Raw genomic sequence first — 56,757 nt, 5'->3', positions numbered from 1 at the left:
TGTGCCAACTACACCAGTTTCAGTAAGATATTGTTCAAACTCTAATGCTCCCTCTTCTTCTGGTGCATATGTTACTAATTTAATTAAATTCCCACTTGCTTCTTGCCATTGTTTAAATTGCTCAATATTTGCAGGAACGATATGTTCAAGTGGTTGTGCACCTGCACGTTTCTTTGAAACATAAGGTCCTTCTAAGTGAATATATTCGAAATGTGCTCCTTTTTCTTTTGCTTCTTTCGCAGCAGTTAGCGCTGCTTCAATTGCCTCTGGAGCTTGTGTCATTGTTGTTGGGAAGTAAGTTGTAACCCCTTCTTTTAACATTTCTTTACCTAGAGTTACTAACCCATCGCTATTTGCATCCATCGCATCAATATCGTATCCACCATGAATATGAACATCGATCATACCTGGAATTACAATCTTCCCTGTAGCATCAAAAACAGTTTCATTTTCTTGTGGTACATATTGAGCCATCAAACCAATTTCTTTAATGGTTTCTGCGTAACGAATAAATCCGTTTTCCACTATTTCTTGACCTGTGTAAATTTTGGCATTGATGACAATTTGCGTTTTCATTTTCATCGATCCTTTCCCATGAAATACCTACTTGTTATTATTACCTTATTCGCCTAGTTCCATCTTAATATATGCACGAGTAGTTGTCTATACATTCTAATGAAATTTCCTTTTTATTCAACAAAAAAGGAAATTTCTTACGTCCATTATAATTATAATATATAGTATTCATTTTTCCAAAAAGGGACAGTATCCACCCCTAATATAGAAGTCACTTCAACAATGGCATTAACCCACTAGACTCTAACATAACATGTTCACCATCTGTTTCTATTTCTACTGTACGTTTATTCGTTCTATATACCATTATACCGTGCCTTTTTAAGCGTTTTACTACACTTTGGTGAGGATGTCCATACGGATTACTACTCCCATAAGACAGAATAGCAAACTGCGGTTCCACTTTTTTTATAAACGTTTCACTTGTTGAAGTATACGAGCCGTGATGCCCCACTTTTAAAACATCTGCATGTACATCAAATTGTTTTAATATTTCATGTTCTGTCCGTACATCCGCGTCACCCATTAATAAAAAATCCGCTTTTCCATATCGTACCTTCAAAACAATTGAGGATTCATTATTTTCATCTTTTGATTTCCCATTGTTTAATACTTGTATAGAAACATGTGGATCCAGCGGTATATATTGCCCTTCCTTTACTGAAACGAAAGGTATCCCTCTTTTTTTAATATTATTCCGATATGTATGATAAGTAAGAGAACTATATGTTTTTCCGCTATCTAATATAAGCGATACCGGCATTTGCTCTACAATTGGAATTAGCCCCCCTATATGATCCATATCGGGATGCGTACTGACAATTACATCTAAATGATTAATCCCTTTCTCAATTAATTTCTGAATAATAACCTCTCCTGCTTCATAAGGTCCTCCATCAATTAACATTGTTTGTCCGTTTGGCATTATGATAAGTGTTGCATCACCTTGCCCCACTTTTAAAAAGCTCACTTTCATTTTACTAAGATGTTGCCGATGCATATGTAAAGGAGACGTAGTATGAATGGACATCATATACCTTTTAGCTGATGCGCTATTTAAAGAAAAACATAATAAAACAGAAACTAATAATAGAATAATCCGCATACCTCTCATAACTCGTCTCCTTTTTTCATTTAGTATGGCACTGTAAATAATTGATATACAAAAAAAGCTTAGCAAAATGCTAAGCTTTTATTTCGATATCTCTTGTAAGGAACCGAAGAATAAATCTGCTTCATTCATTTGTTCATTCTCTTCAGAAAGCGGGGGTAAATCATCTAATGTTTTCAATCCAAATGTGTCCAAAAATTCTTTTGTTGTTCCGTATAAAATAGGACGCCCTGGTCCTTCCGCCCTTCCCATTTCTTTTATAAGTAAATGGGAAACCAACGTTTGTAACGCCTTATCGGTTTTAACTCCTCTAATCTCTTCCATTTCAGTCCTTGTGATTGGTTGACGATATGCAACAATCGCTAACGTTTCAAGGGCAGCTTGTGAGAGCGAAGCAGCTGTTGGTGTATCTATTAGTTTTTGATAATATGAAGCATGTTCTTTCTTTGTAGCAAAACGATATACTTTTGCATACTGTACAATTTGCAAACCACGGTTTGCACCTTCACATTCTTGTTGCATTTCTTCTAAAATATTCATTACTTCATTCATTTCAATTTCAAGAACTTTCGCTATTTGTTCTGGATAAATCCCTTCATCACCAGAAACAAATAAAAGGCCTTCAATAATTGACTTTTGTTCTTTCCTATCCATTTCACGAGCTCCTTCCTTCTATTTTCCCATAAAAATACACATCAAAAAACCGAATCACAATCAATGCGTTCGGTTCAATATTTTTTCTCTTGTTCCAAACGATACATTAAAACATAGCATGAGATAAAGTGTTTTTATCCCAATTTTACATACTTGCCCTATGCAGATTTATTAGAGCTTGATACGAAAATTTCATCAAAATTATGTTCTTGCTCAATTATGATTTGTTGATTTTTCATAAGTTCCAGAACTGCTAAAAATGTTACGACCATTATTTCACGTTCATCATCAACAAATAAATCATAAAAACTTTGGCGACCACCCTTTATTTTTAACTGCTTTAAAATATCAGTCATTCGCTGTTCAATTGGTATTTCTTGACGAGTAATACGTGTTGTTACAGGTTTTTTTGCCTTTTTACGGCGCATTAATTTTTGAAATGCCGCTAGCATATCATATAACGTAACATCAAGAGGCAAGCTTGTCTCCTCTTCTTGTTGCAACGATGTAAAGTCAATTGGTGGACGTGTATATAGCTGTGCTCTTTCTTGTTCTCTTTCTTTTAACTCAGTAGCAACTTGCTTATATTTCTTATATTCAATTAACCTCTCCATCAATTCTTGACGAGGATCATCTATAAAATCATCACCGTTATCAAGTACATCTTCTTCATGTTTCGGCAACAACATTTTACTTTTAATTTGTAATAACGTTGCGGCCATTACTAAATACTCACTTGCAACATCTAATTGAAGTTCTTTCATCGTATGCACATAAGATAAATATTGCTCTGTAATATCTGCTACAGGAATATTATATATATCAATTTCATAACGATGTATTAAATGTAACAATAGATCTAAAGGCCCTTCAAAAGCCTCTACTTTAAAATTATATTGCACAAAGCATCCCACCACATTTTTTCTATAACAACATAAGTATAGAGCATACTCATGTTCTATCCAACCTTTTTAAGAAATTTAATTAAAAATAGACCGATGCCTATGTCATCATGCCCACCACTTCATATGATAACAGTGTAGTAAGAACAATGTAGGAGGTCAAAAAACTATGGGTCACGTTGATTGTGGTTTTAGCGGTGGGTTCGCATTACTTGTTGTACTGTTTATTTTACTAATTATTGTAGGAGCAGCTTGCTTCTGCTAATATGAACAATAACGGCTAGGGGGAAATCTCCTAGTCGTTTATTGTTCATATTTCTATGATACACTTATATGTATAACCGTTAGATAGGGGCGAGAAAACATGTATCCTACCGAATACATACAATTTTTAATTCATTTCCAAGGAGATTACGACTATTTTGAATGCCACGAAATACTAGAAGAGTACTGGAAGACAAAACCACGAGGAAATCGTGATCATTACTTAGTTGGTCTCATTCAAATTGCAGTTTCTTTATACCACCAAAGACGTGATAACTGGAATGGTTCTACAAAAATGATGAAAAGCGCAATCACAATTTTAGAAAAAAGCGGTGTGTCTTTACAACGTTTAGGAATTAATCAAGTACAACTTCTTTCCTTGCTCAATGAAAGATTGCAATCTATCCATAAAAAAGAACGTTTTGTACCTTTATTTTTACCCTTATCAGATCCATCGTTAGAGAAGCAGTGCACAGAGTTATGTCAAAAACAAAACCTCCCTTGGAAAGATTTGAATGCTATCCCAAGTGAATATATTATAAACAAGCATACTATGCGTGATCGCACAGAAGTCATTACTGAACGAAATGAACAATTACAAAAAAGAAAGCAGAGATAATAAACTACTTATCCCTGCTTTCACGAATGTATATTTTGTTCTAGCCCTTTACATTTTTCGCAAAAACTTGCTGTTTGCTCATTTCCGCAAATTGTAAACTCAAGAAATTTACTCTTTAACTCTTGAACCATCTTTGTCCCAATCCCTACATGACGGTGAGATGGGTTGACACTCAAATGCTGAATTTCTAATACTTGATTCTCTTTTTTTACAATCCCCATTATTCCAACAAAATCTTCATTCTCTTTCCACAAATACAATTGCCAATCATCTTTTGCTTCATATTCTTTCATTGTCAATTGTAATGTTTTCACATCTTTTTCAGTTGGCATAAACGAAAGAAGCCCCATTGCAATTTTTTCATAACTTTTTTTAAAACGAATTAACATAACCCTTATCCCTTCTTACAAAAGTTACAAACTAGTAATCCCCTCAATCACTCTTTTCATATCATATTCATTTTACAATATTTTCAACAGAGTGAGAAGAGCCTAAAACAACTTGATAATCATACAAAGCGAAAAGAAGAAAGTCAAATCTATGTTTCAGCACTATTCCTTTAATAAATAGAGTTAAAAAAAGAAAATTTTATATGGAATGGAAAGAAACATATCATTCAATATCACTTCATTAATAGTTACCCTAAAGCAGCACACTTCTAGCAAAATTAATATAACAAAAAATATTTATTGAAACATATAATGTAATGTATTCTATGTAATTTGTTAAAGGTTTGTTCTCACAAGCAATATATTTTAGCAACAATACTACTTGTATGATGAGCTGCAGAAGAAGTACCCCGTCCCATTTAAAAGTAAAAAAAGAGAGCAAAAGCTCTCTTTTCCCTTACCTTATTCTTCCCAAACTTTAACTTCTTTCATTACATCGCCTTGACGCATTTTTAATACTGTTTCAATACCGCTTGTTGCTTTACCAAATACAGTATGAACGCCATCTAAATGTGGCTGTGGCTCATGAACAACAAAGAATTGGCTACCGCCTGTGTTACGGCCAGCATGAGCCATAGAAAGTGATCCGACAAGGTGTCTATGAGGGTTTCCATCAGTTTCACATGGAATAGAGTAACCTGGGCCACCTGCACCTGTACCTGTTGGGTCTCCACCTTGGCTTACGAAGCCAGGAATAACACGGTGGAATGTAACACCATCATAAAATCCTTGCTCTGCTAATTTTTTAAAGTTTTCTACTGTTTTCGGTGCTTCTTCTGGGAAAAATTCCAAGTCGATTTTTTCACCGTTTTCCATTAATATGTATCCTAAAGTTTTCATATGTATATGTCTCCTTTCAACTATCTCAGCACTATATTACCACATTCATGACTAGAAACAAAAAGAATCCGACAATCTAGATACTTCTTTTTTGAAATGTGGAAAAAGCTAGGTGACAAATAAGAAATATATACTATAATAACTTTGTTGCCCGAAAATTTTAGAAAGAGAAAGGGAGCGATTTTTCGTGAGAACGAAATTATTAGCTCTGCTATTAGCTGTAACGGTATTTATGATGCCAACAGCTTCATTTGCAGACATCATCGAGGGAGAATCAATTGTTACACTAGGAGAGAACTTATCCGAACAACAAAAACAAGATCTGTTAAAAGAAATGAAAGCACCGAAAGATGCTACAATTATTACTGTATCTAATGCGGAAGAACATAAATTTCTAGAAGGCATTGTTCCAAAAGCACAAATTGGTACGAGAGCAATTTCTTCTTCTATGATTACATACACTAAACCAGGATCTGGTCTTATTGTACGATCAAAGAACATTAACTGGGTAACAGATGCAATGTACACTAACGCTTTGATTACAGCAGGTGTAAAAGATGCAGAAATTCAAATTAACGCACCTTTTAAAGTTTCAGGAACTGCAGCTTTAACTGGATTAATGAAAGCATATGAAACTGCGTCCAATAAACAAATTCCTGAAGAAGTTAAAAAAGTAGCGAATGAAGAAATGGTACAAACAGCCCAGCTTGGTGATAAAATTGGTGAAGAAAAAGCAGTTCAACTTGTTGCAAAAATTAAAGAAGAAATTGCAAAAGAACAGCCAAAAACAACAGAAGATTTACGTTCATTAATTAAAAAAATTGCTGATCAATTAGGCATTACATTAACAGATGAACAGTTAGATAACTTAGTATCGTTATTTGATAAAATGAAAAATCTTAATATCGATTGGAATCAAGTTGGTAGTCAATTAAACAAAGCAAAAGAACACGTTTCTGCCTTTTTAGGATCTGAAGAAGGACAAAGTTTTCTAGATAAAGTGAAAGATTTCTTCTCAAGTATCATTGATTTTGTTAAATCTTTATTCAAGTAAAAAAGAAGCCCGCCAGTGACGGGCTTCTTTTTTATACAAGTAACGGTAATTTCATAACAGCCTCTTCAACCGAACGCACTATATGATTTGCTTTCTCCTTTACATATGGATGGGCATGATGAAGAGTAAATGAATGCGGGGTTACTTCAAACATAGAAATATCATTGAAAGAATCTCCAATACAAGCAACTTCATTTGCTTCAATTTGCAAATGGTCCATTAGTCGCTTTAGAGCACTACCCTTACTCACGCCTCTTGGCATAATATCAACATAGCGTTTACCTGATATAAAAACTTCCGCTTCGCCTTGAAACGTATCTCGTAGCTCTTGATCTAACGTCACAATTTTCTCTTCTTCTCCAAAAACAAACAATTTTGCAGGGTGCACAGTCTTACCAAACTCTTCTTCTAACGCTTCAATTTCAGCGATATGCACACCCATATACGCTTCAAAATTATGGTGTTGTTCATTTTTCCTTTTTGTATATCGCTGCTCATTTGCACAAACAATATCCGCTAGTCCTTTTTTATGTATATATCGATATATTTCCTGGGCAACCGTATTTTCAAAACTCGATTCATGGAATAAATCCCCATCCGGAAGTAACATTGTCGCTCCATTTAAGCCTGTTGTGTAATATGGGAATGAAAACCTTTTTACAACTTCATCAATTCTATGTGTAAAGCGGCCAGAGGCAAAACAAATATTTGTCCCTTTCTCAGCTAACCAACACAGCGCACGTTCATCTTCTTTTTGCATATGATTCACATCGTAAACGAGCGTGTCATCTAAATCACTTACAAATAATTTAATCATGTCCTCTTCCCCTTCCATACACAATATCTACTCTAAGTGTACACAAAAAATGTGTGATTTTTGTTAAAAAACAATAAATTTTTGCTAAAAAAAATAAACGGGTGTATAATCCCGTTTATTTTTGTCTTTTTACATTTTGAGGTCTTACAATACTTGGTCGTACTTTTAAACTAGACATTGTTGGACGGAGTAAAATTTTTGTTAACGCGCCCCAATCAAATGGTAAAAACGGCCATAAATAAGGTGTTTGTAAACTTTTTATAGACGTTAAAAATAAAATTAATATCGTCATACCAATTACAAATCCCATCTCATGGAAGAGACCTGTTAAAATAATAACAAACAATTTCCCAACCTTATTCCCTAATCCTAATTCATAACTCGGTGTTGCATATGCACCAATCATCGAAACCGCTACATACAAAATTACTTCTGGCACAAACAAACCTACATCAATTGCAATTTGACCAATTAATATAGCGGAAATCAACCCTGCTGCAGACGATAACGGCGTTGGAGTATGAATGGCTGCCATCCTTAAAAACTCAAGTCCGACCTCTGCCATTAACACCTGTAATAAAATTGGTAAATGCGTCATCTTAGTCGGTCCAATAAAAGCAAGATTTGCTGGCAAAAGAGTTGGATCAAATACAAACACTAGCCAAAATGGTAATAAAAATAACGAGAATATAACACCTAAAAAGCGCACCCAGCGTAAAAATGTACCGACAGCTGGATTTTGTCTAAATTCTTCCGCATGCTGTAAATGATGAAAATATGTTGTCGGTGTAATCATAGCACTTGGTGATGTGTCAACGAGCACTAACACATGCCCTTCTAGTAGATGATTTGCTGCTACATCTGGCCTTTCTGTATATCGAATAAGTGGGAATGGGTTATAGCTTTGCTTTACAACAAATTCTTCTACTGTTTTATCCGCCATCGTAATTCCATCTACATCGATGTTATTTAATTCTTGTTTTATAATCTTTACTAAGTCTGGATTTGCAACATCTTGAACGTATGTAATACAAATATCCGTTTGTGATCTATCTCCTACTCGAATAATTTCATTTCGAAGACGTGGATCTCGAATTCTTCTACGAATTAATGCTGTATTTACAACGATATTTTCAACAAACCCATCCCTCGCACCGCGTACTACCTTTTCGGTATCTGGTTCTGTCGGTGTTCGCCCTGGATAACTACGAACATCGATCGCGAACGCTTCCGTTTCACCTTCCACAAATATCACAATGAGTCCTGATAATACTTGGAGCATTACCTCATCCATCGTTTTCACTTTGCTTACTTGTTGATGGATTAAGCGATTCTCTAAAAGCTTCACTGTATCTTCTTCTACATCCCTTATCTCATTTGTATCCACCGCTTCTTCTAAAATAGGGATAATATAATTTGTATCACAAAGTCCGTTTACAAATAACACACCAATTTCTTTATTCAAAATTTGAAATTTACGAATGCCAACATCGTATGTAACGCCTAGTCCAACTGTCTGCTTTAAATAATTTTCATTGTCACTTATGAAAGTTGATATAGGGATATCCACCTTTTTAGGCTTCGTCATAAAAACCACTCCTTTCCAAAATTAATTGAATCGCTTTTCTAGTAATAGGTGACCCTCTCTCCCATTCATCATTCCCACACATTTTACCAATATCACCAACTCCAACAATGACAGGAACATTTAAATCGTCTAAGCAATATATTGTATCTCCACTAATCCTGCCAATTTCACCATCTGGAAGTCCAAATTTATCAACACCGTATTCGGTTAAATTCCCATTCCGATCTACACTTACATCTACACGTGCCCATTCCCAATGATGCGTATTAGACGCTACTGCTAAAATTCCGAGCACATCAATTTGTTTATGGGTAGCCACATATTTTAAAGCCTTCTCACCAGATCCTTCTCCAATAAATCCACTGTCATCAAACATGACAAATACAGGGTCATATGGCGTTTGCATAATAAGCTCAACAACTTTTTTCCCTGTCAATTTGGTTGGATTACTTTGTGATGCTGAAATACACCTTCCCCCAAATTCCTTTGTTAAAAGCTCAATTGTCCGCTTTGCATATTCATCTCCATCTGTGACCAAAACAACCCTTCGTCTCATTTGATTTATCCTTTCGGTTTACATATAAGTGCTATAAAAAACGAAAACAATATCGCTGCGGAAATGCCCGCAGACGTTAAACTAAACATGCCAATACCAATTCCTAAATATCCATGTTTTTCTGCTGCATGCATTGCTCCGTGCAATAGTGAATGTCCAAAACTTGTAATAGGGACTGTTGCTCCAGCACCTGCAAACTTTATTAGTTTATCGTACAATCCAAATCCATCTAAAATTGCTCCGATGACTACAAAAGTTGCCATTAAATGAGCTGGTGTTAACTTTGCGAAATCTAACAATAGTTGCCCAATTACACAAATAGCTCCACCTACAAGAAATGCATATATAAAATCCACAATTCACTCTCCTTTAACTCTTTCAAATACGACACCATGTGCAATTGTTGGAATCGTTTCTTTCTGTTGCATCATCATCGGGCTTAATAATGCGCCAGTGGCAACGACAAAAATTCGTTGTAAATTCCCTTTTTGCATCTCGTGTAATAAATGGCCATATGTGACAACTGCTGAACAAGCGCAACCACTACCACCTGCAAACACTTCTTCTTGACTTGATTCATAAATCATCAATCCGCAATCATTGTATATATGCCCAAGATCGTAACCTTCCTCAAGTAAAAGTTGTTTTGCAATCGGCGTCCCAACAGCTGATAAATCACCCGTAACAATTAAATCATAATCATCGGCACTTCTTCTTAAATCTTCAAAATGCTGTTGAATTGTATGAGCTGCTGCTGGAGCCATCGCTGCCCCCATATCCAAAGGATTTGTGATTCCTAAATCTTGCACTTTTCCGATTGTAGCCGCCGTAATTTTAATCGCACTTTTTTCATTGCTAATTAATATAGATCCTGCACCAGTCACAGTTGAATTTGCTGTCCCTGGCTTTTGCCCACCATACTCTGTTGGATAGCGAAATTGTCTTTCAGCCGTTGCATTATGACTACTTACTGTAGCTAAGACACGATTTGCAAATCCACCGTCTATAAAAGCTGAGCCAACTGCTAAAGTCTCCATAGACGTCGCACAAGCGCTAAACATTCCTAAAAAAGGAATGCCCCACTTACGCGCAACATAATTTGCTGTCACTGTTTGATTTAATAAATCTCCCGCTAAAAAGAAATCAATTTGCGATGTTTTTATATTCCCTTTTTGCACTGCTTGTTGAATTGAGTCTGACATTAATCTTCGTTCGGCGAGCTCCCAATTTTCCTCTCCACAATGCAAGTCATCGTATGAAATATCAAAATCTTTTCCAAGAGGGCCCTCAGCTTCTTTCGGACCGACAGCAGTACCCGTTGCATTCACATATATATCATTTTGAAATACCCACGTTTGTTTTCCGGTCAACCTCATACTAGCCCCTCCTTTAAGACATAAAAACTTTAAAGGTATACCTTATTAACCCAATGATATATGCACCAACAACCCCAAATACAATTACACTTCCTGCCAGTTTAAACATATTTGTAGCAATCCCTAGAACAATCCCTTCACTCTTATGCTCTAAGGCAGCGCTCGCCATAGAATTTGCAAATCCTGTCACCGGCACCGCTGATCCTGCTCCAGCAAATTGACCGATTTTATCATATACACCACATCCTGTTAAAATCGCGGATAATAAAACAAGCGTTGCAACAGTTGGGTTTCCTGCCTCTTGTTCACTGAAGTGAAAATAATGTATATAAAATTTCATCAATACTTCTCCAACTGTACAAATGAGTCCACCTACAAGAAATGCTTTGATACAATTTAGTAAATAGTTTGGCTTTGGATGATACTCCTTCACTTTATTTATGTAATCATCCTTCAATTTCTGACTTGTCATTTATATACTGCCTCCTACTTTACGAAATAAATCCAGTGAAACAACGATCCTATTACTTTCCCAAGTACAATAGCAATGAGTAAAACAACAATCTTCCCCTCTACCCCTACTCGTTTCGCTAAAATAGGTAGAACATTTAACACCTCTGTTAATGCCGCAGCAAGCATTCCAATGAACGTGCCACAAAATATCCCTAATATAACGAGCCAATATTGCGATGTTTGAAATGTAATGTTTTTCAAACTACACCAAGCCCCTGTTAAAGTACCTGCAATGACTGCCCACTCAAAATATTGAATATGCTTTCCACTTCTCGTTAATTGAGCTAAACGGGGGATTATACCAAGTACAGCTAAAAATGCGACATACCCGCTACCTACCGCAATCCCTCCAGCTAAACCAATTAAAATAACAAATCCAGACTCAATCATCGGCAAGTTGTTTCATATTATCCTTGTTTTCATTAACGATTACATATTGATCAAGCGACTGTTGGTATTGAAACATCTCAACTTCTAGCGGACTTGGCTCTTCATTAATTCGCTTTTGAAATACATGATTAAAGAATAAAACCATCCCTAAGCCAAGACCTAAAGAATAAGGAATTTGAAATAAAAGTGGTTGCGCATTAAATTCTCCAGTAATCATGTAATATAACCGTTGATGTACTTGTTGCATACTTACATCTTCATGGAAATAAATGATCGCAAGGGCCGCTCCAATGAAAAGTAACAGCCATACAAGCCCGAAAAAAACTGGATGCGCCTTCTTTTTTTCGTATATAATTTCAACAAGAGTTTGTCCAGAACCGAGTAAATTAATTTGTACATGAGATGCTTTCTGTTGAATAATCTCAATTACTTTCATAACATCAATTACAACATGCGTCTTATCATGCGCTGTTATTTTGTAAACTATCTCATTTTGTAACAACTCAACTACAGAAGAATCTCCGGCAAGTTGAGCAACATCGCCCAGCTTTACTTCATAAGTAGGAGAAACTTTTAAACGATTGCGCATTTTAATATAAATCGTTTGTTCCAACTTTCATTCACCCCTTCACTCTTCCTCGTAGTTGTAGTATGGTTATTGAATTTTTTTCTAATACAATTTTTTCATAAAAAAACATCTGCACCATTTTGGTGCAGATGTTTTTTACTTATGCCTTTTTCTTAAATAAGTTTGCAATACTTAATGCAAGCCCTCCCCAAATGACTACGATTCCAATAACCATCATCATAATCGCTGATCCACTCATTATGAAACACCTCGATCTTTCCATTCTTTTTCAAGTTTGGCAGAGTCCGAATGAATTTGTGCATCCCATTTTTTCAGACCAATGATTATTGCAACTATGAGGAATGCTGCTGCTATCGACCAACCATACGTTACAACAAACTCAGTCGGATAATCTCCATAGTTCTTTTTAATATTTTGGATTGTACCATCAATTAGCATATACCCTAACATAAGCGGAGTAATAACGAGTAAACTCACTCTCCAAAACGTTCCTAATTTAATATCAGATACAAAGTTTGCATGATTTTGATAAACTGGTAAACGACGTAAAATGAGCCCTATCGTAACTACTTCCGCAAGTGCAATTGTAATTAATCCGAAATTATTAGCGAAATAGTCGACAACATCTAAGAACATAAGTCCACCACGTGTTGCAAAAACAAGAGAAACTAACACGAGAAGGGTTCCCATAATTCCAATGGTTTTTTCACGACTTAAACTGAATTTTTCAGATACAGCGGCAAAGCATACTTCCGCAAGTGAAATAAGTGATGTGATTCCAGCAACCGTTAACGATAAGAAAAATAATACACCAAACAACGGTGACATCGGCAACTCATTAATAATTTGCGGAAATACTACGAACGCAAGTCCAACGCCAGCACTTGCTACTTTATCAACCGGTACTCCCATATTATTTGCCATAAATCCAAGAGCTGCAAAGACTCCAATACCTGCTAATAATTCAAATCCTGAGTTTGCGAATCCAGTAATAAAGGCATTATTTGTTGTATCAGAGTTTTTCGGTAAATAACTAGAATACGTAATCATAATTCCAAATGCTAAAGATAAACTAAAGAATATTTGACCATAAGCAGCAAGCCATACTTTCCCATCAAAAATACGACTCCAATCTGGTTTAAAGAATGCATCTAGTCCTTGCATAGCACCTTCCATCGTCACTGCACGAACGACGATAATAAGGAACATAACAACTAATAAAGGAATAAATATACGGTTAACAACTTCGATTCCTTTTTTAACTCCTTTAAATGCAACGCCAAGCACAATAATCCAAACGAGAGCTAACGGAATTAATACTTCCGGTACAAGTCCTCCAAATTGTCCTGGCTTATCTGCAACATGTAAGTACTCTTTAAATAAAAATGATTGCGTGTCTTTTCCCCATGCTCCAGTAATTGCAAAGTATGTATACGATATAGACCAAGCAATAATCACTGCATAATATGTTGAAACGATAAATGTTACGCACATTTGCCACCATCCAATAAATTCGGCACGCGGGCTAATACGGAAAAATGTAAGTGGTGCTGAGCCACGATGACGATGACCAAGAGCAAACTCAAATGCTAACAATGAAATACCCGTCGTTAATAATGCAAATAAGTACGGTAAAAAGAATGCCCCGCCGCCATTTTCATACGCTGTATAAGGAAAACGCCATATGTTTCCTAATCCAACGGCAGATCCGACCGCTGCGAAAATAAATCCAGCTCTCGTTCCCCATTGTTGCCTCGTTTCCATGTTTCCTTCCCCCTTTATGACAAGTTCATACTTGGATTATATTTTAAATTAACTAAATTATCAATAAATTCTGTTAATTTTTTCGAAAATTAACATCTCTCTCCTATTAACTTCATAAAAAAATCGAATAGACAATTATTCGTCTATTCGATCTTTCATCTGTTTTAATATTTTCTTTTCAAGTCTTGAAACTTGTACTTGCGAAATACCTATGCGCTCTGCTACTTCTGACTGTGTTTGATCTTTATAGTAACGCAAGTATACAATTAAGCGCTCTCGTTCATCTAGTTCTCTAATCGCTTCTTTTAAAGCAATTTTATCGAACCATTTCGTTTCAGATTGATCTGCAATTTGATCTAAAATAGTGATTGGATCACCGTCGTTTTCATATACAGTTTCATGTATAGATGAAGGCGCCCGGCTCGCTTCTTGTGCTAGAACAACTTCCTCTGGCGTTAGTTCTAGCGCCTCTGCCACCTCATTAATCGTTGGAGCCCTTCCGAACTCTTTCGAAAGCTCATCTCTCATCTTTCGAATTTTGTTCCCTGTTTCTTTTAAAGACCTACTAACTTTCACTGATCCATCATCACGTAAAAAACGTTGTATTTCTCCAATAATCATTGGAACTGCATATGTTGAAAATTTCACGTCGAAAGATAAATCAAATTTATCTACCGATTTCAAGAGCCCAATACATCCAATTTGAAATAGATCGTCTGGTTCGTATCCTCGATTAAGAAACCGCTGTACAACCGACCAAACGAGACGCATATTACTTTGAACGATTGTATCTCTCGCCTGTTGATCTCCATCTTGACTTTTTTGAATTAACGCTTTTAGCTCGTGGTCCTTTAACTGAGGTTTCTTCTTCTCATTTTTGACCTCTATGTCCATAGGCTATTCTCCTTAATTGCATAGAGCGTTACTATTTGATAAGTATTTTGTCAAATGGATTGTTGTCCCGAAAGATTCGTTTGAAATAACTTCTACTTCATCCATAAAATTTTCCATGATAGTAAATCCCATTCCGGAACGCTCTAATTCAGGTTTAGTTGTAAAAAGGGGTTGTCTCGCTTCATCTAAGTTAAAGATTCCAATCCCTTCATCTCGAATCGTGAGTTTCACCATTGCTTCTTCCAAAATTACAGAAATATAAACAATACCTTCTGCATTTCCTTCGTATCCATGAATAATTGCATTTGTAACCGCTTCTGACACAACTGTTTTGATCTCCGTTAATTCTTCCATCGTTGGATCTAGTTGTGCAATGAAAGCCGCCACTGTAACGCGAGCGAATGATTCATTTTGACTTAATGCTGAAAATTGAAGGTTCATTTCATTTCTCATCTATGCCACCCCCAACGTCGCGAGCGCGTGCGCTTCACTTTCTTCTAAGCGAACGATTTTGAATAAGCCCGACATTTCAAATAAACGCTTAACAGGCGGTGAAATTGCACAAACAACCATTTCTCCACCTAATCCCTTTACGTGTTTATATCGGCCTAATATAACACCTAGACCAGAACTATCCATAAACGATAAGTTCTCTAGGCTCAAAACAATATGATGAACACCATGTGTCTCAATCATATCTGTTACTTTCGTTCGCAACTCTTCAGCCGTATGATGATCTAATTCACCCTCTAGTCTCACACATAGGACGTCACGTTTTACTTCTAATTGCATGGAAAGACTCACACGATTTCCTCCTTATGCTCAAACTTTACTTATTCACATACATAAAGATTTTCGTGATATAAAATAAGAATCCTTCCTGCTGACAAAAGAAGAACTATTTCGTCATAAAGTGAAACCTTTCAGCATTATTCACTGGCATACGAATAGAAAAGCGGCAAACTATTTGCCGCTATTTTGATGTTGAAAACATCCCAAAACTTCTTTTAAATAACTCCCACCAGCTCGCTGCAGCAACATCTTCTTTTGCTACAATTGTTTGTTTTAATAAAACATCTTTATCTTTTTTAATAACAAGTGTGCCAAGCGCGTCACCTTTTTTAATCGGTGCTTTTACTTTCTTTTCAGCAATTACTTCTTGTTTTACCTTGTCCATACTCTCGCCCTTCTTCATAAGAAGAGAAACATTATCTGACGCAACTAAATCTATTTTTTCTTTTTTCCCTTTTCCTACTTGAACTGTCTTAATTTTTTCGCCGCGCGTATACAATTTCTTTGTCATATATTGTCCAAATGCATAGTCAAGAAGCTTCGTCACTTCGTTGTTCCGTTCTTTTGATGTTGGTGCTCCCATGACAACTGAAATGACACGCATGCCATTTTTTTGAGCCGATGCTGTTAAACAATATTTCGCTTCTGTCGTAAAACCTGTTTTTACTCCATCTACGCCAGGATAAAAACGTACTAGCTTATTCGTATTAACGAGCCAAAACTTTTTATCCGTATCTTCACGTAAATAATCTTCGTACTTACCTGTGTATTTACGAATAAGTGGATACTTCATCAATTCTCTCGCCATTATAGCCATATCATTTGCTGTCGAATAATGGTCTTTGGCCGGAAGACCTGTTGGGTTTTGAAAATGTGTATTTTTCAACCCTAGATCTTTCGCCTTTTTGTTCATCATATTTACAAATCCTTCTTCTGAACCTGCGATATGCTCAGCTACTGCAACAGATGCGTCATTTCCAGATGCAATTGCAATACCCTTTAACATCTCATTTACAGTCATCTCTTCCCCAGGTTCTAAAAAGATTTGCGATCCACCCATTGAAGCTGCATGTTCGCTCGCTCTAACTTTATCGGTCAGTTTTAGTTTTCCTTTTTCAACTTGTTCCATAATTAAAAGCATTGTCATAATCTTTGTCATACTAGCAGGTGGTAATTTTTCATTTGGGTTTTTATCAAATAAAACTTTACCTGTATCTTGCTCAATTACGATTGCTGACGACGCTTGTTCCGCTAACTTCGGCGTTGTTTCTTCTGTTTTCTCCTGCTTCGTTTTCTCAGATTGCGCAAAACTCACTGAAGTTCCAGAAAGCAATAACATGAAACAAACAAGTATTCCAAAAACTCGCTTCATGACTAACCCTCCATTCTATATCAGACCTATTTTTTCCAATTTCCCTTTTTTTAATACCAATTTTTTCTATTATTTTCATTTGACAAATACATTCGTCCCCTATATTGTATTAAGTGTATTACATACAGTAGTACACTTAATACATATGAGGAAGGAGACATTGCTCTTGCATATTCAACTTGACCCAAGAAGCAACACTCCGATATGGGAACAAATTGTTCAAAATATAAAAGAACTCGTATTGAAAAACATGTTGGCTCCAAGTGATAAACTTCCTTCTGTACGCGAGCTCGCTTCTTTACTCGTTATAAATCCAAATACAGTGAGTAAAGCGTATCAAGAGTTAGAGCGACAAGGAATTATTGAAACGTTACGAGGAAAAGGAACATTTGTATCCCAATCGATTACCCCAACATTAGACGAAAGGAAAATCGCTATGGTTGAAAAGCAATTTCATCAATTACTATTAGAAGCCTCTTATCTTGGTATTACGAAAGATAAAATTCATGATTGGATAGATTCATACTATAAAGAGATTGGAGGAAATACGGATGTTGAAAGTGACAAGCTTGAAGAAAACAATTGATAATCAAACAATTTTAGACGATGTTTCTTTCACATTACAAAAAGGTAGTATCGTCGGATTACTTGGAAGAAATGGTGCGGGGAAAACAACTTTATTACGAACGATAGTCGGTATTTTAGACCCAGATGAGGGAACTGTTACATATGAGGATATCGACATTCATAAAAATCCTGAAACGAAACAAAAAATCGTATATGTTCCGGATTCTACTAACATACTGAACGGTTATACAGTAAAAGAAATCGTGAAGTTTTATAAAGCAGTTTATACAGCATTTGATGAACCATATTTCTACGAACTACTAGAACGTTTCAATTTACCAAACAAACGAATTCGTAGTTATTCAAAAGGAATGAAAGCACTGCTTGCCATCATTTTAGCTGTTGCTGCACAGGCAGAATATATTATTTTAGATGAACCAACAAACGGACTTGATCCTATCGTTAAAAGACAGATTTTACAGTTTCTCGTTGGAGAAGTTGCAGAAAAAGAGATTACCATTTTCATATCTACCCATCATTTAGATGAAGTTGAACAAATTGCAGATACAATCATTATTTTAAAAGGACATACTGTATCTTCTATTACATCACTAGACGATGCAAAATCACAATTTGCTAAAATCCAAGTAGCCTATGAACGCTCATTACCTCAAAAACTAGAAAACTTAAGCAATATTAAAATATTAAACCAAACGGGAAAAGTATATACAATCTTAATTGAGGGAAATGTAGCTACAACACTGGAGAAGTTTTATAAAGAGCAACCTATACTCATTGAAGAACTAACAATGTCACTTGAAGATGTCTTCGTTACGACACTGGAGGAGGATGGGTATGTTTCATAAAGCGTTGTGGATGTGGAATTGGAAGCGCGGGAAATATGCTGCGTTACTGTTTTTCTTTAGTTCGCTTTACTTGTTATCTTTTAGCTACTATAAAAGTGCTCAGAGACAACTTGCTGAGTATTACGAATTACAAGAAAAAGGTAAACAGTATTATTATTTTTATGCCTTTTCGCCAGGCGAAGGTAATAGTTTTTGGTTAACTGTTCTTATCATTGCTTTAGCCTGCTTATTGATAGGATGGGAACGTAGCAACCAATCTAATACACTACTTATGACGATGCCTTTTAAAAGAAAAGATGTCTTCTTATCTAAATGGGCTTTCGGTTCCTTTTGTATTGTGAGCTCGTTACTTATAAATTGGATTCTTATGTATGTTATTTATAGAACAACTATTCATTTTGATTATCAATCATTTAGTCCATTTCATCGATACTTTCTTTATGCGATTGTTTCTTATGCAGCAGTATATACAGCTGCACTATGCATCGGTACTTTTACTGGAAGCGTTGTTTCGCAGGTTGTTTTTTGTATTCCTTGGTTACTAATGGGGCTTACATTTATTCCACTAGTGTACACTTTTACGATAAATCACTTAGAAGCTACCGATACTAAAAATTATAAGTTAGATGAACAACTTTACGAAATTAATCAAAAAACAAATATAGTTGCACCAATATATAATTTCACGATTTATTACCATTATGATCCTGAATCACGTAAAAAAGAAAAGAACTCAACTATTTTAAGAGATCCAGCATCTTATCACTATTATTCAGCTAAATCGATGTTAGTCTCTATTTTTTATACAATAGTTTACTTACTACTTGGAACATATTTATATACACGATCACCAAATGAAAACACTCAAAAGATATTTATTTTCCAAAAACATTTACGAATATGGATATGGGGGACAACCATTTACTTTGCATTACTAGGTGGCTATAAACTAAATCAATTTAATTTCTTACTTAACTACTATATTTGTTTGTTTCTCACTGGAATCATTACTTATGTTATATTATCACGCCTAACAAATTATAAAGTTTTTTAAAGGAGAGATCCTATGTTTCAAAAAGCACTATGGCTAAGAACATATCAACAAAGTAAATATGTTGTATGGTTATTTTGGCTCGTCAGCTTCTATACTTTGTCATATTACTACTATATGACTTCTATTCAACAGCAACAATTTCTAAATGACAATAAAAAGTGGAACTATGTATATCATTACAATTTTGATTTAACACTCATAAATCCCGTCACACTGTTAGGTATTGTGCTTATCTTGCTAGCTTGTACGTTAATTGGATGGGAAAGACAAAATAACGCTAGCGACTTGTTATGGTCTATGCCCTTTAAACGTTCACACCTCTATATAACAAAGTGGTTGTTTGGAATCTGTAATATCGCCGCTGTTGTCATTTTAAACTGGGGACTATTTGCTATTATGAAAAAGTTGACTTTTCATAATAAATATCAAGTATTCTCCCCATTCCATAGTTATTTTATATACATGTTAATTGTATTAATCGCTATTTATACACTTGCCTTATGTATAGGAACAATCGCTGGGAATGTTATATCGCAAGGATTTCTCACTGCAGCTCTATTCATGTTCCCAATGTTAATTCCAGCACTTATTTCAGGAGTCATTGCTGTTCACTCGAATATAGATTTTCATGAAAACAATGGAATTATGCACCATTTTTTGGAAAACATCCGTATTTCTGGTCCAGTAGAAGATTTTCGTATTAGATTTGATTATAATCCACAAAGTGCCTATACCGATTCTGATGAAGTGCGTCATAACGAACCAAACTTTACAAAAATCCCTTCAGCAAAATTATTGATTGCGCCTATTATACATACCATTATTTTATTACCCTTGGGTATATATTTATATGTTCGTTCAGTCAATGAGCGAAACGGTAGCTTCTTACTTTATCCGAATTTACAAAAAATAGTTATAGGCCTTGCTGTTTTCTTTATAGGAATCGTTGCTGGTTTAGTCTTAAGGGGAGATAAATCATTACTTAATTTTTACATTGGATTTTTTGGCGCAAGCACAATGAGCTATTTTCTTCTATCCAAACTATTGAAATGGAAGTTCTCTTGGAACGCTAAATAAACTCATCATTATCACAATTTTGTACTGGAGGGATTACATGTTTCATAAAGCTTTATGGCTCCATCATTACAAACAAAGTAAGTACATTCTTTTACTCTTTGCTTGTAGTAGTTTTTGGTTTTTACCTATTAACTATTTTAGGGATTTACAGGTTAAACCAAACGAAGATGGCTATTTCTTTTATAGTTTAAATGGGGATACTCTTATTATCCCCTTCATTCCAATTTTCATATTACTTGCCTGTTCATTAATCAGTTGGGAAAGACATAATCAAACAGACTATCTGTTATTTGCAATGCCATTCACAAGAAAAGAGCTTTTTCTTTCTAAGTGGCTGTTCGGGACAACCGCAATTATATTCATAATAGGTATTAATGCCATCGTATTGTATTTCATCCTAAAAATTAATCTTTTTAGCCAACACCAATCTTTTGGGCCAATGGGTACATTATTATGTTATGTTACCATTACATGGATGGCAATTTTTACAATAGCTATTTTTATCGGAACAATTGCTGGCAATGTCATTTCGCATAGTATATTAAGCTTAATTTTCATTATATTACCATCTGGAATAGGCATGTTACTGTTTCACTTTTCTTGGATTCACACAAATATATCTACAACTGAATTTTTCCTTAAAAAAACGAATTATGCATCATATATAGAAAATATTGAAGTTTTCGCACCTACTAATAATACTTATATATCTTATACATTTAATCCCAAAGTAAAAGAAGATGGCAATAATAATTCAAAAGAATCCGTTAAGGAGCACCATCAATTCATGCCCATCTGGAAGATTTCCACACCGATTCTTTATATTCTCATTCTTTTACCATTAGGAGTATTTTTATATGATCGAACTCCAAATGAAAATAGCGGTAAAATATTATTATTCACTAAACTACATGTTTTATTTATACCATGTGCCACAATATGTTTTGCCTTATTAGGAGGTCGGATAACAGGTGGAAAAAATGATCCTCTATTAAATTATTACACCGGATTCATAATAATAGGATTATTTAGCTATGTAATACTTAACTATTTGGTCAATAAAAAGTTTTTACTTCATACGAAATAACCTCCTCTTAAAGAGGAGGTTATTTCACATTCTCTCTCCTATCCCCATACACCATCTCTTCTTTCATCCCAAATCCATCACCATTTTGCACAATTTGCTCTGTCGGTGCAACTACACTTTCGGCAATTTTCCATTCCCCACGCTCTTTTACAAATACTTGTAGAAAATAGTTCATACCATCTAATTGATATGCATTTTCTTTTTTCACATTATAGTGAATCGCAATGTAGTACACTTGAATGTTTTCTTTCCCTATTTTTGATACGTATTGCGATAGTCTCGGTATATAAAGTGCTGCTTTCTGAAAAGATAGTTGCTTCGCTTTAACAAACGATGAACTTGTTACATTACGTAATGTGTCCCGATTACGAATATTATCGCTATGGTGAAATAATACTGCGTTTTGCATAGAACGAACCCATAATTTCGAATATAAAACTGTATTATCAGTTTCAATGTACTTCACTTCTTTTCGCACCACTTGGATAGGCGTATCTGCGTACGTGAATGTTTTAAAATAGAAAAAACTACCAAATAAAATGGTAAGTGCAGCAATATATTTCATAATCTTTCCTCCGATCTTTTAATTAAAGTATCGGAGTTTCAAAATATTTTTATTCAAAAGAAAAAGGATAGGAATGCTTTCGCTTCCTATCCTCATTTATTATAATACGCGGCCAAATAGTTCTAAGACCATTTCTATTTCTTGGTCGCTCCAACCTTTAAATCTCTCTTTATAATATTCTTTACGCACAGCTTCAAGTTTTTCAGTTACTTCTCTTCCGTGCTCTGTAATTTCTAAGTACACGATACGACGATCTGAATTAGAACGTTTTCTTTCTACTAATCCTTTTCGTACAAGTCGATCTGTAACAGCTGTAATATGACTGGAGGTTACGTTTACTTCACTCGCAATTTGCGAAGCCATCTGTGGACTGTTTAAAAATAACGCACGTAATACAGAAAATTCATTATATGGCATATGTTCTGCAAAACGTGTATTAATATCATTTTGTAATAAACGTATCATTTTTCGAAATGATGCAGATAAATCTAAAATCAGCGTTTCTCTTTTTTCGTTCAATAGCCTCGTCCCTTTTTTATCATATTTACACATATTATAATCTATAAATACCTATATTGTATATGATTTCTTTCCTCAACATTCTCATTTATGTAACTTTTTTCATATAAATTTCTTTTTTGTTCACACATATACATATAAAAAGGATGGTGATGGAAAATGCAGGGTGGAATAAATCCTTATTTACACAACGTACGCACAGCTAATACTGGTAAAGAAGCTACTATTACTGTACAAGGCGAAGGCGTTGTCAAAGCAAAACCAAACGTTGTTATATTAACGCTTGGCATTCGAACTGATAGTAAAAATGTAAAACAAGCGCAGGAAGAAAATGCAGTACAATCAAAACAATTACTGGATGCACTTAAACAGCTTGGTATTGCCGATAAAGATATAGAAACGATTTCTTATACGATCACTCCTCAATACGAATATGTAAATGATAAAGCATTGCTCCAAGGATACCGTGTGGAGCATTTGTATGAAATTACCGTTTTAAATGTACAAAAAGCTGGGGAAGTATATGATATAGCCGTATCAAATGGCGCAAATGTAGCAAAAGGTTTACGTTTCCGAGTATCTCATCCAAATAAATATTATGAGAAGGCTCTCATTCAAGCTCTGCACCAGGCAGTAGAAAAAGCTCGTGCTATTGCGAGTACATATAATCTAAATATTAATCCTGTTCCCCTCTCATTCGTTGAAGAATCTGCCCAATTACCACGGGAGGTTACGTCTTATGCTACTTTACATGCACAAGCAGCCCCGCCCATTCAATCTGGTGAATTAGAAATCATTTCATCCATACGGGCTATTTTTACGTATTTATAACGAATTCTCTTTACAAGTAAACGTTATCATTTTACTTGTTGTAAAAACATGATGTTCTGATATAATAAAGGACGGTGAGCTCTTACAAAAGAGATATCACGGGTGGGAGAGGGATATGAAAAAGAAGGTTTAACATGAAAGGAATACTTGAAAGAACATTTAAATTAGGTTTACACGAAACATCACCAAAACAAGAAGTTTTAGCTGGAGTTACGTCATTTTTCACAATCGTATATATTATGATTGTAAATGCGTCCATCTTATCAGATGCTGGCATTCCTCTTGAAGCTGGAATTTTAGCAACTGTTTTTAGTTCATTTGTCGGATGTCTACTCATGGCATTTTGGGCAAATGCACCTGCTATTCTTGTCCCTGGTATGGGTGTAAATGCATTCTTCACGTACACAGCTGTGCATACGCTTGGACTAACTTGGCAAGAAGCATTAGCTGCTGTCTTTATCTCTGGTATTATTTTTGCAATTGCCGCTTTTACACCAATCGCTCGCGTGCTATCAGTATCAATTCCAAAGTCATTAAAGGAAGCGATTACTGTCGGCATTGGATTATTTTTAGCGTTTATCGGATTGCAAAAAGGTGGTTTAGTCGTTTCGAACCCAAATACTGCTGTGGCAATGGGGAAATTAAGTAATCCTGTCGTTCTTGCGACATTACTTACTCTTATCATTGCACTTGTATTATTTATTCGTAACGTACGTGGAAACTTTTTATGGACGATTGCAATAGGAACTGGTATCTCATGGTTATTTGGTCTTGTGGATACGAGTCAAATGGGAAATAGTTCATTCTCATTCGCTAATTACGGTGATGTGTTTGGAGCTATGTCATTTGGGAAACTTTCTTCCTTACCATTTTGGATTGCAACATTCTCTTTAAGCATGGTGCTTATTTTTGAGAACATGGGACTTCTGCACGGTTTATTAGAAGATGATCGTAAATTCCCACGTGCTTACCAAGCCAATGCAATTTCAGCAATGACATGTGGTCTATTTGGCACAAGCCCTACCGTTTCAACAGTAGAAAGTGCCGCAGGTATTACTGCAGGTGGTAAGACAGGTCTGACGTCTATCGTTACTGGGTTGCTATTCTTTGCATCACTGTTTGCTCTTCCATTTGTCAAATTAATTCCTGATAGTGCCATTGCACCAATCTTAATTATTATTGGCGGTCTGATGATTACAAGCATTCAACAAATTCCTCTGAACGACTTTTCAGAAGGATTTCCAGCATTCTTAATTATCGTTATGATCCCGCTCACATATAGTATCGCTGATGGCATTGCGTTCGGATTTATTGCTTACCCTATCTTAAAAGTTGCTCTTGGAAAGCGTAAAGAAGTCGCACCATCTATGTATATCATTACATGCTTATTCTTAGCTATGTTTGTATTACATGCTATTGGTTAAGAAAAAACACCGAGGAAATCCTCGGTGTTTTTTACTTAAACCATCCTTTTTTATAAAACCATGCCATCATTCCGCCGCCAATTAATGCCATTAGAAGAAGACAAATAAAATAACTATATTGTCCACCAAGCTCTGGCATATGCGTAAAGTTCATTCCATATACTCCCGCAATAAATGTTAATGGCATGAAAATAGTCGAGAATACAGTTAATGTTTTCATAATGTTATTCATATGATGTGAGTTTAATGAAAAATAACTATCCCGAATATCCGCCGTTAACTCTCGACTTGCCTCAATCATTTCCGTAAGTTTAAGTAAATGATCATGTATATCTTTAAAATAAATCTCATGATCACTTATACCGTAAAAACGAGTGGAATTCAAAATACGATACAATAAATCACGCATTGGAATAATTGTACGTCTTAACTTAGATAAATCTGCCCTAATATCAAATACTTCTTCTAGCACGGCTCCTGCTGTCTCACCTGTTAAATTATCATCAATCGCATTTAAATGATCTTCAATGTAATATACAGGTGCGAAATAATCATCTACAATTTGATCAGTGATTGTATGTGCTACATGTAAAGGTCCTTTCTTAATCCGCCTCTTCTCACCAAGTGTTTTCCATACTCTTTCAATTGCATTATTATGAGAAAAATGGAAAGAAACAATATAGCGATCACTAACAAACAAATCAATTTCATGTGGTTCTAGCCCATCTTCTCCAAACGCGTGAAGAACTAAAAAGTTATATCCATCATAAAAATCAACTTTTGGCCTTTGTACATATTCTAGACAGTCTTCAATTGCAAGGGGATGGAACTTAAAATGGTCTTGCAGAATATATGTATACTCTTCTTTCGTTGGCTTATATAAATCTAGCCAATACCATACAATATGGTCTTTCTTTGTTTCTTCTAGAGAAACATCATATAATACTTCATCTGTTTTTGTTACTGCACAAATTCTAATCATAATTTCACCCATTATTATTATAAACAAAAAATAGTAAAAAAAGCCAAGGAGAAATCTCCTCAGCTTTTTTTTATTACTTCGTTACGATACCGTGTACTAAAGTTGGTGCATCTACGTGTTCTTTAGAGATCTTCATGTTCTCATAAATTTTCGCTTTTACATCTTCAACATTTTCGCGGTTCGCGTAAATTGTAACAAGGGATTCACCTTGCTTCACGCTATCGCCTACTTTTTTGCGCAGCATTAGACCAACTGCTAAATCAATTTCTGACTCTTTCGTTGCACGTCCTGCTCCTAAAAGCATTGCTGCTGTTCCGATTTCGTCTGCAACGATTTCTGATACATATCCGTCTTCTTTCGCTTCCACTTCAATTTTAAATTGTGCTTGTGGCAATTTAGAAGGGTCATCAACAACAGATGCGTCGCCGCCTTGCGCTGATAAGAACGTTTTAAATGATTCTAGCGCTTTTCCGTTGTTCATTACTTCAATTAGCTTTTCACGTGCATCTTCTAAAGATGAAGCTTGTCCAGCAAGGTACACCATTTGGCTTCCAAGTGTTAAACATAGCTCTTCTAAATCTTTTGGCCCTTTACCTTGTAATGTATCAATTGCTTCTTGTACTTCTAGTGCGTTACCGATAGCTTCACCGAGTGGTTGACTCATATCAGAAATAACTGCCATCGTATTACGACCAACGTTATTACCGATGCGTACCATTGCTTCTGCTAAACGTTTTGCATCTTCATCCGTTTTCATAAATGCACCTGCTCCAGTTTTTACATCAAGAACAATTGCATCTGCACCAGCAGCAATTTTTTTACTCATAATCGAACTTGCAATAAGCGGAATTGAGTTTACTGTTGCTGTTACATCACGAAGTGCATATAACTTTTTATCAGCAGGTGTTAAGTTACCACTTTGGCCGATAACAGCGATTTTGTTTTCATTTACAAGTCGCATGAATTCATCGTTTTCAATTTCCACATGGAATCCTGGAACTGCTTCTAATTTATCAATTGTACCACCAGTATGTCCTAAACCGCGTCCAGACATTTTCGCTACTGGTACGTCTAAAGCAGCTACTAATGGACCTAATACAAGTGTTGTTGTATCACCAACACCACCTGTCGAATGCTTATCTACTTTTACACCTTCAATAGCTGATAAGTCAATTGTATCGCCGCTATTTACCATTGCCATCGTTAAATCAGCACGCTCTTGGTCGTTCATATCTTGGAAGAAAATTGCCATTGCAAGTGAACTTACTTGATAATCAGGAATATCACCATTTGTATATCCTTCAACAATAAAGTTAATTTCTTCTGTCGTTAATGCATGTCCGTCACGTTTTTTTGCAATTAGGTCCACCATTCTCATTGTGAAGTCACCCCTTCATTTGTTTTACGATTGCTTTTACTAATGCTAAGAAGTTAGCTTTAACACGTTCTGTCGTTTCAATTACTTCATCGTGATGAAGTGGCTGATCTAAAATACCAGCTGCCATATTTGAAATACAAGAAATACCTAATACTTTCATTCCAGCATGACGTGCTACAATTACTTCAGGTACTGTTGACATACCAACTGCATCTCCGCCAAGTGTACGAAGCATACGAATTTCAGCAGGTGTTTCATATACAGGACCTGTCATTCCAACGTATACACCTTCTTGTACTTTAATATTTAAGTCTGCTGCAACTTGTTTCGCCATTTCACGAAGTTCTACTGTATACGATGTAGACATATCAGGGAAACGTACGCCCATTTCAGAATCATTTGGCCCGATTAATGGATTCGTACCCATGAAGTTAATGTGGTCTGAAATTAACATAAGATCGCCTGGCTCGAATGATGTATTTACACCACCAGCTGCGTTTGTTACAACAACCGTTTCTACACCTAGTTCTTTCATAACACGAACTGGGAATGTTACTTTTTGCATGTCGTATCCTTCATAGAAGTGGAAACGTCCTTGCATTGCTACTACTGTTACACCTTGAAGTGTACCAAATACTAGTTGACCTGCATGGCCTTCTACAGTTGATACTGGGAACTCAGGGATTTCACTGTAAGGTACTGTTACTGCGTTCTCAATTTCGTCTGCTAATACACCAAGTCCTGATCCAAGGATTAGTCCTACTTGTGGTGTCTCTTGAAATTTCTCTTTTAAGTATGAAGCTGATTTTGTAATAAGTTCACGATTCATTTGTTTATCCCCCTATTTCTTTAGCTCGTTTAAGAAGCTTGTTCCGTATTCTGGCATTTTCACACCGAAGTTTTCTGCTACTGTTGCACCAATATCAGCAAATGTTTGACGAAGTGGTAACTCTTGTCCGCCTTCTTTCATACTTGGGCTATATGCTAATAATGGTACATATTCACGTGTATGGTCAGTACCAGGGTGAATTGGATCATTACCGTGGTCTGCTGTAATTAATAATAGATCATCTTCTTGTAGTTTTGCGAATACTTCTGGAAGACGTGCATCATATTCTTGCAGAGCCTCTCCGTATCCTTGTGGATCACGGCGGTGGCCGAATAATGCATCAAAGTCAACTAAGTTTAAGAAGCTAAGACCTGTAAAGTCCATATTTAATGTATCTACAAGCTTATCCATTCCATCCATGTTAGACTTCGTACGAAGTGATTCCGTTACCCCTTCACCATCATAGATGTCAGAGATTTTACCGATAGCAATTACATCGTAGTCACTATCTTTTAATTCATTCATTACTGTACGGCCGAATGGTTTTAATGCATAATCATGACGGTTTGGTGTACGTGTAAAGTTTCCAGGTTCACCAACGAATGGACGAGCAATAACACGACCTACCATGTATTTCTCATCTAATGTTAATTCACGTGCAATTTTACAGATTTTATATAACTCATCAAGTGGCACTACTTCTTCGTGTGCTGCAATTTGCAATACGCTATCAGCAGAAGTATAAACGATTAAAGAGCCGGTTTCCATTTGCTCTTGGCCAAGTTCATCAAGAATTTCAGTTCCAGAAGCTGGCTTATTACCGATAATTTTACGGCCTGTTTTTTCTTCTAATTCATCAAGTAATTCTTTCGGGAATCCTTCCGGGAACACTTGGAATGGTGTATCAATGTAAAGGCCCATGATTTCCCAGTGACCTGTCATTGTATCTTTACCAGTAGATTTCTCTTGCATTTTTGTGTAATATCCAAGTGGTTTCTCTACTTTAGAGATACCTTTCATTTCACGAATGTTACCAAGACCCAATTTCACCATGTTAGGCATTTGTAAACCATTCATATGTTCAGCAATGTGACCAATTGTGTCAGATCCTAAATCACCAAATTGCTCAGCATCTGGTGCTTCACCGATTCCCACAGAGTCCATTACGACTAGGAATATACGTTTATATTTATTCATAACTGCGACCTCCTATAAGTTCAGTTCTACTTCTTGTAGTATGTTCAAAACGCTATAAAGTGAAACTGTTATCCATAAGAATTCTCATTGTCAAACAGTACTTCTTTAAACCATTCTCTAACCTATTTCGTTTTACTTGAAACGACTCAAAAACATTTCTAGTTTTTTCTAAGTCAGATGTCAGACATCTGATACTGATATCATAACATGTTTACGCTTTCTTTTTAATACATTTTCGTAGAATTTCTCATTTTCTTCACACTTCTATTGTAATCCATTCTGCAACGAAGTGCTAATTTTTTTATGATTTATTTCTTCATATTAAAAATAAAAAGTAGCTCTAAAGAGCTACTTTTTATTTTACTTCTATTGTTTCTTCTTTATGTTCATGCAATTCGCCTTTTCTTACATGCACTTTCACTTTGTAAGCACCGTTCTCTTTGAAAGTATGTTTCGTTTCATACTCTCCTTTATTCCCTTCTTTCGCTGGAATAAATTCGTGTTTTTCAACACCATCTTTCCAAATCTCTAGTTGTACTTCAGCACCAGTTAATGCTTCTTCTTTTTGCTTTAAATGAACTTTCATTGTAGATTCAGCATTTGCCTTTATGTCTCCAGCCATAAGATGGATCATTGTGTCACTTTTATGATCTCCATGTCCTGCACTGTGATCACTATTTTCTTTTTTCGCATCTTCTACTTTCGCATTTCCTACAGCAACTTTCACTTCCGGCATAACGTGCATTTCACGTGCATTTGTGTGAGCGATAATATGGTATACTCCATCCGTTTCGAATGTTTTCTCTACTGCATAAACACCTTTTCCTTTATGCTTACCATCTAACATCTCGTGCTTTTCGTCGCCATCTTTCCAAATTTCAAACTTTACATCATCGGCATCCGTTACTTTTTCTTTCCCTTGTGTAACAAGTGCTTGTACTTCTGTTTTTTCACCTGGTTTAATTTCTTTCGGATTTGTTTGGACTGCTACTTTTACAGCTTCAAGTTTCTGTTCTTTTTTCGGTTCTTCTTTGTTTGTATTACAGCCAGCCAACGCTAGCATCGCGATAAATAAAGTTATAATCAGTTTTTTCATCATCATTTCCTCCTTTATACTTTATTTAGTATAGAGGAAATACATTGTAATATTCCAGTCTTCTGCTGAAAATAATATACGAAATGTTTGTGAAGTTTCTGTGAAACGGTCTTCCCTTCTGAATCTATGAAAAAAGAGCATAGTAACTATGCTCTTGGATGAAACTGTTTATATACATCTTTTAATCTAGTTTTTGAAACGTGCGTATAGATTTGCGTCGTTGAAATATCTGCATGACCAAGCATTTCTTGTACAGCACGTAAATCTGCTCCATTTTCTAATAAGTGCGTAGCAAACGAGTGACGCAACGTATGAGGTGTAAGCTCTTTTTCAATATTTGCTTCTTTCGCTAATCGTTTTAATATTTTCCAAAATCCTTGTCTTGATAATCGATTACCATGATGGTTTAAAAAGAGTGCATCTACTACTTTTTTCCCCATTAATTCTCTTCTTCCTTTTTCAATATACTTTTGAATCGCTTCCGTTGCTAAACTTCCTAGTGGAATAATTCTTTCTTTATTCCCTTTCCCTATGCAACGAACAAATCCCATCGTTAAATGTACATCTTCTAAATTGAGTGCAATCAATTCTGAAACACGAAGTCCTGTCGCATACAGTAACTCTAGCATCGCCTTATCACGTATCCCAAAAGCACTTGTCATTTTTGGTGTTTGAAGTAACGCCTCTACTTCATCAACTGATAATACTTTTGGTAATTTCCGTTCCCCTTGCGGCGTTTCAATATGTACGGATGGATCGTGTTCTACCGCTCGTTCACGAAGTAAAAATTGGTGGAACGAACGAATTGATGCAATATGACGCGCCAATGTTTTCGAAGATTTTCCGTTTTCTTTTAAATACTGCAAAAAGTTAACAATGTGTAAACGGGTCACTTCATGAAAAGTTTTCGTCTGTTCCACATTTTGCAAATACTTTACGTAGCTTTTTAAATCCCGTTCATAAGATACTACTGTATTCTTTGCTAATCCTTTTTCGACAACCATATAATGAATAAAATCTTTTAATTGATCTTCCACTCTACACTACTCCCCATTTTCATAGAAAAACATCATTCTATTTACGAAAGCATCCTTTGCCGGTTCTTCATTCCCTGATACTTTTTCTACAGTCTCTTCTTTAGGTTTTTCATAACGATGATAGCTTTCATATTCTTCATTTATCCATAGTATAGCGAAATAAAACAAAATCGTACAACTTGTAAATAATAAAAATACTTTTATTCCATCAAAAGTTAATTTTAAAGCTCGGCGCATTGTAAATTCCTCCAAAATATAAGTTATTACAACATATGCCAAGCTTTCACCAATTTATACCTTATTCAAATAAAAAACCTCTTCCTAGATAAATAGGAAAAGGTTATTTTTCATCCGTTTCATTTTCTTGACAATTTTTACAAATCCCATGGAATGTTAAACGATGATCTTTCACCTTAAAGCTCCAGTCTCGTTCTACTTTCCTTTCCACTTCACCAAGTAAATCTTCTTGTATTTCTTGTACAGCACCACATTGTGTACAAATCAAATGATGGTGAAAACGCTGCGCACCTTCTTGGCGTAAGTCATAGCGTGAAACACCGTCTCCGAAGTTAATCTTATCGACAACTTTTAACTCAGATAATAGTTCTAAAGTTCGATAGACGGTTGCTAATCCGATCTCTGGCGACTTTTCTTTTACAAGGAGGTAAACATCTTCTGCGCTTAAATGATCTTCTTCATTTTCTAGCAGCACACGAACTGTTGCTTCACGTTGCGGTGTTAATTTATAGCTCGCTGCATGTAATTGCTTCTTAATTCGTTCAATTCTTTCTTCCATTCGGTACTACTCCCTCCTCGCCACTCTTACACCATTATATCAGAAGAAGGGCTTCTGTCAAAAGAAAAACAATAAAAACAAATTGATAATTATTCTCAAAAAATATTTATTTTTTATTAATAGCCTCAACAACTTCTTTCATTAAAACTGGTGATGCGTAAGCCTCCACACTACAAGCCATTGCTAATACTGCTCCAATTACAAGAAAGAAACATGTATACCGGATTAATAATGGTAATAGTGGCTCGGTTATTTTTCTAATAAATTGATGCCTAATCATCCGTAAAGAAAAACTTGCAGCAATGGTTGTCATAATGAGAAAGACTGGAATGATAATTAAATTTTGTGGCAAAACAGATACAAATGCTAATAATAGTCCATTCCATCCATGCTGACTTACTAAAAAACCAACTGTAAATCCAACAACAACTCCTTTTACAAATAATAAAATAAAAATAAGTGGTAATCCAATAATTGAAATCCCTAAAATCCAAATAAATCCGATGTATTTTAATTGCGAAAAGTAACTTTCTCGAAACATTTCGCCCGCAATGGCAAATTCTCCTTTAGAGACTTGTCCAAAAAAACGTTGTAAATAAAATGATAAATCTTGTTTTTGATTGATTTGTAAACTATTCACAAGAATGGCTCCAAATATTACTCCCATCAATAATAAAACAGCGTTAAATATATATAATGAAGAGTTTTCCTGTATGTGAGACATTACACGGTCTTGCCAATTTTTTCGCCACATTTTTCTTCCCTCCGTTCACACTCTTATTAAAAATGTATGAAAGAAAGAAAAAAGTATGACGAATTAACATTGAAATTCCGCTCTACTTTGCTAAACTAAAAAGTAGAGAATAGGAGGGATTTCTCTTGAAACCATTATTATTAGATTTTCCAACATTATTTCAAACTGAACGCTTACAAGTTCGTAAACCATTTCCAGGTGATGGTGCAGAAGTATATGAAGCAATCCAAGCTTCTCTAGAAGACTTAGTACCGTGGGTACCAATTAACGCTGAAACAGAAGAGAGTGCTGAAGAAATTGTTCGCGAAGCTCACGGACAGTTTTTACTTCGTGAAACACTTGATTTTCACTTATACGATAAAGTATCTGGTACATTCATCGGAGCAATTACACTAAAACCTGAAAACTGGGATATTCCAAAGTTTTCACTTCACTTCTGGTTGCATAGCGATTATACAAAACAAGGCTATATGACTGAAGCTGTTAAAGGCGCTATCCAATTCGCCTTTGATAAACTAGGCGCTAGAAGAATTGAAATTCGTACTGATGCAACAAATATAAATGCATGTAGCTTAGCAGAACGTTTAGAATTCATTCTAGAAGGTACAATGGAAAATGATTTCCTAGCACCAGACGGTAGCTTACGTGATGCACGTGTATATGCAAAAATCAATTAAAAACACTCGCCTTTGGCGAGTGTTTATTTTTGTAGTTGTAAATATTGTACTGCAAACATCGTCTTCGCATCATGAATACGAAGATTTTTCATAAGAGTAATCGCTTCTTCTAACGATACTTCCATTAATTCCACAAACTCATCTTCATCTAACTCAGCTTTATTTTCTTTTTTTGTCAAACCTGTCGCTTTATATACATATAAAATTTCATCTGCGAATCCTGGAGATGTATAGAAAGAAGTAATAAGCTCCATATTTTCACATACATATCCTGTTTCCTCTTCTAATTCACGAACTGCTGTTACCTCTGGTTTTTCACCAGGCTCTAACTTGCCGGCTGGAATTTCTATAATCGCCTTTTCAAGCGCTTTACGATACTGCTCAACAAGCACAATTTTCCCCTCATCTGTAATAGCAATAATCGCAACTGCACCAGGGTGATTTACAATTTCACGTTTACTCATTTCTCCATTTGGTAATACTACATCATCAACACGAACTTTTATAACTCTACCATCAAAAATCGGCTCAGTTTTTACTGTTCTCTCTGTAAGATTACTCATACTACTTCATCTCCCTGTTCTATTTCCTATTCTTTCTTCATACATTTTACCACATTGAAAGGAGCGTGATAGAAATGAAAGTTTATATTTTACCAAATCGCATCACGTTAGTCGGAAAAGCATGGCAAATTCGCCATAAGCTAAAACAATATAGCAAAGAGTATACAACTGTACAAGAGTGGATTACAGCAAATAAAATGAAACATTAATCCGTTAAGCTCACATTAATTATGCTTTTACGGGCAGTTAATGCAAAGCGAAAAGGAAACGTTTGTCAACCTCTTTTCCCTCTCGTACAATAAAGGTAAGGAGGTTGACCTATGAAAAAACGTCAATTAGGAAACTCAGATTTATTTGTTACAGAAATGGGCCTTGGCTGTATGTCTCTCGGTACATCTGAAACAGAGGCTATGCGTATTGTCGATGAAGCAATCGATTTAGGAATTAATTTTTTTGATACAGCAGATTTATATGATTACGGATTAAATGAAGAATTTGTTGGAAAAGCCTTGAAGGGGAAACGAGACAAAATTGTTCTTACAACGAAGGTTGGAAATCGTTGGACAGAAGAAAAAAACGGCTGGTCTTGGGACCCTTCTAAAGCTTACATAAAGGCTGAAGTAAAAGAAAGTTTACGTAGACTTCAAACTGATTATATTGACCTTTACCAACTTCATGGCGGGACGATTGAAGATCCAATAGATGAAACAATTGAAGCTTTTGAAGAATTGAAAAAAGAAGGTATTATCCGCCATTACGGTATTTCTTCTATACGTCCAAATGTAATCCGTGAATATGCAAAACGCTCAAACATCGTTAGTGTACTAATGGAATATAGCCTTTTAAATCGTCGTCCAGAAGAATGGTTCCCGCTTCTGAATGAATACCAAATTAGCATCATTGCTCGCGGACCACTTGCAAAAGGAATTTTAACTGATAACAATGCAAGAAAAATAGAAAGAGTAAAGGAAAAGGATTACCTCTCTTATTCTTACGATGAATTACATACAACTCTAGCGAGTGTAAAAGAAACGATTGGAGAAAGCTCTTTAACAGGAACAGCTATTCAATATTGCTTACATAATAAGACTGTTGCAGCTGTTATACCTGGCGCAAGCTCTCTTCAACAATTGCAGGAAAATATACGAGCTAGCCAACAGTTACCTTTAACTAAAGAAGAATATGTACAACTTCAAAAAATTGTTAAATATGACACATATGCTTTGCATCGTTAAAAATATCGAATTACCGATAAACAGAAGACTGTCTCCTTTATTAGGAGACAGTCTTTTTTATAACGTATCATATTTATCAGGATTTGTGCCTACATGTAAATCGCGATTCAACGTGTTAATTTGATTTATCTCTTCTTCAGTTAGTGAGAAATCAAAAATAGTAAAGTTTTCTTTAATACGAGATGGTGTAACAGATTTAGGAATTGTAACAATCCCGCTTTGAATATCCCATCTTAATATAACTTGCGCAGGTGTTTTTTCATATTTGTTAGCAATAGCCTGAATGATTGGATGCTGAAATACTTCTCCGCCCCTCATTAACGGACTCCACGCTTCCATTTGGATTTGCTCACCTTGACAATGATTACGCAATTCAAATTGCGTTAACATCGGATGAAGTTCTACTTGGTTCACCATCGGCTTCACTTTGCAATTTGGTAATAACAATTCTAAATGATGTTTATGAAAATTAGAAACACCAATCGCACGCACTTTACCTTCTTCATATAATTTTTCTAACGCTCGGTACGTATCCACATACTTCCCTCTTACTGGCCAATGTATTAAATATAAATCTACATAGTCCATTTGTAATTTCTTTAAGCTTTTTTCAAACGCCTCGAGTGTCTCCTCGTATCCTTGATCGTCATTCCAAACTTTTGTTGTAATAAATAGGTCTTCTCTTGGAATTCCTGATTCACGAATCGCTTCTCCGACACCGCTTTCATTTTCATACACAGTTGCTGTATCAATCGAACGGTATCCAACTTCTAACGCTGTTTTTACTGCTTGTTTTACTTCGTCGCCTTCTTTTGCTTTATAAACGCCTAGACCAATCATCGGCATTTTCACGCCATTATGAAGTGTAGTTGTTGGAATATACACAGTCGTCTCCCTTTCATTGTTACATTTTTTTATAAGCCACAACTTTATTTCAACAAGATTCATCCCAAAAGTCAAAACATACGTACAGTTTACATAACACTTTTATATAGCTAAAAAATAACGTGAACTCATTTATTCACGTTATTTTCTCTCCATTCTTTCGCTTTTTCATCCACATTGCGCACAAACTCATTTTTCCCTTCCGTATATAACGTGCCATCATATGTATACTTTTCGGCCAATTCTTTCTTTAAGGTTGCATATGCCTCTGCTTCTTCACAATGAGCCATCATATAATCACGAAATGCTAAATGCCTTACTATCTCTGGATTTCCTTTTTCAAACACGTGTAAATGATACAAACGTTTTTCTTCCGTTCCATGGATAAAAAATCGGCGTCCTGAAATACCATTTTCCCCTTTTACGATGTAACCAAGCTCTATAAATCGTTCATTCCACCTATCTACCCTTTCAATACTTTCTACTTCCATGATCATATCAATAATAGGTTTAGCTGCCAGTCCTGGCACTGACGTACTTCCAATATGATGAATTTTCACCGTTTCTGGCATCGCTGTTTTTAATCTTTCAGCCTCCATTTGAAATTTTTCAATCCAATGATTTTCATGCGGAACAACTACAATTTTCCTCATAATAACTCCCCTTTTCTTACAAGCTCGTCAAAAAATGATCAGTGAATTTCACTGATCATTTTTTTATTATTTAAAGTCTTTCCAAGTAAGGTTACTTTCACTTAGCAGTTCTTCAAATGATTTATTCTTTTCACGTTCTTTTTGTTCTTTGCGCTTTCTTTCCAGTTCAGCTGCCTCTTTTTCCTCTTCTCTCACTTGCAACTCTTTCTTCTTACTCTTTAATTGTTGCATGAGTGAATCATTTAATTGATCGCCTAATGTAAGTGTTTCTTTCTTTGGTGGATTCACTTGCGATTGTCTTTGCATTTGTCTTTGTTTCTTTTTCTTCATGCTACTCACCTTTTACTTTTTTCTCCATTATAGTAGATACACGATGCAATCGACAATAAAAAAGGGTCTTTACTCTATTATCCACTTTTTGTAAATATGTTAATTTTTCGAAAAGACTAAATTTTTATGTAGCTATAATCCTATGAATCTATTAAAATTATGTCGTATGATGTCAGATTATAAAAAAGGAGAAATGAACTATGTGGAAAAAAATTATTCCTGCCGTTGCTGTTTTAAGCACTATTACTTTTTCAAGCGTATTTGCCGCTCCCCCATCTCAGAATCCAGCTGAACAAAACCGCTACATAGACGTACAAATGCTTGGTATTAATGATTTCCATGGACAACTAGATACTGTTAAAAAAATTAATAATAAAGAAGCTGGTGGCGCTGATTACTTAGCTACTTATTTAAAAGAACGTAAAAAACAAAACCCTAATACACTTCTCGTACATGCTGGTGATATCGTCGGAGCTAGTCCACCAGTTTCAGCATTATTACAGGATGAACCGACGATTGAATTTTTAAATGATTTAAAATTTGATGTTGGTACAATCGGAAACCATGAATTTGATGAAGGCATTGATGAAATGAAACGCCTCATTTACGGTGGATATCATGAAAAAACAGGGAATTTCAAAGGGGCTAACTTCCCCTATGTAGCTGCTAACTTCTATAACAAATCAACTGGCCGCTTATTTTTACCACCATTTACTGTAAAAATGGTAGATGGTGTTCCTGTAGGATTCATTGGTGTTGTTACAACTGATACACCAAATGTCGTTATGCCTACGATGCTTAAAAATGTACAAATTACTGATGAAGTAGAAGCAATTAATAAATCAACACAACAATTAAAACGCCTCGGCGTTAAATCTATCGTCGTTCTTGCTCATGTCGGTGGAACAACCGATGAGTCTGGGGTAACAAATGGCGACCTTACTCGAATTGCAAATGAAACAGACCCAGAAGTTGATGTTATTTTCGGTGGACATAGTCATACGTATGTAAATGGTACAGTAAATAATAAGCTAATTGTCCAAGCAAATTCTTACGGCACGGCTTTCTCAGACGTGGATGTAACAATTGATCGTAAAACAAAGGATATTATAAAGAAAAAAGCTGAAGTTGTTACAACGTATCATGAAGGTGTAGAACCTGATAAACAAGTAAAGAAAAAACTAGATCAATATAAAGAAAAAATCGCACCACTTGTAAATGAAGTGGTCGGAAAATCTACAGCATCTATCGACCGTAAACAAAATGATGCTGGTGAGTCCACTCTTGGAAATTTAGTTGCCGATGCTCAGCGTCAAACGATGCAAACTCAAATCGCCCTCATGAATCCTGGTGGCATTCGTAATGACTTAGATGCTGGTGATATTACGTGGGGTGAGTTATACGGCATTCAACCTTTTGGAAATCAATTGATTAAAGTAGATTTAACAGGTCAAGACATTCGCGATATTTTAAATCAGCAATGGCAAAAAGGAACAACAAGAATGCTTCAAATTTCAGGTATTCAATATGCGTGGGATGCAAATAAACCAAACGGTGAAAAAGTTACAAATATACGTTTAACAAACGGAGAAGAATTATCTCCATCTAAAACGTATAGCGTAGTTGCAAATGCTTTCTTAGCTTCTGGCGGTGACGGATTCATATCATTTAAAAATGGTAAAAATGCAGAAACTGGTCCAAACGACTTTGAAGCGTTAGTCGATTACGTAAAACAATTAAAAGAACCAATTCAGCCAGTTATTGATGGAAGAATCCAAAAAGTAAATTAAGTGTTTCTCTAATAAGAAATTTCATTTTTCACGCCATAAAAGATTTGCACTAATCCTGTATTTATACGTAATATGCATCATAAAAAGGATACTCGTTCTTCCAATGAACATAGTATCCTTTTCTTTAGTTATCAAAATGTGATGTTTTGTTAAATTCATATTGCTGTAAAAATTGTTGCAACGCCTCTTCTACAATTTTAGATTTTTGAATTCCTTTCGATTCTGATATAAGGTCCAATCTTGCTAATATTTCTGTATTAATAGAAAAGGTGCGTCTCTTTTTCTCTGTACTTTTACTCATAATTGGTGCAATTACTTCTTCTCTTCTTCTTAATAATTCATAAATACTTTGTAATTGCTCATAAATTAATAATTGATAATCTGTTTTCTCATATTGAAGGGCGGTCGCTTCTTGGAGTTGTAAGTGACGTGGTTCTTCTCCATCTCCTACAAAAATACGTTTCTTCTGCTCTCCATCATATTCGTATCCAATCAATCTTAATTTCTTCGATAATGTATACGGGCTTATTTCAAGACGTTTTGCTATAATAGCGATGGATTCACGCCTATTTAAACCATCTATAATTTCTCCAATCGTCACAATTTCCCTCCTCCCGTGTTGAAATGACACTAGTATGGTATGTTACAATGATTTTCTAACAGTATATGCAAAATGAATAGCCTGTGCGATTCATACGATTTCACAAAAGGAGGTTTTCAATATGCTTTTGCGTAGCTATACCCCTCAGTTCTATACTGAAAACAAACAACTCATTCCTAATAGTATCGCTACGATAGAAAGCGTTATGATTAATAATCGAAAACAAACTCTCCTTATGCGTGGGCAAAACGTAGAGCAGCCTATTTTATTATGCTGCCATGGTGGACCCGGCATGGCACAAATCGGATTTATTCGTCATTTTCAAAAAGAATTAGAGAAGCACTTTATTGTTATTAATTGGGATCAGCGCGGGGCGGGTAAATCTTTTTCAATGAAAGATTTCGGAGCAAATTTTACAATCGAACAATTCGTTTCCGATGCAAAAGAAGTGATTCAATATGCACTTAAAAGGTTCAACAAACAAAAACTATTTCTCGCTGGTCATTCTTGGGGAAGTATTATTGGGCTTAACATAGCACATCAATATCCAAAGTATATCGAGGCTTACATCGGTATTGGGCAAATTGTACATATGAAACAAAATGAAGAATTGCTATATCAACATTTAATTAGTTCTGCAAAAAAACATGATCATAAAAAAGCATTAGCTTCCCTTTTAAAATTAGGAAAACCACCATTTTTAGATATGAGACGTCTTATTATTCAAAGAAAGTGGCTTGGCACATTCGGAGGAGCAATCCAAAACGGATCTTCCTTTTCTTTCATACGAAAAGGTTTCTTTTCTCCTGAATATACGCTATTAGATTGGTTCAAGTTTCTCGCAGGAAATTTAAAATCTGGCGTTTTATGGGAAGAAATGCTGACAATCGATTTCTTTTCTTCTATCTCAAGTTTATCTATTCCAGTTTATTTTTGTTCTGGTCGCTATGATTATCAAACTCCTTATGCACTCGTTCAGGAATATTGCGATATTATTGAAGCGCCTATAAAAAAAATGATTTGGTTCCCAAATTCAGCACATTCTCCTGATCTAGAAGAACCAGAATTATTCGCCAATTCTTTGCAATCAATTAAACAAGAGCTAGCTTTTCAGCATTAGTAACAAAAGGCTCTTTTACATTTCATAGAAAACATTTTATAATAATATGTCGCAAGTATGTATAAACATAGCAAAATGTTTCATATTTACTTGTCTTAACAGAATAAAAATTTAGGGAGATTACATTTATTATGAACGCTGTACTCGTCGCAGTAGCAATTATGCTATTGCTTAGTTTGTTACGTGTCCAGGTCATTGTCGCCATCATTGTTGGAGCTTTAACAGGCGGAATTATCGGCGGACTCGGTATTTCAGAAACGATTAACACTTTTACAACTGGTCTTGGAAACAGTGCTCCAATCGCTTTAAGTTATGCAATGCTTGGTGGTTTCGCTATTTCCCTTTCCAAAACAGGACTTCCAGATGCTATGATTCAAACTGCATTAAAATGGATTGGCAATGAACAAGACACGAAAAAACAAGTTTATTCTAAAATACTTATTTTATTCATTATTTTAACGATGGCTTGTTTCTCACAAAATGTGATTCCTGTTCACATTGCTTTCATCCCCATCTTAATTCCAGCACTTTTAAAAGTATTAAATGAGCTGAAAGTGGATCGAAGACTTGTCACGTGTATTATTACATTTGGATTAATTACTCCTTATATGTGGATCCCTGCAGGGTTCGGAAAAATTTATCATGACGTATTGCAAACCAACGCTGCGCAAAGCGGTCTTACATTTGATGTCACACTTATTCCAAAAGCAATGACTATTCCAGCACTCGGTATGATTATTGGATTATGTGTAGCGGTATTCATTACGTACCGAAAACCTCGTACGTATGAAACAGAACAAATTCATACTACCGAAAATGAGATCGTTCCCTATACAAAACGTAGCATTACTTTCGGGTTATTATCTATCATTGCTACATTAACTGTTCAATTAACAACAGAATCAATGATTTTCGGTGCTTTAGCAGGTATTATCGTCTTATCAGTAAGTGGTAGTCTACCACTTAAAGAAGCAGATGCGATATTAACAAGCGGAATGCGTATGATGTCCTTTATTGGCTTTGTTATGATTGCTGCCGCTGGATTCGGCGCTGTTCTTCGAAAAACAGGACATGTTGAATCTCTGGTGCAAACGAGTGCACATATAATCGGAAATAACAAACCACTCGCTGCATTTCTTATGCTTGTTATTGGACTTCTCGTTACGATGGGAATTGGTTCATCCTTTTCAACCATCCCTATCTTAACAACAATTTTTGTACCTCTGTGCATTCAGCTTGGATTTAGTCCGATGGCTACAATTGCAATTATTGGTACAGCCGGAGCGCTAGGTGACGCAGGATCTCCAGCATCAGATAGTACCCTCGGACCAACATCCGGTTTAAATGCTGATGGTCAGCACCATCATATATGGGATACATGTGTACCCACTTTTCTACATTACAATATACCGTTACTTATATTTGGCTTTATTGCCGCAATTACATTATAAAAAGGTGCGTATAAAACGCACCTTTTACTTTTTTATTTTTCCTTTTAATTGTTGAAAAGCTACTTTTCCGTTATCTTTGACATAGCTTTCAATTGCCGGTAGTGATGAACCTATCCATTCACACTCTATGCTCCCATTCGGTCCAACAATTTTTAATTTATCTGGTACATGTATATTTACAAATCTTGCTGACCGAATTAACTCAATAGCAATCTGATCACTTGAGGTTACAATTCCATCTATATACGGATTGTTTCGCAATAATGTAATAAACTGTTTATTTGTATACCCTTGTACACATTCTTCTCGATAAGAGATTCCTTCATCCCAAACAGTATCTAAAAAACCTGCTATATGATCTTCCATTTCTTCACTTTCTTCTCCCTCACCGAAATATGCAAGAAAGTGACACCCTTTCTCTTTTAATAAAGAAACAGCCCTCTGTCCACTTTCATAATAATTTCCATGTGATTGTTGCTCATCAATCACAACAAACGGAAATGGAATTTCTCCTATACTTTTAAAAACGGATTTTGTTAAAATAACACCTGCAACGTTATTCTCCTTCAACATATATATGTATCTATCTTTATTCTCTATATTACAAACAATGATTTGATATCCTTCTTTATATGCTATTTCCTCAATACAATGTAGCAAAGTGATGTTTGATGGGTCATATAGATTATCTACAAGTAATGCAATTATCGTTGAATTCTCTTTAAATAGTGGCTTCGCTGCACTGTTTGGCCTATAACGTAATTCTTCAATTGCTTCCTTTACTTGTTTTACTGTGTCCTCATGAACATATCCTTTTTCATTAATAACTCGTGAAACGGTTGCGACTGAAACACCTGCCAATTTTGCAACATCACGTATAGTTGCCACATCGTCACCCCTTAATATGGTAATAGATTACAATTTTACGGTAACCTAAATTACACTATCCGTCAAGATTAATAACTCATATTTCTGAAAATTGTTACATCATTTCACTAAACGATACTCCAACTGAATTTCATGTAAAATTGGGATATTATCATATCCAATACGTGGAATTTCTTTCTTTATTTTTCGTGCCTCCTCTACCGCATTCACATATAAATTAGTCATTACAAAATTACGTTTTTGGTAAAATCGTAACGCATTCATATTATCATTTGTTGTAATAAGACAAACCTGCCTGCACCGTTCTTCTTCTGCAACTTGCAATACACAATCCACAAGCTTCTTCCCTATTCCTTTTCTTTCTTCAATACTATCTAACGATATAATTTCACACATATTTCCAGTCACTTCATACGTTATAATTCCGATTATTCTGTCATTAGAAAACGCAACAAATCCTGGCAACTCTTCTAATTGATGCCCCTTACCACGTGAAACCATCAATGAACTTCCCCAGTTCTCACACATAAACATTCGAATTGTTTCTTTCATCGTTGGCGTAATTTTTTGTATATGCACCATTTCCTATTTCTCCCCTTTTATATCATTGTGATACAATATAAGTGTATCACATGTAACGGTATTTGGAGGGTGAGGTAAAGTATGAAACGTTTTTTTGCAGCATTGTTTACTGTACTAGGTGCGATAACAGCCCTTGGGATTTTCTTTACAAATAAAGTGATGTATTTAAAGAAAAAAACAGAGGAAGAAGTACTCGAAAGAGAAACGAAAAAACATTTTCGTATAGAAGATTTTGATGCTCTTCATAAAGAAGAAATTCATATTCCTTCACAATTCGGATATGATCTTCACGGCTATTACATTCCTGCTGGTCATTCCAATAAGTTTATGATTTTTTGTCACGGCGTAACTGTAAATAAAATGAACTCTGTAAAATATGCAAGGTTATTTTTAAACAGAGGGTATAATGTCGTTATTTATGATCATCGTCGTCATGGTAAAACTGGCGGAAAAACAACAAGCTATGGATACTATGAAAAACATGATTTAAAATCTGTAGTTGACTGGCTAAAAAGTCGCTTTGGAACAAATATAACACTCGGTATTCATGGTGAATCTATGGGAGCTGCAACACTTCTTCAATACGCAGGACTTGTAGAAGATGGTGCTGATTTCTATATTGCAGATTGTCCTTTCTCTGATTTTCACGGACAATTACAGCACCGTTTAAAGGTTGAATTCCATTTACCAAAATGGCCTTTATTACCTTTAGCAAATGCTTTTTTAAAAGTGCGTGACGGTTATACGATTCGCGAAGTTTCACCAATTGATTGTATAAAAAATATTAACAATCCCGTCCTCTTTATTCATAGTAAAGATGATGATTATATTTTAGCTGATATGACGAAATCACTATATGAAGCAAAAGAAAACAATAAACAACTTTATATTGCAGAACGTGGTGCACACGCTTGCTCTTATAACGAAAATAAAGAAGAGTACGAAGCAGCCATCGATCAATTTTTAAACACATATGTGAAAGAAACAAAAAACAGGCTTGCATAAGCCTGTTTTTTTATTGCGCTAAAACGTCTGTAACTTGTTCCATATTTTCAGAAATCCATTGCATTGCATCATCTAACGTTGGGAATTCTGTCGTTTGAAATGTTACTTCATCTTGAAGTAACCAAACATCCTTTGCCTCTTGCCCTACACCTGCAATGGACCAATGTAACAAACTATATGGATGATTATCATTCAAAAATGATGCCCACGTGCGCTCATTTGCAATGTTTCGTAATGTATGTAATTGTTTATCCATCTCTCGTCACCTTACTCTAGTCAGTTATGAAAACTATTATAACACTCTCTTCTTTCTCAAACAAAGTGCTCTTTTTATATTGTCAAGCACTTCCCTTGATTATATGATGAAATTAAGCGTTTGGGAAGGAGGGATAACGTTGGCAAAAGTACAAATTAAAGTAAATGATAATGGCTCTTTTCGCGTTACAGGGGACGTGGAATTAGTCGACTCACAAGGGAATGTATTCCCAGCAAAACCGGCATTTTCTTTATGCCGTTGTGGTTTATCAAAAAATATGCCTTATTGCGACGCTTCGCATAAAGGTAAATTCGAGTCTGTTGTTAGAGCACCAGAGGCAGAATAATTTTACATGTGACATGCACATTTTTTTGTGCATGTTTTTTCTTTTTAGCAACTCCGTTATATCCCTTCTCCTTACAACACTTCTAATACTTTTATTTCCATTCCAGCCCACATATATTTTCACACAATTCTTCACATTCGAATATTTTTTACTAGCCTTTTATTTTTTTTGTGCTATAATTTGAGCAAACAGCATCCTTCGGGGTCGGGTGAAATTCCCAACCGGCGGTGATGAAGTGAAAACTTCTAAGTCCGTGACCCGTTTTCAACTCGAAAACGGTGGATCTAGTGAAACTCTAGGGCCGACAGTATAGTCTGGATGGGAGAAGGATATGTTTCTAGTTTTTTATATAGTGAATACACTTTTATTTCAGTATGCATATTTTTAAAGATTCATTTTGATTCTTTATATATGTTTAATTTTCTATACTTATTTTTTATACTGAAATAAAAAGAGACAACTAGCGTTTAAAAATTCGATATTTTGCTAGGTTTTTTCCTTATGCAGAAATATCAATTATCGTTAGGTTTCTTTCCTATGCTTTCGTATTCAAACTATATTTCTAGAAATCACGTCTCCCAAACCCCAAGGATATTAAATCCTTGGGGTTTTTTGATTTTTTTAGGAGAGGTGAAGAAAATGACAGATCAAGAATATATGAGGATTGCCCTGCAGTTAGCAGAAGGAACATCAGGACAAACAAGTCCAAATCCTATGGTTGGTGCTGTTGTTGTAAAAGATGGAAACATCGTTGGTATGGGGGCTCATTTACGAGCTGGTGAAGAACACGCAGAAGTTCATGCCCTTCAAATGGCTAGTCAGAACGCCAAAGACGCTACCGTTTATGTAACACTGGAACCGTGTAGCCACTTTGGAAAAACACCACCTTGTTGTGAATTGCTCATCGAAAAAGGAGTTAAGCGTGTGGTAATTGCTACTCTCGATTGTAATCCGCTCGTTTCTGGTAACGGAAAAAGAAGATTAGAGGAAGCTAGAATTGAAGTAACTACCGGTGTTCTTGAAGCAGAAGCAGTTTTATTAAATCGCTACTTTTTTCACTACATGAAAACGAAACGCCCTTTTGTAACAATCAAAACAGCGATGAGCTTAGATGGAAAAATAGCAACTGTAACTGGTGAAAGTAAGTGGATTACAGGTGAAGAAGCACGTGCTGATGTTCACCAATATCGCCATACACATGATGCAATTCTTGTTGGAGTGAATACAGTTATAGCTGATAATCCTCATTTAACAACAAGAATTCCAAATGGTGGGAAACATCCTATTCGCGTTGTTTTAGATACCCATTTACGAACGCCACCATCTTCTCATGTTATAACAGATGGTTTAGCACCGACATGGATTATTGTCGGTAAGGATGTAAAGAAAGAGAAGATATCTTCTTATAATTCTAAAAATATAGCTATATTCCAAATGGAAACGAAGCATATAGAAATCGAGGACCTTCTTTCCTTTCTTGGAGAGAAACAAATTCTTTCTCTATTCGTTGAAGGTGGCCAATCAATTCATGCAAGTTTCTTAAAAACAAACAATTTCAATGAAATTGTAACCTATATAAGCCCGAAATTAATTGGTGGAAAAGATGCTCCTACTTTATTTGGAGGAAATGGTTTTTCAAAATTACAAGATGCGCTTTCCTTGAAAATTCAAGAGATGAAACAAATTGGTGATGATATAAAAATCGTTGCGAATGCCCGAAACGAGGTGACGGAATGTTTACAGGAATTGTAGAAGAATTAGGAACGATAGCAAACATGCAACAAAGCGGAGAAGCGATGAAATTAACGATTCATGCAAAGAAAATTTTATCAGATGTTCACTTAGGTGATAGTATCGCAGTTAACGGTATTTGCTTAACTGTAACAAACTTTACAACTACTTCATTTACAGTTGATGCAATGCCTGAAACGATGCAGTCGACATCGCTTCGCATGCTTAAACCCCACTCTAAAGTAAATTTAGAGCGGGCAATGTCTGCAAATGGAAGATTCGGTGGACATTTCGTTTCAGGACACATTGATGGCATCGGAACGATTTTAACTAAAAAACAACATTACAATGCCGTCTATTATAAAATAGCAATTTCTGATGAATTGCTACACTATTGTTTGCATAAAGGGTCCATTGCTGTTGATGGAACGAGTTTAACGATATTTGATATAGACGAAGCTTCCATAACGATTTCACTCATCCCGCACACAGTAAGCGAATCTGTCATTGGAGAAAAAAATGCCGGAGATATCGTAAATATTGAGTGTGACATGATTGGTAAATATATCGAACGCTTTATTACTAAACCTGCAAAACGAGTAGGTTCAATGACCGAAAGTTTTTTACAAGAAAACGGATTTCTATAAGGGGGAAGCACAATGTTTCATCGTATTGAAGAAGCTCTAGAAGATTTAAAACAAGGTAAAGTCGTTATCGTATGTGATGATGAAAACCGAGAAAATGAAGGCGACTTTATTGCTTTAGCAGAGTACATTACACCGGAAACAATTAATTTTATGATTACACATGGTCGTGGTCTCGTTTGTGTACCGATTACGGAAGGATACGCAGAACGTCTACAATTAGAACCAATGGTATCTCATAATACAGATTCACATCATACTGCGTTTACAGTGAGCATTGACCATGTTTCTACAACAACAGGGATTAGCGCTCACGAACGTGCAACTACGATACAAGAATTGTTAAATCCCGCATCAAAAGGCACTGATTTCAATCGACCTGGACATATCTTTCCATTAATTGCGAAAGAAGGCGGTGTCCTGCGTCGTGCAGGTCATACAGAAGCTGCTGTTGATTTAGCAAAGCTATGCGGTGCCGAACCAGCTGGAGTTATTTGCGAGATTATAAATGAGGACGGCACGATGGCACGTGTACCTGATTTAATAGAATGCGCAAAACAATTTGATATAAAAATGATTACAATAGAAGATTTAATTGCTTACCGCCGCCATCATGAAACACTTGTGACGAGAGAGGTGGAAATTACATTACCTACAGATTTCGGTACTTTCCACGCAATTGGCTATTCTAACTCATTAGATACGAAAGAACATATCGCACTTGTAAAAGGTGATATTTCAATAGGTGAACCGGTACTTGTGCGTGTTCATTCTGAATGCTTAACAGGAGATGTATTCGGTTCACATCGCTGCGATTGCGGACCACAACTCCATGCAGCACTTGCTCAAATTGAGCGTGAAGGAAAAGGTGTTCTTCTTTATATGAGACAAGAAGGAAGAGGCATTGGGCTTCTTAATAAGCTTCGTGCTTATAAATTACAAGAAGAAGGATTCGATACTGTAGAAGCAAATGAAAAACTCGGCTTCCCTGCTGATCTTCGTGATTACGGTATCGGTGCACAAATATTAAAAGATTTAGGTTTACAAAGTTTACGATTATTAACGAATAACCCAAGAAAAATTGCTGGCTTACAAGGTTACGATTTAGAAGTAGTCGAGCGTGTACCGTTGCAAATGCCAGCAAAAGAAGAGAATAAATCGTATTTACAAACGAAAGTAAACAAATTAGGACACTTACTAAACTTATAATTAAAGGAGAGATTTATTATGGTATTCGAAGGTCATTTGGTTGGTACAGGATTAAAAGTTGGAGTTGTTGTTGGACGTTTTAATGAATTTATTACAAGTAAGTTACTTGGCGGCGCTTTAGACGGATTAAAGCGTCACGGTGTAGAAGAAAATGATATTGATGTTGCTTGGGTTCCTGGTGCATTTGAAATTCCTTTAATCGCTAAAAAGATGGCTAGTAGCGGAAAGTATGATGCTGTTATTACATTAGGTACTGTAATCCGAGGTGCTACAACTCACTACGATTACGTTTGTAATGAAGTAGCAAAAGGTGTTGCGTCTTTATCACTACAAATGGACATCCCAGTTATTTTCGGCGTATTAACGACAGAAACAATTGAACAAGCGATTGAACGCGCAGGTACGAAAGCTGGTAATAAAGGATATGAATCAGCTGTTGCTGCAATTGAAATGGCTCACTTATCAAAACAATGGGCATAAAAAAAGAGGCTGCGGCCTCTTTTTATTTTTTCACCTTTTTTTGTACATCTTTTATTAATTCATTCATCGTTTTTCCTTCTGTTTTTATATGAAGAGCTTGTGCTGTTCTCCATACATTCTCTCTTTTTTTCGCTTCTTCTATAATAGTAATTTCTTTTCTAACTTCCTTTAAATCTTTTCCTTCCGTTTTCAATCCAAAATGTTCAGCTTTCGTTCGAAAGTGTTGTTCGATTCTTTGTTGCATCTCTTTTTGTTCAGGATTTTCAGCAGCCTTAACTGGATCAGAACTTATTGCTTTTATTAAAATTAAACAAGTCATAATCGCTAATATGTATTTGTACATGTAAAATCCTCCAACCCAATATAAATTACATATTTACTATGTACAACTAGGGCTTGGAAAATTCGTCCACAAAAATTCTTTTTTTCGCTCAAAAACCAATAATACCAAGCGTTCACAACTATTTATTACATTTTATTTACAAAAAAAGCAAACCCTTTTACAAGTTTGCTTTTTCATCTATCTTATAATGCACATTCTTCAATCTCAAATCCTAAATCTGCAATCATACCCCAGTCCGCAGTCGGCTCTTGTCCAGCTGTCGTTAAGTAGTCCCCGACAAAAATAGAATTTGCTGCAAATAAACCGATTGGCTGTACAGAACGTAAATTGATTTCACGTCCTCCTGAAATACGAATTTCTTTTGTTGGGTTTACAAAACGCATCATTGCCAGTACTTTTAAACATTCTACTGGCGTTAACTCTTTTTGCCCTTCAAGAGGTGTCCCCTTTACAGCAACAAGGAAATTACAAGGGATAGAATCTGCATCTATACGTTGTAATTCAAATGCAATTTCAGCACGCTCTTCAATTGTTTCTCCCATGCCAAAAATCGCTCCAGAGCATGGTGAAATACCAGCTTGTTTCGCTTTTTGAACTGTATCAACACGATCATCATACGTATGCGTTGAACAAATACTATCGTAATTATTTGCATGTGTATTTAAGTTGTGGTTATAACGATGCACGCCTGCTTCCGCTAAACGTCCTGCTTGATCTTCATTTAAGAAACCTAAACAACAACAAATCTTCAAGTCTGTCGTTTCACGAATTTCCTTAACTGCTCCAATTACGTGATTTACCTCTTTATCCGTCGGACGACGACCAGACGCTACAATACAATATGTACCTGCTTTACGGCGTATTGCTTCATGTGCCCCTTCTACAATTTTCTCCTGCGTTAACCATGCATATTTATCAATTGGTGCTTCTGAAATAATAGACTGTGAGCAATATCCACAATCTTCAGGACATAATCCAGATTTCGTATTAATAATCATATTCAATTTTACTTTCTTACCAAAGTGATGATGGCGAATAATGTAAGCTGCATTCATAATTTCTAAAACTTCTGTATCATCAGCTTCTAATATCGCTATTGCATCTTCTTTCGTAATCATCTTTTCTTCCACTACGTCGTATGCAAGTTTTTTCCAATCCCTTTTTGTTTGTACTTGTTTCATTTCATCTCTTCCCCTCTTTTGTTATATGCATAAATAAAGCATGATACGTTGCCATTATCCCTTCATTTCCCGTGAAGTCTCTTTCGTATATGCGCAGCATCGCACGAAAGAGTGAGGGACTTTGACAATATGATCCTTCATTGCTATTAGTTGCTCCTACTTTTCGAATAGAATGCAGAAACTCCTTAACTTCTGTAAAACTCTCTATGTAACATGTTTCAGAAACATGCACATCCCCTGTTTCTATCTTACATATATGAAGCAACTGATCTTTTGAATAAAAACGTTGACCAATCGATGTTTCATTTTTTATATTTCTTTCTTCTTTCGCACGTTGGAACGAAGCATGCAATTCTTGAAATGTTTCATGTCCAAACGTTGAAAAGAGTAATATGCCATCTATAGACAAATGTTGAAATAAATTTCTTAACACTTGTTGTAAATTATTTAACCATTGAAATGTAGCATTTGAAATAATGACATCATATGATTCTTCTAATCGTAATCGCTCAATATCTTCACAGTGAAACGTTACATTTTTTACATTTTGTCTAGTTTGCGCAATCGCAATCATACTTTCAGCAAAATCAACTGCTGTAATATGTGCTTTCGGAAATAACTTTGATAATTGTTCTGTTACATACCCCGTCCCGCATCCCAGTTCTAAAATACGTATTGATGCCGTTTCACTATATCGTTCCTTTAAGATTGAAAGTAATGAATGTGCCATCTTTTTTTGTACATTTGCATATCGATCGTAAGATACGGCTGCCCCATTAAACCGTTTTTGTAGTAACGTTTTGTTGATCATGTCGTATCCCCTCTACAAATTGAATTATCTCATTTGCACAATATTCAAAATTCGTTACACATAATGCATGCCCTGCTTCACTTACTACTTTCAGCTCGCTGCTGCTATTCTCCGTCATACTACGTGCCGCAGACAATGGGCATATTACATCCTGTTCTCCGTGAATAAGTAGTATAGGTACTTTAATTTCTTTTAGTTCTTCTCTCATATCTGTTTCTATTAAATAATCTAAACCTAGTTGTAAAGACTGAATAGAATCACCTTTAAAACGGTCTACAATGTCTTCAAAGTTTTTATTCTCTTTTAGCTCATCTTTCGTAAACATATTTTCATAAAACCGCTTGAGCGTATCTTCTTTCCTTCTCGCCAAATTTCTTTTCAGCCGTTCTACATGCAAAGCATTCCATCCGTTACTGTAATCGCTCGTACTTGTAAATTTAGCAGTACCACCAATTAATACGATGCCTTTTGCCTTAATCTTTTTATAAGCTTCAACTGCTGCTAACGCTCCTAGTGACCATCCAACTAAAATTACGTTGTCATTATGCGCTACATCTATAATTCGTTCCGCAAATTCACTTCGTTCTTTCACATTACGCCAATCTATGCATTGAACAGGATATCCTTTAAAATACGGAATTACTAAATCCCAAATATTCTCTTCCATTCCCCATCCGGGAATAAAAATAATCTTTAGCTCGTTCATACGAAAATCTCCTCTTCTTTCGCAATGTGAATAATTCGATCAATAGCCCATTTTAAATCAGCTATTGTATGTTGCGATGTAACTGCAAAGCGAATTCGAGAACTATGAACCGGCACAGTTGGCGGACGAATTGCAATAGCCGCAATCCCTGCCTCTTGCAACCTTTTACTAAACCGTAAAGCATGTTCATTTGAACCGACTACAATCGGTACAATATGAGTTGAACTATTCCCAATATCAAAACCAGCATCCCTTAATTTAGTTCTGAAGTATTCTCCATTTGCTATAAGGTTCTCTCTTCTTTCGTTATCTTCTTTTACAATTTCAATTGCTTTTTGCACCGCTCCTAACGTACTTGGTGGTAAAGCTGTAGTAAAAATAAAGCTTCTCATCATATTTTGTAAATACTCTATATAAATTTCATCACCTGTCAAATACGCACCATAACACCCTAAAGCCTTGCTAAACGTCCCCATATGTATATCAATTTTTTGAGAAAGATTTTTTTCTATGTGAGATAATCCAGCTCCGCCGATTCCATATATTCCACTCGCATGTGCTTCATCGACTATAATGATTGCTCCGTATTTCTCTTTCAGTTGTACTAAATCTCTCAAATACGCAGTATCACCATCCATACTAAAAACGGTATCTGTTACGATTAATTTCCTCTTTTCAGGCGAAGCCATTTTCAAAAGCTTCTCTAAATGATCCAAATCATTATGACGATACCTTTTATGCTCTGCCCCGCTTAATATGATTCCATCAACAATACTTGCGTGATTTAACTTATCACTAAAAACAATATCGTGCCGAGAGGCTAAAGAAGATATGGCACCTATATTTGCCGTATACCCACTATTTACAATTAAAGCTCTTTCAGTACCTTTCCAGTCACATATGCTTCTCTCAACCTCTTCATATAATGGATGATTTCCTACAACGAGACGAGAGGCAGTCGCTCCAGTTCCATATCTTTTTGTACAGGCAATAGCAGCTTCTTTTAACCTTTCATCTCCAGCTAACCCTAAATAATTATTTGACGCTAAATTTAACATCCTTTTTTTATCTCGAATAAGCCAAGTCTCTTCTGCCTGCTCTGTTACATATAAATTTCGATACTGCCCTTGCTTATGTAATTGTTGTAATTTAGATTGAAGGTGCGCCCGCCACGTTTGATTCATTTTGGATAAACTCCTCTAATTTTGAAATCATAATATATTCTTTTGCAGATTCCAATACTTCTTCTTTCGTAAACTCACCTTCAAAGAATGGTAATAATCCTAAAACTGGTACCCCGCTCAACTCTTCAATCATCTCTTTATTTTCTTGCACTCTTTCCATTTCACATTCTTTGCAACCTGATAAAATGACACCCGCTACGGTTAAGCCATGCGCCTTTGCGTAAGCAATCGTTAACACTGTATGATTTACTGTTCCTAATGTAGGACGAGCTACTACAATAAGAGGCAACTGTAATTCTTTTGCAAAATCAATTACTAAAGCATCTTCTGTATATGGGACAGCAAGCCCACCTGCTCCTTCTACAAATAAGCTATTAAACTCTTTTAATAGTTCATTATAGTAATCAGTAATTTCTTTTAACTTTACTACTCTTCCAGCTCTTTTCATGGCAAGTCTCGGAGCAAGTGGTTCTTCAATAGAATAAGGGCAAATTTCATTTTCTTGTGTCGGTACACCTGATAATACTTTTAACCTTGCCGCATCTCCCTCAGGGTTTGATGCAACATGCCCACTTTGCAACGGTTTATATACCCCTACGTTATATCCTAATTCTCTAAATACACCTGCTATAGCACCTGCAACTACTGTTTTTCCAACTTCAGTATCAGTTGCTGTTATGAAAAAACCACTCATTATTCTCCCTCCGTAACATCCGAGATTGCCTTATATAAGATGCGTAACATATCATCAATCTCTTCAAAAGTAGAAGCAAGTGGCGGCATAAATACAATCGTGTTACCTAGCGGTCGTAAAATCATACCTAGCTCTCTTGAGCGTTTACATACTTGAACACCGACTCTTTCTGTCCAGTCAAAAGCTTCTTTCGTTTCCTTATTCTTCACAAGCTCGATACCAACCATTAATCCGCACTGACGAATATCACCTACATGTTTATACGCAAAGAGCTTTTCTAATTGCGCTGCCACATAATCCGTTTTACGTGCCACTTCTTCTATTAAATTTGTTTTTTCATATAGTTCTAGATTCGCGATTGCTACGGCACACCCTAACGGATTGCCTGTATAGCTATGTCCATGGAAAAATGTTTTTTGTTCTTCATATTCTCCTAAGAAGGCATTATATATTTCATCTGTCGTTACGGTAACTGCAATTGGTAAATATCCACCTGTTAAACCTTTACCAGCAGTTAAAATGTCTGGCGTCACATTTTCATGTTCACACGCAAACATTTTCCCTGTACGCCCAAATCCAGTCGCTACCTCATCTGTAATAAATAATACATTGTACTTTGTACATAAATCGCGCAGTCCTTTTAAATATCCTTTTGGCATTGTAATCATTCCACCAGCACCTTGCATTAATGGCTCTACAATGATGGCAGCTACTTCTTCATGCTTTTCTTTCAACAATTCTTCCATTTCTGCTAAATGGCTTTTTACAATTTCCTCCTTATTATTTCCGTAAGGAGAACGATATGTATATGGATACGGCATTTTAATCGCATCAAATAAGAGCGAACTATACACTTGGTGAAACAAGTCTATTGCCCCTACTGAAACAGCTCCAATTGTATCACCGTGATATGCTTCTTTTAATGTAACGAATCTTTGTTTCTTTGGTTTCCCTTTATGCTGCCAATATTGGAAAGCCATCTTAATTGCAATTTCAACAGCGGTAGAACCTGAATCAGAATAGAATACCTTCTTCAATCCATCTGGTACAACCTCAATAATTTTTTCTGCTAATAAAATAGATGGAACGTTAGCAAGTCCTAACATAGTAGAATGAGCAATTTTATTTAATTGCTCACGAATTGCTTCATCTAATTCCGGTACTTGATGTCCGTGAACATTTAACCATATAGATGAAACACCATCCCAATATTCATTACCATTTACATCGTATAGCTTTCTTCCCTCTCCACGTTCAATAATGACAGGATCTTCTTCTAAATAATCTTTCATTTGTGTAAATGGGTGCCATACGTAAGCTTTATTTTTCTCTGCTAATTCTTCATATGTATAAGATGATTTTTCAATCGTTCTACTATTTATTGTCACAACTGTCACTCCTAATGTTAACTTGTTTATAAATATAGTTAACATTAAATCCGAATGACTGTCAATTATTTTAAAATCAAATAGTTCTTAAAAAAGAACAACTTATCATACGATAAGTTGTTCTACTTTCCATGCTGTATCTTTCCAATTTCTAAAATAATTTCTTCATCTTTTTTTCCCTCTGTATCAATTCCAAGTTGTTTAGCGTGCTCAATTAATAAATCATGACGCTTCTCAAACCTAGCGGTATTTACTTCTTTCGTAACCTCTTCTTTTGTTTTCCCCTCAGTAGAAACTCCTAGTTTCTCTGCTGCTTTTTCCATTGATTTCTTCTCTTCTATTTCTTTTACTTTCTTCACTTCTGACTGTTGTATTTGTTTTTGTTTCAACTGCTCTGATTCAGCCGCAAAAGCTGTGTAAATTCCAGCACTTCCGCCAACGACTAGTAAGGTGGTAAAAAGAATTATTTTTTTCTTCACTCTTTCCTCCCCTTTCAAATTCATTATAACGTACAAAATTAGAGCTTTAAAACAATTCTCCTTTATTTCCCTAAAAAAACATTTAATATTTTTATTGACATGTAAGATGAAAATGTGATAAAAATTTAACTAACATCATATGAATCGGCGATGATAGGATTTAGTAGTATTTCGATTTCTGATTTCAGAGAGCTGGTGGTCGGTGCGAACCAGTACAGAGCGAATTATGAATTACCCCCTGGAGCTTCTTTTACGAAACGTGAGGAGTAGTGAAAGACGGTTATAGACCGTTATGTCTAAAGAGTGGTGAAACGACACTGTTTCACAATTTAGGGTGGTACCGCGA

At 35.7% G+C, this 56,757-nt stretch carries 69 protein-coding genes, 1 riboswitch and 1 other annotated feature (1 of these 71 only partly in view); of the genes, 22 read left to right on the top strand and 47 right to left on the bottom strand.

The window, feature by feature from the left end:
- The 4 genes from nagA to scpA all read right to left on the bottom strand — a co-directional run.
- Positions 1-576 carry the 5' portion of an N-acetylglucosamine-6-phosphate deacetylase gene (gene nagA / locus MR160_RS02295; RefSeq protein WP_002082222.1) on the bottom strand. It extends 567 nt beyond the left edge of the window, so only the first 576 of its 1,143 coding nucleotides appear in the window; its start codon is at positions 574-576; its stop codon lies beyond the left edge, outside the window.
- Between the two features lie 211 nt (positions 577-787).
- Positions 788-1,690 carry a ComEC/Rec2 family competence protein gene (locus MR160_RS02290; protein WP_001214828.1) on the bottom strand — a complete coding sequence of 301 codons (903 nt, stop codon included), beginning with the start codon at positions 1,688-1,690 and terminating at the stop codon, positions 788-790.
- A 78-nt stretch (positions 1,691-1,768) separates the two neighbouring features.
- On the bottom strand, positions 1,769-2,341 hold the full coding sequence (gene scpB / locus MR160_RS02285) for a segregation/condensation protein ScpB (RefSeq protein WP_000375173.1): 573 nt from the start codon (positions 2,339-2,341) through the stop codon (positions 1,769-1,771).
- A 158-nt stretch (positions 2,342-2,499) separates the two neighbouring features.
- The gene (scpA, locus tag MR160_RS02280) at positions 2,500-3,243 is read right to left on the bottom strand and encodes a segregation/condensation protein A (protein ID WP_001199753.1); all 744 of its coding nucleotides are present in this window, start codon (positions 3,241-3,243) and stop codon (positions 2,500-2,502) included.
- A gap of 169 nt (positions 3,244-3,412) precedes the next feature.
- Here scpA and MR160_RS02275 point away from each other — a divergent pair, with 169 nt between their 5' ends.
- Both MR160_RS02275 and MR160_RS02270 read left to right on the top strand, forming a co-directional pair.
- Entirely contained in the window at positions 3,413-3,508 is a 96-nt protein-coding gene (locus MR160_RS02275) for a YjcZ family sporulation protein (protein ID WP_000510194.1), read from the top strand.
- 99 nt (positions 3,509-3,607) lie between these two features.
- Positions 3,608-4,126, top strand: coding sequence for a DUF309 domain-containing protein (locus MR160_RS02270; RefSeq protein WP_000283612.1), 519 nt, complete (start codon positions 3,608-3,610; stop codon positions 4,124-4,126).
- 20 nt (positions 4,127-4,146) lie between these two features.
- Here the strand turns inward: MR160_RS02270 and ribT are convergent, their stop codons facing one another.
- Both ribT and MR160_RS02260 read right to left on the bottom strand, forming a co-directional pair.
- Complete coding sequence (gene ribT, locus MR160_RS02265) at positions 4,147-4,515, bottom strand: GNAT family N-acetyltransferase RibT (protein WP_000908401.1); 369 nt, start codon at positions 4,513-4,515, stop codon at positions 4,147-4,149.
- 462 nt (positions 4,516-4,977) lie between these two features.
- Positions 4,978-5,415, bottom strand: a complete 438-nt coding sequence (locus MR160_RS02260) for a peptidylprolyl isomerase (RefSeq protein WP_000853784.1) — start codon at positions 5,413-5,415, stop codon at positions 4,978-4,980.
- A 187-nt stretch (positions 5,416-5,602) separates the two neighbouring features.
- On the opposite strand from MR160_RS02260, the gene MR160_RS02255 reads away from it, so the two are divergent.
- Complete coding sequence (locus tag MR160_RS02255; protein ID WP_001259343.1) at positions 5,603-6,469, top strand: DUF1002 domain-containing protein; 867 nt, start codon at positions 5,603-5,605, stop codon at positions 6,467-6,469.
- Between the two features lie 31 nt (positions 6,470-6,500).
- Here the strand turns inward: MR160_RS02255 and MR160_RS02250 are convergent, their stop codons facing one another.
- The 14 genes from MR160_RS02250 to dacF all read right to left on the bottom strand — a co-directional run bounded on the left by MR160_RS02250 (position 6,501) and on the right by dacF (position 17,120).
- Entirely contained in the window at positions 6,501-7,304 is an 804-nt protein-coding gene (locus MR160_RS02250; protein WP_002082221.1) for a Cof-type HAD-IIB family hydrolase, read from the bottom strand.
- Positions 7,305-7,401: 97 nt separating this feature from the next.
- The gene (gene spoVAF / locus MR160_RS02245) at positions 7,402-8,874 is read right to left on the bottom strand and encodes a spore germination protein SpoVAF (protein WP_000165593.1); all 1,473 of its coding nucleotides are present in this window, start codon (positions 8,872-8,874) and stop codon (positions 7,402-7,404) included.
- Positions 8,861-9,430, bottom strand: coding sequence for a stage V sporulation protein SpoVABEA (spoVAEA, locus tag MR160_RS02240; RefSeq protein WP_001254416.1), 570 nt, complete (start codon positions 9,428-9,430; stop codon positions 8,861-8,863). Before spoVAEA ends, spoVAF begins: the two co-directional genes overlap by 14 nt.
- A 5-nt stretch (positions 9,431-9,435) precedes the next feature.
- Entirely contained in the window at positions 9,436-9,786 is a 351-nt protein-coding gene (spoVAE, locus tag MR160_RS02235; protein ID WP_000345907.1) for a stage V sporulation protein AE, read from the bottom strand.
- A gap of 3 nt (positions 9,787-9,789) precedes the next feature.
- Positions 9,790-10,806 carry a stage V sporulation protein AD gene (spoVAD, locus tag MR160_RS02230; protein WP_001241139.1) on the bottom strand — a complete coding sequence of 339 codons (1,017 nt, stop codon included), beginning with the start codon at positions 10,804-10,806 and terminating at the stop codon, positions 9,790-9,792.
- Positions 10,807-10,819: 13 nt separating this feature from the next.
- Positions 10,820-11,278 (bottom strand): stage V sporulation protein AC, encoded by a 459-nt coding sequence (gene spoVAC / locus MR160_RS02225; RefSeq protein ID WP_000203809.1) that lies wholly within the window; start codon positions 11,276-11,278, stop codon positions 10,820-10,822.
- Between the two features lie 14 nt (positions 11,279-11,292).
- Positions 11,293-11,709 (bottom strand): stage V sporulation protein SpoVAB, encoded by a 417-nt coding sequence (gene spoVAB / locus MR160_RS02220; RefSeq protein ID WP_000572938.1) that lies wholly within the window; start codon positions 11,707-11,709, stop codon positions 11,293-11,295.
- Positions 11,702-12,322, bottom strand: a complete 621-nt coding sequence (locus tag MR160_RS02215) for a stage V sporulation protein AA (RefSeq protein WP_000438368.1) — start codon at positions 12,320-12,322, stop codon at positions 11,702-11,704. The genes spoVAB and MR160_RS02215 overlap by 8 nt, the downstream gene beginning before the upstream one ends.
- A gap of 115 nt (positions 12,323-12,437) precedes the next feature.
- A complete protein-coding gene (locus tag MR160_RS02210; protein ID WP_000016826.1) occupies positions 12,438-12,536 on the bottom strand; it encodes a methionine/alanine import family NSS transporter small subunit in 99 nt (32 codons plus the stop codon).
- A complete protein-coding gene (locus MR160_RS02205) occupies positions 12,536-14,062 on the bottom strand; it encodes a sodium-dependent transporter (RefSeq protein ID WP_000450088.1) in 1,527 nt (508 codons plus the stop codon). The genes MR160_RS02210 and MR160_RS02205 overlap by 1 nt, the downstream gene beginning before the upstream one ends.
- Before the next feature lie 135 nt (positions 14,063-14,197).
- Positions 14,198-14,956, bottom strand: a complete 759-nt coding sequence (gene sigF / locus MR160_RS02200; RefSeq protein WP_000350729.1) for an RNA polymerase sporulation sigma factor SigF — start codon at positions 14,954-14,956, stop codon at positions 14,198-14,200.
- 12 nt (positions 14,957-14,968) lie between these two features.
- Positions 14,969-15,409 carry an anti-sigma F factor gene (gene spoIIAB / locus MR160_RS02195; protein WP_001243398.1) on the bottom strand — a complete coding sequence of 147 codons (441 nt, stop codon included), beginning with the start codon at positions 15,407-15,409 and terminating at the stop codon, positions 14,969-14,971.
- Complete coding sequence (spoIIAA, locus tag MR160_RS02190) at positions 15,410-15,760, bottom strand: anti-sigma F factor antagonist (RefSeq protein ID WP_000059135.1); 351 nt, start codon at positions 15,758-15,760, stop codon at positions 15,410-15,412. It abuts the gene before it with no gap.
- 169 nt (positions 15,761-15,929) lie between these two features.
- A complete protein-coding gene (gene dacF, locus MR160_RS02185) occupies positions 15,930-17,120 on the bottom strand; it encodes a serine-type D-Ala-D-Ala carboxypeptidase DacF (RefSeq protein ID WP_000832002.1) in 1,191 nt (396 codons plus the stop codon).
- Between the two features lie 166 nt (positions 17,121-17,286).
- Between dacF and MR160_RS02180 the strand changes: the two genes are divergently transcribed.
- From MR160_RS02180 to MR160_RS02160, 5 genes are read left to right on the top strand one after another with little or no spacing between them, the layout of a single operon-like run.
- Positions 17,287-17,706, top strand: coding sequence for a GntR family transcriptional regulator (locus MR160_RS02180; protein ID WP_000548027.1), 420 nt, complete (start codon positions 17,287-17,289; stop codon positions 17,704-17,706).
- Entirely contained in the window at positions 17,672-18,553 is an 882-nt protein-coding gene (locus tag MR160_RS02175) for an ABC transporter ATP-binding protein (protein ID WP_000922124.1), read from the top strand. Before MR160_RS02180 ends, MR160_RS02175 begins: the two co-directional genes overlap by 35 nt.
- Entirely contained in the window at positions 18,543-19,607 is a 1,065-nt protein-coding gene (locus tag MR160_RS02170; RefSeq protein ID WP_000468519.1) for an ABC transporter permease, read from the top strand. Before MR160_RS02175 ends, MR160_RS02170 begins: the two co-directional genes overlap by 11 nt.
- A gap of 12 nt (positions 19,608-19,619) precedes the next feature.
- Positions 19,620-20,684, top strand: coding sequence for an ABC-2 transporter permease (locus tag MR160_RS02165; RefSeq protein ID WP_242297048.1), 1,065 nt, complete (start codon positions 19,620-19,622; stop codon positions 20,682-20,684).
- Between the two features lie 37 nt (positions 20,685-20,721).
- A complete protein-coding gene (locus MR160_RS02160; RefSeq protein ID WP_242297047.1) occupies positions 20,722-21,771 on the top strand; it encodes an ABC-2 transporter permease in 1,050 nt (349 codons plus the stop codon).
- A 19-nt stretch (positions 21,772-21,790) separates the two neighbouring features.
- Here the strand turns inward: MR160_RS02160 and MR160_RS02155 are convergent, their stop codons facing one another.
- Entirely contained in the window at positions 21,791-22,336 is a 546-nt protein-coding gene (locus tag MR160_RS02155) for a hypothetical protein (protein WP_000873788.1), read from the bottom strand.
- Positions 22,337-22,435: 99 nt separating this feature from the next.
- Positions 22,436-22,855 carry a MarR family winged helix-turn-helix transcriptional regulator gene (locus MR160_RS02150; protein ID WP_001003307.1) on the bottom strand — a complete coding sequence of 140 codons (420 nt, stop codon included), beginning with the start codon at positions 22,853-22,855 and terminating at the stop codon, positions 22,436-22,438.
- Between the two features lie 159 nt (positions 22,856-23,014).
- On the opposite strand from MR160_RS02150, the gene MR160_RS02145 reads away from it, so the two are divergent.
- Positions 23,015-23,686: an SIMPL domain-containing protein gene (locus MR160_RS02145; RefSeq protein ID WP_001161431.1), complete on the top strand. Its 672-nt coding sequence runs from the start codon at positions 23,015-23,017 to the stop codon at positions 23,684-23,686.
- Between the two features lie 134 nt (positions 23,687-23,820).
- Positions 23,821-25,110 (top strand): NCS2 family permease, encoded by a 1,290-nt coding sequence (locus MR160_RS02140; RefSeq protein WP_000676243.1) that lies wholly within the window; start codon positions 23,821-23,823, stop codon positions 25,108-25,110.
- 31 nt (positions 25,111-25,141) lie between these two features.
- Here MR160_RS02140 and corA read toward each other — a convergent pair whose 3' ends face one another.
- The 9 genes from corA to spoIIM form a co-directional block, all read right to left on the bottom strand.
- Positions 25,142-26,104 carry a magnesium/cobalt transporter CorA gene (gene corA / locus MR160_RS02135; protein WP_002026281.1) on the bottom strand — a complete coding sequence of 321 codons (963 nt, stop codon included), beginning with the start codon at positions 26,102-26,104 and terminating at the stop codon, positions 25,142-25,144.
- A gap of 61 nt (positions 26,105-26,165) precedes the next feature.
- Complete coding sequence (locus MR160_RS02130; RefSeq protein ID WP_001243069.1) at positions 26,166-27,470, bottom strand: pyrimidine-nucleoside phosphorylase; 1,305 nt, start codon at positions 27,468-27,470, stop codon at positions 26,166-26,168.
- A 7-nt stretch (positions 27,471-27,477) separates the two neighbouring features.
- Positions 27,478-28,299: a purine-nucleoside phosphorylase gene (locus MR160_RS02125; protein ID WP_001078446.1), complete on the bottom strand. Its 822-nt coding sequence runs from the start codon at positions 28,297-28,299 to the stop codon at positions 27,478-27,480.
- 12 nt (positions 28,300-28,311) lie between these two features.
- Positions 28,312-29,496 (bottom strand): phosphopentomutase, encoded by a 1,185-nt coding sequence (gene deoB, locus MR160_RS02120; protein WP_001046081.1) that lies wholly within the window; start codon positions 29,494-29,496, stop codon positions 28,312-28,314.
- 355 nt (positions 29,497-29,851) lie between these two features.
- Entirely contained in the window at positions 29,852-30,592 is a 741-nt protein-coding gene (locus MR160_RS02115) for a FixH family protein (protein WP_000733456.1), read from the bottom strand.
- 146 nt (positions 30,593-30,738) lie between these two features.
- Positions 30,739-31,629 (bottom strand): site-specific tyrosine recombinase XerD, encoded by an 891-nt coding sequence (xerD, locus tag MR160_RS02110; RefSeq protein WP_000390088.1) that lies wholly within the window; start codon positions 31,627-31,629, stop codon positions 30,739-30,741.
- 6 nt (positions 31,630-31,635) lie between these two features.
- Positions 31,636-31,866, bottom strand: a complete 231-nt coding sequence (locus MR160_RS02105) for a YqzK family protein (RefSeq protein ID WP_001250432.1) — start codon at positions 31,864-31,866, stop codon at positions 31,636-31,638.
- 103 nt (positions 31,867-31,969) lie between these two features.
- On the bottom strand, positions 31,970-32,425 hold the full coding sequence (gene fur, locus MR160_RS02100) for a ferric iron uptake transcriptional regulator (protein ID WP_000392657.1): 456 nt from the start codon (positions 32,423-32,425) through the stop codon (positions 31,970-31,972).
- Between the two features lie 106 nt (positions 32,426-32,531).
- The gene (gene spoIIM / locus MR160_RS02095) at positions 32,532-33,149 is read right to left on the bottom strand and encodes a stage II sporulation protein M (protein WP_223308695.1); all 618 of its coding nucleotides are present in this window, start codon (positions 33,147-33,149) and stop codon (positions 32,532-32,534) included.
- A gap of 155 nt (positions 33,150-33,304) precedes the next feature.
- On the opposite strand from spoIIM, the gene MR160_RS02090 reads away from it, so the two are divergent.
- Complete coding sequence (locus MR160_RS02090) at positions 33,305-33,856, top strand: GNAT family N-acetyltransferase (RefSeq protein ID WP_000803497.1); 552 nt, start codon at positions 33,305-33,307, stop codon at positions 33,854-33,856.
- 23 nt (positions 33,857-33,879) lie between these two features.
- On the opposite strand, the gene MR160_RS02085 is transcribed toward MR160_RS02090, so the two are convergent.
- Positions 33,880-34,419 carry an NUDIX domain-containing protein gene (locus MR160_RS02085; protein WP_000067931.1) on the bottom strand — a complete coding sequence of 180 codons (540 nt, stop codon included), beginning with the start codon at positions 34,417-34,419 and terminating at the stop codon, positions 33,880-33,882.
- 74 nt (positions 34,420-34,493) lie between these two features.
- On the opposite strand from MR160_RS02085, the gene mciZ reads away from it, so the two are divergent.
- Positions 34,494-34,628 (top strand): Z-ring formation inhibitor MciZ, encoded by a 135-nt coding sequence (mciZ, locus tag MR160_RS02080; protein WP_000870291.1) that lies wholly within the window; start codon positions 34,494-34,496, stop codon positions 34,626-34,628.
- Between the two features lie 111 nt (positions 34,629-34,739).
- Positions 34,740-35,654, top strand: a complete 915-nt coding sequence (locus MR160_RS02075; RefSeq protein ID WP_000747233.1) for an aldo/keto reductase — start codon at positions 34,740-34,742, stop codon at positions 35,652-35,654.
- Positions 35,655-35,711: 57 nt separating this feature from the next.
- Here the strand turns inward: MR160_RS02075 and MR160_RS02070 are convergent, their stop codons facing one another.
- The 3 genes from MR160_RS02070 to MR160_RS02060 all read right to left on the bottom strand — a co-directional run bounded on the left by MR160_RS02070 (position 35,712) and on the right by MR160_RS02060 (position 37,522).
- On the bottom strand, positions 35,712-36,539 hold the full coding sequence (locus MR160_RS02070) for an aldo/keto reductase (protein WP_000275862.1): 828 nt from the start codon (positions 36,537-36,539) through the stop codon (positions 35,712-35,714).
- 128 nt (positions 36,540-36,667) lie between these two features.
- On the bottom strand, positions 36,668-37,192 hold the full coding sequence (locus MR160_RS02065) for a GrpB family protein (RefSeq protein WP_001227177.1): 525 nt from the start codon (positions 37,190-37,192) through the stop codon (positions 36,668-36,670).
- Between the two features lie 66 nt (positions 37,193-37,258).
- On the bottom strand, positions 37,259-37,522 hold the full coding sequence (locus MR160_RS02060) for a YqkE family protein (protein WP_000727553.1): 264 nt from the start codon (positions 37,520-37,522) through the stop codon (positions 37,259-37,261).
- Between the two features lie 200 nt (positions 37,523-37,722).
- On the opposite strand from MR160_RS02060, the gene MR160_RS02055 reads away from it, so the two are divergent.
- Entirely contained in the window at positions 37,723-39,312 is a 1,590-nt protein-coding gene (locus tag MR160_RS02055; RefSeq protein WP_000265545.1) for a bifunctional metallophosphatase/5'-nucleotidase, read from the top strand.
- A gap of 124 nt (positions 39,313-39,436) precedes the next feature.
- Here the strand turns inward: MR160_RS02055 and MR160_RS02050 are convergent, their stop codons facing one another.
- Complete coding sequence (locus MR160_RS02050) at positions 39,437-39,913, bottom strand: ribbon-helix-helix domain-containing protein (RefSeq protein ID WP_000151934.1); 477 nt, start codon at positions 39,911-39,913, stop codon at positions 39,437-39,439.
- A 121-nt stretch (positions 39,914-40,034) separates the two neighbouring features.
- Between MR160_RS02050 and MR160_RS02045 the strand changes: the two genes are divergently transcribed.
- Together MR160_RS02045 and MR160_RS02040 are read left to right on the top strand one after the other, a co-directional pair.
- Positions 40,035-41,033, top strand: coding sequence for an alpha/beta fold hydrolase (locus MR160_RS02045; protein ID WP_000926820.1), 999 nt, complete (start codon positions 40,035-40,037; stop codon positions 41,031-41,033).
- Positions 41,034-41,164: 131 nt separating this feature from the next.
- Positions 41,165-42,484: a Na+/H+ antiporter family protein gene (locus tag MR160_RS02040; protein WP_000994811.1), complete on the top strand. Its 1,320-nt coding sequence runs from the start codon at positions 41,165-41,167 to the stop codon at positions 42,482-42,484.
- A gap of 24 nt (positions 42,485-42,508) precedes the next feature.
- On the opposite strand, the gene MR160_RS02035 is transcribed toward MR160_RS02040, so the two are convergent.
- Both MR160_RS02035 and MR160_RS02030 read right to left on the bottom strand, forming a co-directional pair.
- Positions 42,509-43,372 carry a LacI family DNA-binding transcriptional regulator gene (locus MR160_RS02035; RefSeq protein ID WP_000201358.1) on the bottom strand — a complete coding sequence of 288 codons (864 nt, stop codon included), beginning with the start codon at positions 43,370-43,372 and terminating at the stop codon, positions 42,509-42,511.
- 99 nt (positions 43,373-43,471) lie between these two features.
- Complete coding sequence (locus MR160_RS02030) at positions 43,472-43,954, bottom strand: GNAT family N-acetyltransferase (RefSeq protein ID WP_000233419.1); 483 nt, start codon at positions 43,952-43,954, stop codon at positions 43,472-43,474.
- 81 nt (positions 43,955-44,035) lie between these two features.
- On the opposite strand from MR160_RS02030, the gene MR160_RS02025 reads away from it, so the two are divergent.
- Complete coding sequence (locus MR160_RS02025; RefSeq protein ID WP_000819241.1) at positions 44,036-44,959, top strand: alpha/beta hydrolase; 924 nt, start codon at positions 44,036-44,038, stop codon at positions 44,957-44,959.
- 10 nt (positions 44,960-44,969) lie between these two features.
- On the opposite strand, the gene MR160_RS02020 is transcribed toward MR160_RS02025, so the two are convergent.
- Entirely contained in the window at positions 44,970-45,215 is a 246-nt protein-coding gene (locus MR160_RS02020; RefSeq protein WP_000360793.1) for a DUF2552 family protein, read from the bottom strand.
- Positions 45,216-45,354: 139 nt separating this feature from the next.
- Between MR160_RS02020 and MR160_RS02015 the strand changes: the two genes are divergently transcribed.
- From MR160_RS02015 to ribH, 5 genes are all read left to right on the top strand, one after another.
- On the top strand, positions 45,355-45,561 hold the full coding sequence (locus MR160_RS02015) for a CDGSH iron-sulfur domain-containing protein (protein WP_001151582.1): 207 nt from the start codon (positions 45,355-45,357) through the stop codon (positions 45,559-45,561).
- 190 nt (positions 45,562-45,751) lie between these two features.
- A riboswitch (FMN riboswitch) is annotated at positions 45,752-45,895 on the top strand.
- 305 nt (positions 45,896-46,200) lie between these two features.
- Positions 46,201-47,313, top strand: coding sequence for a bifunctional diaminohydroxyphosphoribosylaminopyrimidine deaminase/5-amino-6-(5-phosphoribosylamino)uracil reductase RibD (gene ribD, locus MR160_RS02010; RefSeq protein WP_000131995.1), 1,113 nt, complete (start codon positions 46,201-46,203; stop codon positions 47,311-47,313).
- Positions 47,295-47,939, top strand: a complete 645-nt coding sequence (gene ribE / locus MR160_RS02005) for a riboflavin synthase (RefSeq protein ID WP_000493902.1) — start codon at positions 47,295-47,297, stop codon at positions 47,937-47,939. Before ribD ends, ribE begins: the two co-directional genes overlap by 19 nt.
- Positions 47,940-47,951: 12 nt before the next feature.
- Entirely contained in the window at positions 47,952-49,145 is a 1,194-nt protein-coding gene (gene ribBA, locus MR160_RS02000; RefSeq protein ID WP_000469006.1) for a bifunctional 3,4-dihydroxy-2-butanone 4-phosphate synthase/GTP cyclohydrolase II, read from the top strand.
- A gap of 18 nt (positions 49,146-49,163) precedes the next feature.
- On the top strand, positions 49,164-49,625 hold the full coding sequence (ribH, locus tag MR160_RS01995; protein WP_000230895.1) for a 6,7-dimethyl-8-ribityllumazine synthase: 462 nt from the start codon (positions 49,164-49,166) through the stop codon (positions 49,623-49,625).
- A 22-nt stretch (positions 49,626-49,647) separates the two neighbouring features.
- On the opposite strand, the gene MR160_RS01990 is transcribed toward ribH, so the two are convergent.
- The 8 genes from MR160_RS01990 to MR160_RS01955 all read right to left on the bottom strand — a co-directional run bounded on the left by MR160_RS01990 (position 49,648) and on the right by MR160_RS01955 (position 56,411).
- A complete protein-coding gene (locus tag MR160_RS01990; protein WP_000280032.1) occupies positions 49,648-49,968 on the bottom strand; it encodes a hypothetical protein in 321 nt (106 codons plus the stop codon).
- A 182-nt stretch (positions 49,969-50,150) separates the two neighbouring features.
- Positions 50,151-51,149, bottom strand: a complete 999-nt coding sequence (bioB, locus tag MR160_RS01985; RefSeq protein WP_000815856.1) for a biotin synthase — start codon at positions 51,147-51,149, stop codon at positions 50,151-50,153.
- A gap of 1 nt (position 51,150) precedes the next feature.
- Positions 51,151-51,960, bottom strand: a complete 810-nt coding sequence (gene bioC / locus MR160_RS01980; protein WP_000608912.1) for a malonyl-ACP O-methyltransferase BioC — start codon at positions 51,958-51,960, stop codon at positions 51,151-51,153.
- Positions 51,926-52,666 carry an alpha/beta fold hydrolase gene (locus MR160_RS01975; RefSeq protein ID WP_001004158.1) on the bottom strand — a complete coding sequence of 247 codons (741 nt, stop codon included), beginning with the start codon at positions 52,664-52,666 and terminating at the stop codon, positions 51,926-51,928. The genes bioC and MR160_RS01975 overlap by 35 nt, the downstream gene beginning before the upstream one ends.
- Positions 52,663-53,850, bottom strand: coding sequence for an 8-amino-7-oxononanoate synthase (gene bioF, locus MR160_RS01970; RefSeq protein WP_001077300.1), 1,188 nt, complete (start codon positions 53,848-53,850; stop codon positions 52,663-52,665). Before bioF ends, MR160_RS01975 begins: the two co-directional genes overlap by 4 nt.
- Positions 53,816-54,544 carry a dethiobiotin synthase gene (gene bioD, locus MR160_RS01965; protein WP_000012478.1) on the bottom strand — a complete coding sequence of 243 codons (729 nt, stop codon included), beginning with the start codon at positions 54,542-54,544 and terminating at the stop codon, positions 53,816-53,818. Before bioD ends, bioF begins: the two co-directional genes overlap by 35 nt.
- Positions 54,544-55,977: an adenosylmethionine--8-amino-7-oxononanoate transaminase gene (gene bioA, locus MR160_RS01960; RefSeq protein WP_003255568.1), complete on the bottom strand. Its 1,434-nt coding sequence runs from the start codon at positions 55,975-55,977 to the stop codon at positions 54,544-54,546. The genes bioD and bioA overlap by 1 nt, the downstream gene beginning before the upstream one ends.
- Positions 55,978-56,054: 77 nt before the next feature.
- On the bottom strand, positions 56,055-56,411 hold the full coding sequence (locus MR160_RS01955; RefSeq protein ID WP_000726908.1) for a hypothetical protein: 357 nt from the start codon (positions 56,409-56,411) through the stop codon (positions 56,055-56,057).
- Positions 56,412-56,552: 141 nt separating this feature from the next.
- Positions 56,553-56,757: a binding site (T-box leader), on the top strand. This feature is flagged as partial in the annotation.

The organism is Bacillus cereus group sp. BfR-BA-01382 (genome assembly GCF_022663475.1).
Lineage (GTDB): Bacteria > Bacillota > Bacilli > Bacillales > Bacillaceae_G > Bacillus_A > Bacillus_A thuringiensis_S.
Note: the sequence above shows the minus strand (reverse complement) of the source record. Positions and strands in the feature narration are given on the sequence as shown.

What these genes read in the sequence shown, in the direction of transcription:
- MR160_RS02290 (WP_001214828.1), bottom strand. Translation starts at nt 1,690, where the DNA reads ATGAGAGGTATGCGGATTATTCTATTATTAGTTTCTGTTTTATTATGT.
- scpB (WP_000375173.1), bottom strand. Translation starts at nt 2,341, where the DNA reads ATGGATAGGAAAGAACAAAAGTCAATTATTGAAGGCCTTTTATTTGTT.
- MR160_RS02275 (WP_000510194.1), top strand. Translation starts at nt 3,413, where the DNA reads ATGGGTCACGTTGATTGTGGTTTTAGCGGTGGGTTCGCATTACTTGTT.
- MR160_RS02270 (WP_000283612.1), top strand. Translation starts at nt 3,608, where the DNA reads ATGTATCCTACCGAATACATACAATTTTTAATTCATTTCCAAGGAGAT.
- ribT (WP_000908401.1), bottom strand. Translation starts at nt 4,515, where the DNA reads ATGTTAATTCGTTTTAAAAAAAGTTATGAAAAAATTGCAATGGGGCTT.
- MR160_RS02260 (WP_000853784.1), bottom strand. Translation starts at nt 5,415, where the DNA reads ATGAAAACTTTAGGATACATATTAATGGAAAACGGTGAAAAAATCGAC.
- MR160_RS02250 (WP_002082221.1), bottom strand. Translation starts at nt 7,304, where the DNA reads ATGGAAGGGGAAGAGGACATGATTAAATTATTTGTAAGTGATTTAGAT.
- spoVAF (WP_000165593.1), bottom strand. Translation starts at nt 8,874, where the DNA reads ATGACGAAGCCTAAAAAGGTGGATATCCCTATATCAACTTTCATAAGT.
- spoVAEA (WP_001254416.1), bottom strand. Translation starts at nt 9,430, where the DNA reads ATGAGACGAAGGGTTGTTTTGGTCACAGATGGAGATGAATATGCAAAG.
- spoVAD (WP_001241139.1), bottom strand. Translation starts at nt 10,806, where the DNA reads ATGAGGTTGACCGGAAAACAAACGTGGGTATTTCAAAATGATATATAT.
- spoVAC (WP_000203809.1), bottom strand. Translation starts at nt 11,278, where the DNA reads ATGACAAGTCAGAAATTGAAGGATGATTACATAAATAAAGTGAAGGAG.
- spoVAB (WP_000572938.1), bottom strand. Translation starts at nt 11,709, where the DNA reads ATGATTGAGTCTGGATTTGTTATTTTAATTGGTTTAGCTGGAGGGATT.
- MR160_RS02210 (WP_000016826.1), bottom strand. Translation starts at nt 12,536, where the DNA reads ATGAGTGGATCAGCGATTATGATGATGGTTATTGGAATCGTAGTCATT.
- MR160_RS02205 (WP_000450088.1), bottom strand. Translation starts at nt 14,062, where the DNA reads ATGGAAACGAGGCAACAATGGGGAACGAGAGCTGGATTTATTTTCGCA.
- sigF (WP_000350729.1), bottom strand. Translation starts at nt 14,956, where the DNA reads ATGGACATAGAGGTCAAAAATGAGAAGAAGAAACCTCAGTTAAAGGAC.
- spoIIAB (WP_001243398.1), bottom strand. Translation starts at nt 15,409, where the DNA reads ATGAGAAATGAAATGAACCTTCAATTTTCAGCATTAAGTCAAAATGAA.
- dacF (WP_000832002.1), bottom strand. Translation starts at nt 17,120, where the DNA reads ATGAAGCGAGTTTTTGGAATACTTGTTTGTTTCATGTTATTGCTTTCT.
- MR160_RS02175 (WP_000922124.1), top strand. Translation starts at nt 17,672, where the DNA reads ATGTTGAAAGTGACAAGCTTGAAGAAAACAATTGATAATCAAACAATT.
- MR160_RS02170 (WP_000468519.1), top strand. Translation starts at nt 18,543, where the DNA reads ATGTTTCATAAAGCGTTGTGGATGTGGAATTGGAAGCGCGGGAAATAT.
- MR160_RS02165 (WP_242297048.1), top strand. Translation starts at nt 19,620, where the DNA reads ATGTTTCAAAAAGCACTATGGCTAAGAACATATCAACAAAGTAAATAT.
- MR160_RS02160 (WP_242297047.1), top strand. Translation starts at nt 20,722, where the DNA reads ATGTTTCATAAAGCTTTATGGCTCCATCATTACAAACAAAGTAAGTAC.
- MR160_RS02155 (WP_000873788.1), bottom strand. Translation starts at nt 22,336, where the DNA reads ATGAAATATATTGCTGCACTTACCATTTTATTTGGTAGTTTTTTCTAT.
- MR160_RS02145 (WP_001161431.1), top strand. Translation starts at nt 23,015, where the DNA reads ATGCAGGGTGGAATAAATCCTTATTTACACAACGTACGCACAGCTAAT.
- MR160_RS02140 (WP_000676243.1), top strand. Translation starts at nt 23,821, where the DNA reads ATGAAAGGAATACTTGAAAGAACATTTAAATTAGGTTTACACGAAACA.
- corA (WP_002026281.1), bottom strand. Translation starts at nt 26,104, where the DNA reads ATGGGTGAAATTATGATTAGAATTTGTGCAGTAACAAAAACAGATGAA.
- MR160_RS02130 (WP_001243069.1), bottom strand. Translation starts at nt 27,470, where the DNA reads ATGAGAATGGTGGACCTAATTGCAAAAAAACGTGACGGACATGCATTA.
- MR160_RS02125 (WP_001078446.1), bottom strand. Translation starts at nt 28,299, where the DNA reads ATGAATCGTGAACTTATTACAAAATCAGCTTCATACTTAAAAGAGAAA.
- deoB (WP_001046081.1), bottom strand. Translation starts at nt 29,496, where the DNA reads ATGAATAAATATAAACGTATATTCCTAGTCGTAATGGACTCTGTGGGA.
- MR160_RS02115 (WP_000733456.1), bottom strand. Translation starts at nt 30,592, where the DNA reads ATGAAAAAACTGATTATAACTTTATTTATCGCGATGCTAGCGTTGGCT.
- MR160_RS02105 (WP_001250432.1), bottom strand. Translation starts at nt 31,866, where the DNA reads ATGCGCCGAGCTTTAAAATTAACTTTTGATGGAATAAAAGTATTTTTA.
- fur (WP_000392657.1), bottom strand. Translation starts at nt 32,425, where the DNA reads ATGGAAGAAAGAATTGAACGAATTAAGAAGCAATTACATGCAGCGAGC.
- spoIIM (WP_223308695.1), bottom strand. Translation starts at nt 33,149, where the DNA reads ATGTCTCACATACAGGAAAACTCTTCATTATATATATTTAACGCTGTT.
- MR160_RS02085 (WP_000067931.1), bottom strand. Translation starts at nt 34,419, where the DNA reads ATGAGTAATCTTACAGAGAGAACAGTAAAAACTGAGCCGATTTTTGAT.
- mciZ (WP_000870291.1), top strand. Translation starts at nt 34,494, where the DNA reads ATGAAAGTTTATATTTTACCAAATCGCATCACGTTAGTCGGAAAAGCA.
- MR160_RS02075 (WP_000747233.1), top strand. Translation starts at nt 34,740, where the DNA reads ATGAAAAAACGTCAATTAGGAAACTCAGATTTATTTGTTACAGAAATG.
- MR160_RS02065 (WP_001227177.1), bottom strand. Translation starts at nt 37,192, where the DNA reads ATGAGGAAAATTGTAGTTGTTCCGCATGAAAATCATTGGATTGAAAAA.
- MR160_RS02060 (WP_000727553.1), bottom strand. Translation starts at nt 37,522, where the DNA reads ATGAAGAAAAAGAAACAAAGACAAATGCAAAGACAATCGCAAGTGAAT.
- MR160_RS02055 (WP_000265545.1), top strand. Translation starts at nt 37,723, where the DNA reads ATGTGGAAAAAAATTATTCCTGCCGTTGCTGTTTTAAGCACTATTACT.
- MR160_RS02045 (WP_000926820.1), top strand. Translation starts at nt 40,035, where the DNA reads ATGCTTTTGCGTAGCTATACCCCTCAGTTCTATACTGAAAACAAACAA.
- MR160_RS02040 (WP_000994811.1), top strand. Translation starts at nt 41,165, where the DNA reads ATGAACGCTGTACTCGTCGCAGTAGCAATTATGCTATTGCTTAGTTTG.
- MR160_RS02030 (WP_000233419.1), bottom strand. Translation starts at nt 43,954, where the DNA reads ATGGTGCATATACAAAAAATTACGCCAACGATGAAAGAAACAATTCGA.
- MR160_RS02025 (WP_000819241.1), top strand. Translation starts at nt 44,036, where the DNA reads ATGAAACGTTTTTTTGCAGCATTGTTTACTGTACTAGGTGCGATAACA.
- MR160_RS02020 (WP_000360793.1), bottom strand. Translation starts at nt 45,215, where the DNA reads ATGGATAAACAATTACATACATTACGAAACATTGCAAATGAGCGCACG.
- ribD (WP_000131995.1), top strand. Translation starts at nt 46,201, where the DNA reads ATGACAGATCAAGAATATATGAGGATTGCCCTGCAGTTAGCAGAAGGA.
- ribE (WP_000493902.1), top strand. Translation starts at nt 47,295, where the DNA reads ATGTTTACAGGAATTGTAGAAGAATTAGGAACGATAGCAAACATGCAA.
- ribBA (WP_000469006.1), top strand. Translation starts at nt 47,952, where the DNA reads ATGTTTCATCGTATTGAAGAAGCTCTAGAAGATTTAAAACAAGGTAAA.
- ribH (WP_000230895.1), top strand. Translation starts at nt 49,164, where the DNA reads ATGGTATTCGAAGGTCATTTGGTTGGTACAGGATTAAAAGTTGGAGTT.
- MR160_RS01990 (WP_000280032.1), bottom strand. Translation starts at nt 49,968, where the DNA reads ATGTACAAATACATATTAGCGATTATGACTTGTTTAATTTTAATAAAA.
- bioB (WP_000815856.1), bottom strand. Translation starts at nt 51,149, where the DNA reads ATGAAACAAGTACAAACAAAAAGGGATTGGAAAAAACTTGCATACGAC.
- bioC (WP_000608912.1), bottom strand. Translation starts at nt 51,960, where the DNA reads ATGATCAACAAAACGTTACTACAAAAACGGTTTAATGGGGCAGCCGTA.
- MR160_RS01975 (WP_001004158.1), bottom strand. Translation starts at nt 52,666, where the DNA reads ATGAACGAGCTAAAGATTATTTTTATTCCCGGATGGGGAATGGAAGAG.
- bioF (WP_001077300.1), bottom strand. Translation starts at nt 53,850, where the DNA reads ATGAATCAAACGTGGCGGGCGCACCTTCAATCTAAATTACAACAATTA.
- bioD (WP_000012478.1), bottom strand. Translation starts at nt 54,544, where the DNA reads ATGAGTGGTTTTTTCATAACAGCAACTGATACTGAAGTTGGAAAAACA.
- bioA (WP_003255568.1), bottom strand. Translation starts at nt 55,977, where the DNA reads ATGTTAACTATATTTATAAACAAGTTAACATTAGGAGTGACAGTTGTG.